Here is a 52,015-nt window from a genome sequence, read left to right on the forward strand (position 1 = left end):
CACCCTTGAACTATCGTCTTTTGCACCCATTCACGGTCGGTTTTTCCAGTAGCACGACTGCCCCATAAATTCATAGCTAGTGTGAGTAAGTCATCTCGTTGTTTCTCCGCATTGTCGAACAGACGATCGGGAGATATGAGTTTAGCAATAGACGCACTAATCAATTCTTCCGTGTTTAGAGAGCGCAGTTCATGTTGGCTAAAACGTCCCCCACTGCGTTCTAATGCCGCCTGTGCCACCTGGGTACTGCCCTGAGCGCTGGCAAAACTTTGCAAACTAACCACATAAAAATGAAGTTGATTTGACACAGAACGGACGGCTGCTTCTGCTAAATTATCAATGCCCTTGCTATCGGCTGCCGTTGATGACTCCCCTAGTTTCTGAAGCAAATGAGTAAACTCGTCCGCGATGACAAAAATGCCACTATACTCACCGTTTGCGACAACTTTTTTTGCTACATCTGCAAAAGCTTCCGATGGTCTTTCGATAACAGCGGTAGGCTGAAATGGCGTACCGGAAGCTTTCCGTGCAGCAGGGCGAAACACCTGCAAAGCTGAATCACCCCGCGAACTTTTCAAGTCTGACTTTAGTTGATTTAAGGTGCGACCAGAATTATTTTCCAAAAATTCTGACAATTGCTTAATTGTTTCAGGATAACCCACTTCCCATTCTTCTATCTGCTTCAAAGCAGCTTGATAATAAGTATTTGTTAACAAATTTTCTAAACTTTGAGCCTTAAGAGAATCAGCTAAGCCACTCAATACAAAACTGCTGAAAGTAACAGCAGTGTCAGCTTGCAGCAGCACCAGCAAAAAGGGCGGTTTTCCCAGACGAGCTTTGTATATAGCTTCAGCTTGGGCATGATTGAGATGGCGCAAACGTTCAAAGAAAGGAGCTAAAAGAGGGTCGTCCGATGAACGAGTCACATAGTTAGCAATCATCAACATCAGGTCGGATTTTCCCGTGCCATAAGTACCGACAAACGAACGGGCGCGTTGCTCCGAATTGGGTTGCAGACTATCCCGAAGACTCATAAAGATATCAACAATCTCTTGAGTGGGAATGTAGCTTTCAACGAAGTGGCGGTTAAGTTGCTCGTCAAAAAAATCACCAGGTAGTTGTACAGAGGGTTTAAATCCACCTTGAACCTCGACTAACTCCCGCATTTTTCGTGTCATAGCTGCACCTCTTCAGGCATCTCAAATATGTGATTCATCCCAGGTATTATTTTTAATAATTCTTGAGTTGTGCGGTTTCTAGTCACTAAAACGACACCTATCGGCAAACGAGTAGCACGTCCTACCTGCTTAAAAAATACCTCTTGCTGTTCCCAATTCCACAAACTTAACAAGGATTCGATCTCGTCAATGGCGACTATTTCAGTTGCTACTTTGTTATCTATCAACTTTTTTATAGTTCCCAAAAAATCTTCGGGGTGATAACTTTCTTCGCGTCCAGTCAAACTGTCTAAAAAACCAGGGTCAAGGGTGAAATCTATGTATCTCCAGCTAGTGCGCTGACAGACGGTACGGCTGAGCAACGTCTTGCCAGAACGAGGCTTCCCGACAACCCACAAAACTCGGTATCGAGCTTGTTCTCCACAGACAAAGCGAATGCGCTCTTCAAGGGCCAGAACCAGAGCTTCAAAGTTCATTGTTGTTTGTAGTAACGTTCTAGCAAGGTTTGCGGTAAATCGACATACAGTCGGTTAACTGGCTCGTGTTGCGTTTCAGAAAAGCTTAAATAGCCAAGACCCGCCAGTTCGCTCACGAACTGCCGGATCTGTCGGTCATCGGCTTGACACAGATGCCCAAGACTACCTTCCTCTTTGCACAACTGCACAAAACGCAGGGTATTAGTATGATTGTAGTGGCGATGCCACCAGTCACACAAGAGATAACCCACCACTAGGATGTGCGGCCAATTGGGAGAGCCTACGCTCAGGGTGGTTTTTTGCTTGATTAAAATCCCCAATTTGCTCAATCCTTGGGGACGAATGTAGGTACTGAGAGCACAAGAAGGATCTTTGCTGAGAGCGGAACGATTCTTGACCTCACCCATGACACTAGAAAAATACGCACTAAATTGCTCAGAAGTGAAGTTTAAACCGGGTGATAGGAATTCATTAATGAGAATGCGCCATGCCTCAGAACACTCAGTGTGTTTGGTAGACAGGTAATAATGCAGTACCCACTGCGTCCCCAAGTCGCCCAGAGTTGGATCGTATGTACTAGCCAACTGACCAAAGGATGTTAGTTTGTAGGTTAGTTTCCGCTGTCCCTGTTCGACAGGGTGAAGGGTTGCCAAACCCGTATGACGTAGCCATGCCGAAAAACCCTCGGCAACGGGGCGATTAACACCCATACACTGAGCTAAGGCATCATGACCCTGTTCAGGCTCAGCCTGCACGCACTGTAAAGCTGTGCTGAGACGTTTCAGATCGAGGTTGAAGTTTTGGTAAAAACCTATTGTCTTGGCCAAGGGTTACATCCACGCACTTAATACTTTATTTTAAAAGATAGTGGCTACTTAGTAGCTTTAACCAAAGATGCCCCCATCCAGCTTTGCCACCCAAATAGCTTAGCAGCGATCGGATGCCAGCTTTGCAACATCCTTACTCTGCTAACTTACTCTCTTAAGAACTGAGCGCAGCAAGTAGCCGTGTGTGCCAAAAAAAAGACTCTGCACTAAAAACTGGTCTAAGATTAGGGGGCTCTCCTAGATTTGTGGTGGGAGCGCTAGTGTGAGCGTCTCGCTCACGCAAGCTTCCCGGCGCGCGGCACAGGAAATTTCATTTTTATTATCACCTAAAACTTAGGAGAACAGATTAAGCTTTTTAAGCATCATTGTACCCTTTAATTTTCTTTATAACCCTTACTCAAGCGTGAAAATCCTAAAAAAAAAGTAGAAGCGTGAAAGATATACAAACTAAAACTTATTCCATATATCTCGATTATCATTCAACAACTCCAGTGGATAATCGGGTTGCTAATTTGATGCTGCATTACATGACAACAGCATTCGGTAATCCCAGCAGTATTGACCATACTTATGGTGAGGACGCGGAAAGAGCTGTGTCCCAGGCTGCAAGGCATATTGCTAAATTAGTTCGAGCTTCACCTAAAGAAGTAATTTTCACTTCGGGAGCTACTCAAAGCATCCACATGGCAATTCAAGGCAGCATAACTGCTGAAAACCGTTCTCAAACAAAATTTCGGGTTGCTATATTGCCTGTTGAACACAAAGCTGTTTTAGATCCATGTTATGCCTTAGAGAAAAAAGGATTAGCTGAGGTTTTAGTGCTCCGCGTTGACTCAAAAGGCAGGCTTTGCCTAGAGCATCTTGAAGAGATTTGTGTATCGGGGGTGTCCCTGCTGTGCGTTATGGCAGCTAACAACGAAATTGGTAATATTTATCCGCTCCGAGAAGTGGGAAAAGTTGCTCAAAAATACGGTATTCCTTTTCTGTGCGATGCTTCCCAAGCTGTGGGAAAAATACCAATTAATTTTGAAGAGTGGGGAATTACTTACTTGGCTATATCGGCGCATAAACTCTATGGGCCTAAAGGTTCTGGAGCGTTAGTAGTCAGGAAAGGACATCACCTAGAGCCAATTTTTTTTGGTGGCGGACATCAAAAGGGGTTGAGGTCTGGAACTCTTAATGTTCCTGGTATTGTTGGATTAGGAGAAGCTTGTCGCCTGCGTCAGTTGGAAATGTTCGAGGATGAGAGGGCGATCGCTGCTCTGAGGGACAATTTGCAGAATTTGCTGCTGGAAAAAATTCCTGGTCTAGTTGTTAATGGAGATATTTCTTGTCGTTTAGCTGGCAATCTCCACATTTCTATTCCTGACGTTCCGAATACTGCGATCATTGCCAGAGTCCGTTCTCAGTTAGCTATCTCCACTGGCGCAGCCTGCTCATCGGGCGTCGAGGCTCCCTCTCATGTCCTGCAAGCTATGTGTTTGCCAGAGTCGGCGATAGAAGGAGCGTTGCGTATAGGTGTTGGTAAATTTACAACATCTTTGGAGATTGAGCAAGCTGCGATGATTCTTTCTAATGCTATCAATCAGGCTCGTCAAGCTATGGTAGGGATTGGGCAGCACATCGGAAGTACCAACTAAGTTTATTTATCCTCGCTCCTGATAAAGTGACATCAAATCCCTAATTCTTTTTTGTGCTTGTAATTACCCAGTTAAATAGGGTTTGCTGAATAATTGCTCGCTTTCCTAATATCGGGAGCGCTCGATATATTCAACCAGAGTTAAAAATGAGTTTTTCCTGCTTCAATTTGAGTACAACCGGGGAGGGTGACAGAGAAGCCTAAAAACTAGACCTAATCAGGTTTGCCGCCCGTATACTCTGTGGATAAAAGCTACGTTTATTTCGAGTTAATTTCATTAAATCGCTTGACTTCTAACGGATATCGATGGGATGAGCAGCTTGCCAATTTGAAATGAACTCTTTTGCAAGGGTGCGGGAGACTGAGCGAGATCCTCTAATTTCCTTGACCCCCTCGCTGCCACGTTAAGAAATCCCCGTCTATGGATGCAGTAATGCAGTATTTGCGGCAAACTCTGTGGTGTCGGGTCGGTATACACCAAGCATGAAGATAGAGGGACACGGGCAGGCCAAGATATTCACTCAAGAGGAAATCGAACTCTTGTTCAACGAAGGTTTGCTCTTCGATCGCGATCGCGCCCTCTTTGGGATTTGTCTGTACACCGCCTGCCGCATTGCCGAAGCGTGCAGCTTGAAAGTCATTGATGTTTTCACCCCGGCGGGTGTCATCCGCTCAGAAATGATTATCCGTAAAGGCAACACCAAAGGCAAGCTCGGCACCCGCACTATCCCGATCATTCAAGAGTTGAGGCTGCTGTTAGAAACCTACAAACATCCCGAACACCCCTACCTGTTCCCCAGCCGCCACCTCAACCACCGCTGGAAGCACGCGAACCCGGAAGCCGCCTCTCATCTATTCCAAGAAGCCTGCGAACGAGTTGGCATCATCGGCGCTTCCACCCACAGCCTCAGAAGGTCAGCACTCACTCAGATGAGCAACGCGGGGATTCCATTGCGGATTATTCAAGAAATCAGCGGCCACCGCAACTTAGAACAATTGCAGAAATACTTAGAAGTGCGGCCCGACCAAGTAAGGGGAGCCGTCTCTGCACTCTCTACCCTTTCCTACGTCAGGAAAGCGACATATCCTGATTTAGCTGCCCCAACCCCAGAAAATCCGTTGCTCCCTCACCAACTGTCACAAGCCCCATCCGACGCGACTGAAGAAATTCCCGATTGGTGACGAGCAATTTTAGATTTTAGATTTTAGATTTGGGATGCAAGGATGCAAGGATTCAAGTCACGCATCAAGAGCATCGAGTGCCTAGAGCTTTCTTTCCCAAGGCAGAAGCCCTAACCCCTGGATTTGTTAGAATCGTTGGTCATGTGGAGCGGGTGCATCTACAAACCAGCTCAAAGGAGAATTGACAGGCGATGTGGCTAAAATTTGGCGTTGCTCTCAGTGGCGAACTGACGAGCATTGATGAGGTTGTGCGCGGAAAAACTAACCTTGCTTGTCTCTACTGCGGAGGCTCCCTCACAGCGAAAAAAGGGTCAGTGAAAGAACATCATTTCGCCCACACCGGAGAGACTTGCAAGCCCGTGTCACAGCGGATTAAAACCAAAGCTTTCCCCTCGCTGCCCCTCTATGACAGCTTCAACATCCAGCTTAAGGGTGAGGAATTGGAACAGTTGAAAGTGCTGTGGAAAGAGTACGGGGCCCAAAAGCGATCGATTCCCAAAGACTTGGTAAACTTTCGGTGGCAGTTGAAAGGATTGCTAGAGTCGGAGGGCGATGGCTCTTATCAATTCACTAACCTCGGTAAAATCCCCGTCGGCGCTCTTCCCCTGGCGCTGTTCAACCAAGTCCAGGAACCGCTGCTGGTGTCGGAGTTAGTTAAGTTGGAGCAATCCACAGCGGTGGCTGAAGCTGCGGGGTTATCCTGCTTGGACGAACGGCGGGCTGACTTGCTGATTTATCGAGCACAGCTTCGTCGGATTCTGGTGAACTCGCTCTACTTTCTGGAGGTCAAAGCTGACGAGAGCTGCTTCTATAAAATTGGAATTACTACTCGAACGATCGAGGAACGCATCGCCGAGGTGCAGCGGGATGTCAGAGCGCATTACTCGGATGTGACCGTCAGCTTGCTGGGATTGTGGGAACATCGGGGGAATGTGGAGCTTTACTTCAAACACCGTTATAAAGCGTTTAATTACCGAATTGGGAAACTGACGGAGTATTTCGTGTTTCCTGATGTCAAGATTGTGCTGAATGATTTGTACAGGATGGAGGCCAAGATGCCCAATAATGTTGAGGTGGATGTTATCGACGGGAGAAAGAGGATGTGAGTAAAAATCGATCTTAGCTGAATGCTAACACAAATGTATACCAGATACCACGCCTATAAATCAGCGAGTCACCGATTTTTTATAACAGAAGCTTGCCTTAAGAAAGGCTCGGTAATCCACTATCCAGCCAATATGGATCTAGTTGAAGCCAAATATCCTCAATCTCTTGCCACTCTTAAAACTACACGCTTCTGGAAGGGGGAAATAATTGCAACTAATGGGGATTGCTTGCGAATTTCAATTAGAAAGAGGCGGTATAGTTCAGAAATTTTTTGAGCTGCAAAGAGAGCCTGTTGTTGCTATCCTGTAGCAATTCATTTTTCATTTGTTGAAGTGGATGCGATTAGCGGATTGAGGTGAGGAATTGCGAGCGCATTTCTTTTAAATTTGACTTTGTAGGTGTTTTACTCATCCACTTAGAGGACAACTACCTTGAAACTGAATCACGGCAGGTTCTTGATTGATGGAGGGGGATTTTCTTTTCCCGCGAAACTGAACAGACATAACATTGCCCTTAATTATACCAAGTTTCAATTCCAATATGTGTTCAACTGTTCGGCTCATTTTTAAGTAATAAACTGCTACAAGACGTGCATGAGGTAAAAACTTACTGGGCGGAATTTTCAGTTTTTTCCACAAATCAGGAAAGATATTTTTATTTATCTTGACAGCATTGTTATAACCTCCCTCAACCCAAGAGTCTATTTCCGAATAAGTATTTTTTTCATGAAGAGAAGGGGTTTCGTTAAGTAACAAAAGACGAGCCCGTAACTCAGCGATTTGATTGGTGGTGTAACCATTAAAATTGATTTCCATACTGCTGCTTCTCTGTGAGTTGGGATCTGGACCTAAAGTAACGATTAAAATAGTTTTGCCTTTAATAGATTGAGAGAGAACACTCTCTACCTGCATCATGGCTGCATCATTCTGGTAAGCATAAGGAATCTGTTTTTTGTTGTAAGACTGCTCAGGTTGCAAATTACGTAAGGCAGCTTCCTGTTCTGGATTGGTAGGTGAAATGTGGAGTGTGACGGTTTGATTGGCTTGAGTATTAACAGATTGAGTTAGGAAGAAATTGTCGTTCAACATAACCCATGCACCTGAGCTACTGATGCTTGTGGTGGTACAAGTTGTAGAGCGAGAACCAGCAAGCGATCGCTTTTTCGTTGTGGAGGTTGTGCTGGGTTTTCTTTTGTTATCTGCTGCTGGGGAAGTCGAAATTGATTTTTTTTGCTTATTCTCTCTCGAAGTCGGTGGTTGCAAATTAGTAGGCGTTACAGATGACTTTTTGATTCGGTTTGCAGCAGCGGTACGAGGTGGAGATGTTTTGTTTGGACGTGCATTGAGCCACAGCGATATGTCCTGACGAAACCGATCGCGGAAATTTGAGGGGTTGTTGTAGTCGTGGGTTAATGCCTTGCGCTGAACTTCCTTCTTGAACGTCACTACCTTCTTGGCCTGTTCTAACTTCTCTTGTGTATCTAAATGTGCTTCTAATTTTCGGAAGTAGAACCAAATCTCTGGTTTTTCGTGGCTCTTATTAGCTCTAGCTGCTCGTCTAAACTCTTCAATAGTTCCCGACGGAGCACGTTGGGTTGGAGTGCCGACGCGGCTCCACATAATTCCCAGAAAAATCTCGTATTCTTTCATTGTCCCAATCTGTTTATTGAGCACAGATTGACCATCCTGACCGTAACCAGGAAAAGTATCCTTTGAAGAGACTACCTCAAGGATAACACCTTTACTGGGAGCTATAGTACGGTTGATCTCATTAATGACTTCCATTACATAGTCACGCTCTTTAGCTACATCGCTCGGTGAAGCCAGGAAAATTTTTAGCTTTTCTACTTGTGGCATTGCTACTCGATTTATACATCTAATTGCATGGTATGGGATTTAAAAGCAAGTCAGATTCTTGCTCTAATCCTGGTTCAGTCTATAAACGGAGTTGGAGAATTGAACTTTACGAGCAAGCTATAAATGGCAGGGATGTCGTATCTCCCTGACAAATCCAAGCTCCCCAATAATAAGGATGCGCCAGAGGTTTGTCTTCAGCTTGGCGAGCTAATATTGCAGTATCTAATTCTCTACCGTTATTGACATATTTGAGAATTTCTTGTCCTAGTTCAAATTGCTGCAATTCTCCGACAGTGATATTTCGCACGTAGTTCTGAGCTTCTTGTAAGGCGGCTGCGCGACCTAACCTAGCTTCGCAGTTATCAAAAAACCGTTCCATGAGCAGGGTAGTTGCCCAGCCATTCACTGACCATAAGCTCATTATCAGGGTTTTCGCTCCAGCAACGGTAAAAGCCCGTCGCAGCCCAAATACTCCTTCCCCAATGGCTACATCTCCAATGGCTGTCTCGCAGGCTGAGAGGACAGTAATTTCATTCGCCCACAGGTCAAGTCCAGCTACGTCTTGAGCAAATAGAATTCCTTTGCCTGCTTCTGGGGAAAGTTTACCGCCTTTTGCCCAGGTGTTAGCTCCGGCTAAAGCGAGGGCGGAACGCAGCATCGGATTTTCTACTCGACCAAAAAAGCGATCGCGCTGCAATAAACCATTTTCCATTTGATAAGGAAAGGTTGGGGAGCGATCTTCTGGCTGGTTAGGTAAAAATACACCATGAGTGGCTATTAACAAGATGCGTGGACATTGAAGGGGTTTGAAGTAGCTTTCTATTGCTTTGTTTTCCACATAAGGAGCTACTTTTAACCTTTGTGCAACTCGTTCTCCCAATATATTTGTACCTACAGCAGGTTTTAAGGGTTTGTTAGCAATACATTCTCGCAAGTTGGTTGTCAGTGTATTTTGTTCTGGTGCTTCATCAGGAGTAACACTTTCTGTACTCAAGTCAAAATTCGGAGAAGCGAATACTAACGCCTTGAGAGATGCAGGGCGTTTTGTCTCTATTTTCTGCCTCATAATGTCTCGCCCGACAGTCAGATAACTGATGGTAAATTCATCCATCAGCATTTTTTCTCCAGTGTCGTCGTTGGGAAGAATTTGAAATGGCACTAGGTTCAATTCTCCATCTGGAGCAATAATTAAGTGTTCGTCTCCTTGTAGGTAAGGTCGTAGTTTGTCGAATATTGCTTGTCGTAGCTTGATGCCTGCTTGTGGATGATATTTTCTGAAGATTAATTTTGGAGGACGCTTGCTGAACATCCCTAGCTGACTTTCTGTATTTTTACCCACCCCAGATATTAACTCCCGAAATTCTCGAATTAAATTATCGATATATTCTGCTTCTCCAATATCTATCATCTCTACTGATTCTGGTTCTCCTGCGGGCAAGATGAAAGCGAGATAGCGGGCTGGTTGCCATTGTGCTTCGCTGTGGGCTGGGATGGCTTTAAAATTGAAGACATCAAAGCGGACAAACTCTATTAAGATTGAGCCTGCTGGCAACTCTGATGAAACATCGCTACGGCTAGGGAGCTGTTCTTGTAATTGAATTTCTGGTACTTGGGATGCCAGATTTTTTTGCAAGTTGTTATGTTCGGCTTGCAGTTGCGCTAATTGTTGTTGGTAAGTGATGAAATCTTCAGTTTGAGGTGGAGAAAAAGTCAGATGGATTATTTGTTCGCTCAAGTTGCGGAGTTTGTGGAAGTCTTCTGTGAGATGGAGATAGCGATCGCTATAGAGCGCTTCGTTTTGAGCAGCAAGGGCAGATGCAGTTAGGACTTTTCGTTTAAGGATTAAGTCTAATGCAGATTGTATTGCTTGAGGTGTACCTGATAGGTGGTTGTAGACGAGGGAGAGAAATTTGTCTAAGTTGCTTCTAATTTTTTTAAGGTAGGAGAGGCGATCACTTTCCGAACTGAAGGCAAATAAACGACGAATCATTGTGTTGTCGATTTCCGTTGACTGGATCATCTCTGACATTGCTTCAGTGGGGCGTTCGGTAGCAGCGAATAAACCTGCCAAATTATTTAAGTTATCTGCCACATGAGGATGCTCTTCTCCTAACAGGCGTTTCCACATGACCAAAGCTTTAACATATAATGGTTCTGCTTCAGAGTAGCGCCCTTGTTCCTTGTATATTAATGCAAGATTATGTAAGCTAAGTGCTATATCATAATGCTCGTCTCCAAACACATACTTCAATATTGCTAAGGCTTCTATTAATAATATCTCTGCCTCACTGTAACGCCTTTGCCAGTAGTAAAGTCCTCCCAAATTATTTAAGCTCCCTGCCACATCAGGATGCTCAGATCCCAGTAAGCATCTTCTCATTTCTAAGACTTCCTGAAAAAATGCTTCTGACTGTAACCAGCTTCCTTGAGAACGGTAGAGTATTGCTATATTATTCAGGCTAGTTGCTACATCTGGATGTTTATCTCCAAACAACTCTTTACGCATCGTCAAGGCTTTAATATGATATTGTTCTGCCTCAAAATAGCGACCTTGCTGTTGATATATTTCTGCGAGATTGTCCAGAACAATGGCGATGTTATAGTGCTGATCTCCAAGTTGATTTTCCCATATCAACAAAGATTCTAACAACAATGATTCAGCCTCACTGTATCGTCCTTGTGAATAGTATGTCAATGATAAATTATGTAAACTATTAGCTATACTACACGGTTCATGATTAGTTATTTTTTTTATTTCTAATACTTCTTGATGCAACGTTTCGGCTTTAACATAGCGCCCCTGGAGACGATACAGTTCTGCAAGATTATTCAAAGTAGTGGCGACATCAGGATGCTGATTACCGAGTAGGCGTTTTCTGATAGCTAAGGCATCCTTATAAAAAAGTTCAGCCTCGCTGTAACGTCCTTGCCAATAGTAGAGTTGTGCCAGAGTATCTAAGGTAATTGCGACATCAGGATGCTCGTCTCCTAATAAACTTTTTTTTATAGCTAGGGCATCTTGGTACAAAGACTCTGCATCAAGGTAGAATCCTTGAGCCACGTACAGTACAGCTAAATTATTCAAGCTAGTTGCTAAATCAAGATGCCGAGTTCCCCATAAGTTTTGCGCGATATTCAAAGCTTGTTCAGCAACACTCACACCCTGACGATAGTCTCCGGACTCGTAGAGTTGAACAGCTTTTTGATTTAGCTGATTCCAATGCTTAATTGTCTTTGCCAATTCTGCTGCTAAGTTCTGTAGCCAATTTGCCGTATTATCATTTTCTTTTAACACATTAGATGCTACCACTTCTATAACCTTAACCAACTCCTCATCTATAAGGAGTGAATTAGTGTGCAAAATCTCCAGTTCTTGTCCACTCGGACTATTTAAAAGTTGCTGAATTAAATTGAGATAATCTCGTATGCGCTGTTCGTCCATTTATTTCACTCGTGATATTTAAGAACTCAATTATTCTGTTACTTGATATTCTGCACAGAAAACTTGAACTTCAGAACTATTTTCTAAATACTCAAGCAATTCAGTTAAATGCTCTTTCCGCATTTCTAAAGGTTTATCATCATCCCCAGGCAACCAATCTAAATCAAGCCTATCTTGGCTAATAATCGCAACTATTTGTTCTATACCCACACTATCAGCGGTAAAAGTATCTTGATAAGCTAAAGGTAACTTTACCTCCCCTACTTCTAAACGTGACGGTGGTGCTAAAAATGACGGTGATAAACACCAAATTTGCTGTTCTGGATTCTTCTCCAGGAGAATCAAATAACCCGTAGTTTCTAGATTAACCACCAAATGAAACGGTGTACCTCTCGGTACCTTTGGGGCAGGATTCCACATCCCCAAGTTGTTAGCAATTTCCGGTTTCATTTGGTCAGTTTGAGTGGCTCGATCTACTAATTGTTGCCAGAGTCGTTCGAGGGTAAGTGGTGCTTGGCGCTCGTTTAACCACAGCGTTATATGGTTGCGGAACTGATCGCGAAAGTTAGAGGAGTTTTTGTAGTCGCAGATCAAAGCGCGAGGCTGAATTCTGTTTTTGAAGTCCAGTACATTTCCCCGTTGCTCCCATTCTCCTTTCGTATTGAGCGATGCTGGTGACAGTCGAAAATAAAACCATATCTGAGGTTGCCCCTTGCTCTCCAAAGCTTCGACTGCCCGTTCAAACTCTTCAATTGTTCCAGAATCGGCACGCGGCGTTGGAGTTCCGACACGGTTCCACATGATGCCGACAAACAACGCATATTTTTCCATGTTGGCAATCTGTGCGTTGAGTACAGCTTGACCGCCTTCAGGGTTGTAACCGGGAAAGACGTTCTCTTCAGAGCGGACTACCTCTAGCCTGACACCTTTACTAGGAGCGATAGTACGGTTGATTTCGTCAATGACTTCTATAACATAGTTACGTTCTCTAACTACATCGCCCGGCGATGCCAGGAATATCTTTAGCAGCTTTACTTGTGGCATTGCTTGTTATCGATACATCTAATTGCATAATATTCGATTCAGAAGGCTGTCAGAAAGACAAATAAACAGACGCTCGCAAAGCTAAACTGGTAGCAGTGCCTCAGCTATTGGCTTTTATCATAAGTATAGAGCAGGTATAAAATGACTGGAATCTTGTTCCAGCTCATACACTTTCGGCTTCTACGGCAAATTTGTTCTCGATAATGATAATGTACACCAGACCCGGATAAAAAGCTTCAGAAGCGATGATTTACCTGCAACTCTTAACTCAAATCGGATTTAGACGAATAGGCAGCTCTTTTCTCAGTATTTTTGGTCTTTTGTGGCTATTAATTGAGCCTGGGGCATTCTTTTTTCCGCAGTATCTGAATTTTGGCTGGATTGGTTATTTTGGACTGGTAGCATTGTCCTTAGCGATCGCAGTTGTTCAGAATTTCCCCCGTAGGTCGGTATGTCAAGCTCTGTCTTCCCCCAACTCGGTTGTAGAAATTAAGCTCGGCGATCTGTTTGACGAGCCTGGGCATTTAGTCATAGGCGCTAATGATGTCTTCGATACGGAACTGGGAGAAGTGATCAAACCTTCAAGCGTGCAGGGCCAGTTTCTCACACGCATTTATGGTAACGATCGTACTCAGTTAGATGCGGACATTGAAACCGCTTTGCAGGGCTATCAAGTTCAACGTACAAAAGAACCTAACAAACAGAAGGGAAAGTCTTGGCGCTACCCCATTGGCACTACCATAGCGCTGGGTTCCCCCGACAAACGCTACTTCTGGACAGCTTACGGCTATATGGGTAACGATCTGAAAGTTCAGTCAAACGCTGACGAAATCTGGAATTCTTTGAGTCATCTTTGGGAAGAAGTGCGTCGGAGGGGTCATGGGATAGACGTGGCTATCCCTGTCATTGGAGCCGACTTGGCTCGTACTAACTTGCCTCGGATGGCACTAGCCAAGTTAATTATTCTTTCATTTGTGGTGGCTTCTAAAAAAGAGTTTGTTACCAGAAAACTAACTTTAGTTATCTATCCTAGAGACTTAGACAACACGGACTTTTACGTCTTGGAAGATTTTTTGAAATCAGCTTGTTTTTGACATTTATAATAGATATTGAGAACATCCTACTTAGCTATGTTGTTCGCCGAAAGCCGAGAAATAGCAGAGTTATTCAACAAGCAACATAGCTGTTTTGGAGGAAACTAAAATTAAATCCAAAACCCCCAACACGCCCGCCATGCCCCAAATCCCGAAGAGTGCGAGGGCTGCCTCCTCGCTCGCCTGCAACCCCACATCAATTGTGGCGTTCACTCTCGTTACCCGCTCAGTTAACAGCCGTTTTGTGCAGATGTCGGCTCAATACCTCACTGAAAATGATGAAAGAAGACACCATCGAAATTGTTGGTTTTCACGCACATATTTACTTTGACACCGATCGCCGTGATTCCGCTGCGCGTATACGCGAAGGATTGGCTCAGTTTGAGGTGCAGCTAGGGCGTTGGCATGATAAACCCATTGGCCCCCATCCCCAAGCGATGTATCAAGTTGCTTTTTTACCCCCGCAGTTTGGCACAGTCGTTCCCTGGTTGATGCTCCACCGCGAGGAGCTAAATATTCTCGTCCATCCCGAAACAGGGGATGATGTGGCAGACCACACAACACATTCTTTGTGGCTGGGAGAAAAACTAGAGCTGAATGTTGAAGTTTTGCGACCTAGGACAGCCAACGCAAGTTTCTGAGCGATCGCTCCCTAAAAAGTAGCAGTTCCTTTGTCATCACCAATCGATCCGATGCCCGCGCTCTGGTTGCCAACACCCGATCGATTGGGATGCAGTACCCCAAGCTTTAGATGGGGTACTGGCGTTTTGATTCCAATAACCCAGTCTCTACCGGGTGTTGCTTAACCTTTATTTACCTCATGTCCTCAGAAAGCGGTTATCTCGGCTGTACCGCAAAGTTGTTTGAGAGTAGTGATAAAGTTACTTAGAAGCAAGCTGAGACTGATTTGTTTTGAGCCTTTTTTGAATGGGCTTCACCTCGCATCCGATCGCATCTGAAATTAATTTGCATTCTTCTGGCGTACAGAATTTTCTGACATATTCAGGAAATTTGTCGGGAATGTATGTATCTTGCAGCCACTGATGAAACTCTCCCAGCAAGTCGAAAGGATAAACGTTTGCAAGTTGCTCTCCCCTGCGGTCGGGATAATAATGGATGTACTGCTCGAATTCATCGGTATTGTGTCCTTGTTCCCTCAGCCAATGACACCACGCTCGACCTACTGAAATATCTATAGTAGCTGTGTCGGGCAGTAAAACGCCTTTAGCCTCTAAATCTCTCATTAGTCCGGCTATCTGCTCAAAAATACACCACTTACCCCGTGGCATCTTGGTATTTTGTTCAAACAAAGTTAATCGCTGATACCAAACCCGTTGGTAAGGATGCAATTGAACAGTCTCGTAGACGGGAGTTAGGCCAGTTGTCAGCCATTTTTCTACCCATTCAGAGACTATCATCTCAAATTCAGGCGAAAGCCACATAGCAAAAGAGATAGCTAATTTTGGATGAATCCAAGTCTCTTGGTTTCTCCCGCTTCCTTTTTTTTGTACTAGGTCGTATACCTCAAGCCCTGTTTTATCTGATAGCAGTTCTATATATTGATTAGTCCGATCGTTTTCAAACCATTTTGTAGCGTTCTTGCGAGTTCCGGTTTTTCGTTCGTAAGCTTTAGTTAGCTTCGTTGCATTGATGTAACCATCATTTTGGCGTTGCTCGACAACTAAATCACCGATTTTGTGGTCTATGTACATCGTTGAATTCTCTAATGGCATGAATTTATAGAATGTAGCGTCTGCTTTCTTGAGGCTGATTAGGGTTTTCCGTATTGCTGAGAATCGGGTGTCACGACAATCGCCCCAAATCATTGCCGATCGCTCCCAACACCCCAATTTTTGGCAAACTAAAACCAAACCAAAACCCACAGACCCGCTATGCCCAAACTCCCCGAATGCGATCGCTGTCTCCTCTACGCCCGCAACCCGCACCTCGTCTGTGCTGTGCATCCCACAGGCCCTAACACCAATACTTGCATTGACTTTCGAGAAGACCCTAATGCTGAACCGGAGGAATTGTGGGAACCCGAAGGGGCAAGCTACTACAACGGCGAACTTATCCTGCAACCACAGCAGCGGTGGACACCAGAGCAGCAGTTAGAACTCTTGGATACCCACCCACTGTTTACCAGTCGGTGTCCTCGATGCGAGTTCCCGTTCCCCAAGTACGAAACGCCCCCGGTGCATTGGGATTGTTCGGAGTGCGGATGGATGGACGATTCGGTGTGAGGCTAGCAAGGATTGGGCGATCGTTAGTTTTATTGGCTACGGTGCAATGAAAAGTTAGTCGGGGAAATTGCTTTTGCTGTCAGTTCTGTGGTTCGTCAGACAGAATTGATGAGGGCAGCCACTTCTGCGCGTTTTTTGGTAGTGGTGGCGGGTATTCTGTTGACGACGTTGTATGTTGGTGCTTTGATGGAATGGATGGGTTTACTTTGGTTGCAAAGAGGGTTTGCGCCGGGGAAAGCGGTTCATTTTACTCATGAGCAGGCGGAGGCTTTGGAGTGGGCGACTAGCGCTGAGGGAAAGTTTGCTCGGAATTTGATGAAGTGGAATTCGGATAGTCTGACTAATTTAGAATGTAAAAAGGATGTCAAGCGTTTGGGGGTGACTCTGGAAGTTGCGGGAAAACCAGCTACAGAAGGGTTCTGCACAATTTGGGTAGAATCTGTGGAGGAGCGTAGATTTAGGAATTAAATGTTTAGTGATGTGCTAGGCTGCTGGATGCAAGTCAAAAAGCCATGCGGCTACATATATCAAGAATGGGGGCACGTTAGTTTTTGGAGAAAGCTAGACTTGCCCCCATCAGGAATCAATCAAGGTTCAAAGGAAGTAGGGTTCTACTTTTTATTCTTGTTCTGAGCCTCAATGTATGCCTTATCACGACGACCTTCCTGATAACCTTCGCGACGTTCTTTGGGAGAACCACTTGGGTTGACGGTAACATCGTTAAAAGCATCACCCCAGTTTGACGGAGATTCACCTTTCAATCCGCGCTTGTAACCTTCTGTCCGTGGATCACTCATTTTGTTAACCTCATTTTCATGTACATATAGGAAGGATAGGATGTGAGTTTGAAGTTGAAAGATGCTTCAACCTCACACTTCTTTTATAATCCATCTGTCGTAATAGTGAAAGTTGCAAATTTGCAAGTGGTTGCATACAAAGGGTTGCACAAATGCAAATGTAAAAATCCAGGAGTCTGAAAATGACCAAAAAGTCAGGAGAAGCATTTACGAAGGTTCTTGACAAGAAGGGATATAGCCGCAAGAAATTAGCGAAAGAATCAGGAGTTGATCTAAGTCTCATAAGCAGGGCTGCTAGTGGTCATACGACTCAACCCACTCTAGAAAACTTACGTAAATTAGCTCAATGTCTTGGAATGACTACAGATGAGCTATCAAGAGTATTCACTGACCCTGATTCTTATTTAAAAGAAAATGCTCCAGAGCAGCAGATTAGTGACCTTAAAGCGGAGATTAAGCCCTTTGAGGAAGAGTATGGGCAGATTCTAACGGAACAAGCAGTGTCGTCTGAAATTGTAGATTCAGAAGCTATCGTAGTTTCTGAACAACAAAAACTTGATAGTTACAGCCGTTCTTTAAGATCTGTCGCCCTCAAAATTGAGAATCACCTAGATATTTTTGGAAGTTATGATATTGATGCTTTAACTGAAGGTGTATTTGATCCTGCTGAAAAGGGAAAATTGGTTCTGATTAGAAACTCATTAGCTGTTTCAAGATTACTAAATAATATAACAGTCGTATTTGCTGATACAGAGTCTCTAGCGCATGAAACTGGTATTATTTGCTCAATCGCTTATTCCAAGGCTGAGCATAAGATGTGGAGCGGTTCAATTTCAGAAAAAAGCAAACGTAATCGTGCTCATGCTAGGAAGAATCCACATACATTGCTCCTATTTAAGGCTGAGAATGAGCAGGTTTCTCATGGAGATCGAGAGTTAGCTTTGGAGTGGCTTGGATATACTCATGTATTACCTGTGAATTTGGAGACCTGGAACAAATATCTTGATGGTGAAATTGGAGACGAGGGTTTTCCTTCAGACTATGTTGCTTCTCAAGAGGATGAAGCGTATGGTTTAATTGTCTTTTCAATAGCTTTATATAGAGACTGGTTTTCCAAAGAAAAATATGGTTTCAACAAATCATTAAATGATATACAAAGACTCGCTAAAGTTACAGCCTATCATTTGATTCGCCTAATAGAAATTCAATTTAAAGAAGGGCAAGAAATCCCTATTTTGGCTCAAACGGACTCTAGATACATTTCTAAATTCCTTGAAAGAAATGGTTTTATCAAACATTCAAAGAAATCTGCCGATACATGTCCAATATACTGGACTACTTTGTGTGTAGAACAATTTGGTTGAATCTATTTATAAACTTATCGATGTTGATGCTGACCTGTGTTGTAACTGGGGGGGTGACAAAAAGATATATAAAGTAGAGCCAATAAGGGTTGCAGCCCGTACACCCTGTTGGTAAAAACGACGTTTATTTCGGGTTAACTTCATTAACTCTTGTATAGATTCAGAATGCCGATCGAGATAATTTATCCACTGCTCTCCATCTTTACCCTGGCCAAATATACTCCTTCTCCGGTATTTTTTGCTCGGTTCTTTACGGCGGGATATATATTTTTGTACCTGCTTTTTCTGATGTATAGTGCCTTGACATATCGCCGATAGGTACGCGATCGCCATTAAAAGAATTATGGTAACGAGTCGGTCGCCCCTCAAGCCAGTCCCTTCTAGATCGTAGCCACCACTTTTGCAATCTCGAAACATTTCTTCAATTCCCATCCGCTGTTTATAGGCGGCGATCGCCACAGGTAATGAGCCTAAATCTGTGAGAATAAACCAGGCGTCTTTTACTTTCATGCCTCGATATTCGCGTTTCCATTTACAGGCAATATCAAATCCTGCGATTGGTTGGGTTTTTCTGACCCTTACTCCTTGAAAGTACAAAGCAGTTGCTGGTACTACTCCCAATTGGTCTAAACGTTGCCAAATTAAATTTTCTGTTTCCAGACAGTGATTCTTTTTGAGCCTCAAGCAAAAAGATACACCCATTGTCCTTAGCCAGTTTCCCAAGTCTACCGAACAAAACTCTCGATCGCCCAAAACGATAACTTTATATTCTTTAAACAACGGCAATACTTGTTGTAGGGCGTTGGTTTGTTCTTGTAAATTACTGCTTCCTAATTTGGGTAACAAACACCAGTATAATGGAATAGCTCTTTTCTGCCAAATTAGGGCGATCGTAAACAGATTGATACAGCCCCATTGGCTGCGGTCGATCGCAATTGATAGAGTTTGTCCTACTCTGCAATAAGTCGCCAACCAATAAGCGATTAAAGGGAACCAAATCAGTGTGATCGTTAATTGAGGCAAATCAAGAAATCTTTGTAGTTTGTGACGGCGACTTTCGGCTGTAATCGGATAGGGAAACACCCGCACGAGCCTCTCTAACCTCACTTGTTTTTCCGATTGTATCAAGTCAAGCAAGATGCTGAGTAGAATAAACTGAGCGTGCGTCAGTTGTTTTTGTAAATGGGTCTGATAAAATGTTGGTAGCATTTTTTTTGAGATCTGCTCAGCGGGTAACAACACAAGCTGCCTATCTTTTTTTACCACAGAGTCGATCGATCTTTACCCGATCTGGGTTTGGGGTTCTTTGTCACCCCCCCAGGTGTTGTAATCCTTAAGATAAGGTGGTAAAGTTAATTTGGAGTTAATACATAAAATACATGGAACCAATACAAAGCCAAACTTTTGTGACTGTTTGTGGTAAACGCTTTCATTACATTTGGTTGAGAGACAACTGCCCCTGCGCTGAATGCCAAGATTCTAATCGATTTCAAAGAATACATGCCCTGGATAACGTCACCTTACTCGTACAGCCCTTATCTATAGAAGAAAAGGATGGATATTTAAAGATTATTTGGAATGAAGAACCTATTCATCAAAGTAATTTTTCAGTATCATGGCTACTAACCCATAGTTATGATCCCCAACCAGAGTGTATAAACAATCATACTATCCTATGGGACAAGGCTTATTTAGACCAGAATCCTCCTAAGCAATACGATGTAACTACAGACAATTCTAAGGAATGGATGAATGAGCTGTTCAAGCTAGGGTTTATACACTTGAAAAGCCAAAACTTTTCAGATTTCAAGAAGTTTCTGCTATCTATTGGGCCAATATATCGCACGGAAGATCGTGAAATTGCAGATGTCAAGCCAAAAGAAATTTCTAGAGATATATCCGCTTCAATTCAAGGCTATGCTTTACCACCCCATGTTGATGGTAGTTATCGATATGATGGACGTTTAGTACAGTTTATTTACTGTGTGGAGAATAACGCTTGGGGCGGTGAAAGCATAGTAGTTGATGGTTTCCGGGTCGCTGAAGACTTTCGTGAAAATAATCCAAATTATTTTGATATTCTGTCAAGCACTCCTGTAAATTTTCAACAATTTGATCGAATATCTGAATATTTTTTCTTGCATACAGCCCCTTTAATTGAGTTGGACAAAAATGGAAAGATTATAAATATTTGTTTTTCTCATAAAACTCTCAACGTTTCCCTTCCGTTTGAAAAGATGGAAAGTTTTTATGAAGCTTATATAAATTTCTTTGATTACCTTAAGAAACCAGTTTATCAACATAGATTTCGCCTACAATCAGGAGACTGTTATATGGTAGAGAATTTTCGAGTATTACATGGACGAAAAAAGTTTGATGCAACAATAGGAGAAAGGCATTTAAAAGTTGGCTATATGAATTGGCATTTTTTTCATGGAAAGCACCTTTTTTATAAAGCTAAATCTCTTTATTCAAATGGAGTGATTGACGAATGAGAAAAAATATTAGATTTGTAGGTTCTTCTAATAGATCGCCAGAAATTTATTACGATTTAGCAGCATTATCTTCGGAAGACTTTGCTTTTCTATCTCCTATTAATTTACCTGATTGGTGCTTAAAAACGGCTAAATGGCTTTCCAAGAGTAGCCGTATTGGTGAGATTGGCGTAGGTAAAGGTAAGCTAGCCTGCTTAACAATTCAATGCGCTAGCAACGATTTGTACTTTGCTTTAATAGATATATCTTCTAATATGCTAGACGTTACAGAAAAAAATATTGGGCATTTAAAGAAATCGTTTGTTACAACGAGATCCTTCAAACTCGATATTAGTACAAAAACAGAAATCAATTTTTTAGATGACAAATTAGATAAATTAATAGCAGTCAATGTATTACAAGACGTAGAGATAAATCAATCTTTAACAAATATGAGAGCTCTTTTGAACAAAGGAAGTGAAATTCGACTGACTTTTATTTCTAAAGAAACTCAAGATGATTTTCTTAAGGATGATCCTAATTATGATTCTTCGGAGGGAATAATTTATGCTTCCTCATCTTTTCATAAGGAGAAACAAATAACTCCTCTCGGGTTCTTTAAAGATAAAGAAGGAGGTGAGGAACCCTTCTATAGAATTAACCGTTGTTATAAACATGATGATATTTGCAATCTCCTTGAAAAAAATAGCTTTGAACTAAAAACTATAGAACCTATCATTTATCCTACGCACTATTTGTGGCAACGCTGGAAATCTCGCTATTACTCGATTAGTTTAACAGAAAGACAATTCAAACTAATTGAAGATTGGGGAGGTTATCCCGATGGATGGGATGTTATTGCTACAGCAATTTGAAGTTTTGGATTCAACCTAAGTAGATTACCTGTATGAGTGGTTGTCTTGCAAATAATGGTCAAATAAACACAAATAATGGAGGTACAAAAATGAAAAAATTAGCTCCTCTCAAAGGAAGTTATCCTTATACTCAGTCAGTATTAAGAATTTCAAGTAATGAATTTGAAACCTTAAAACAGGCACAATTTTTATTCAATAAGTTGTATAGCCTTGCTGTTCAAGATATTGATTTTATTTCTAAGGCTTTACAGCCTGTTGCAGCTCGGTGTGGCTTTGTTGCTTCAGAACTGGAAGTTTACCGATCGGTTGAACTACAAGAAGGTAAACCCAGAGCAGTTTTTAACAATAATGTCTTTTTACAGCAGGCAAGAAACATTCAAGCATTAGACACCTATAAGTGCCCGTGGATTATGACTGTAGCAAATTATTTATCGGAAGAATCTGCACTGCAAGATCATTTTCAAATTAATCTTACAGAAAAAATTAGGGAACATATTGGGCTTGGATTGAAAACTCATCTAAAAGAAGAGCCTGCTATTTTGGATGAAAATGATATCAGTCAAATTTTGCCAGCTCCAATGCGGGAAAATAATAGCTATATTGCATATCTCGCTAAATTGCAAAATCCAGATTCACCCAAAATTCATTATTTAACCAGGACAACTTATGAAAAAGTGACAAAGGCTATTGAAATTCAGCATTTTTGTTTGAGTATGTGGCTTGACCACCATGTAAAAGTTGACGTTATTTTCTGGGACGATTTGGAGAAAGCGTCTATTGAGTATCGCAATAGAGATATCTATGGTCGAGGAGACCTTTTTTTAGAAAATGGAGATAAGGTATCTCTTATATTTGCTCGCACGGAGCTATTTGGTCACCTCACTGGAAGCTTCATGCCTCATAATAAAGAGCTATGGCCTGAAGAGGTGAGGCATCAATTAAAAATAATGGATATTTATAAGAATATACAAAGAGAATCTAAAGCAGTTTTTGTTCCAACTTCAGGAGAAAGGCTCGTCCGATCAAGATCTGTAGAAATTTATTTAAAGCGGAATTTACATCGCTTTTTAAACGATAAAGAAACTCAATACTTGAGTCAATTCTTCTCTAAACACTGGGAAATTGGTCTAAAGTTTCCTCCTCTTTATCCTGAAAGTAAATCGGACGAGGCGCACTCATCTCCAATGTATTATGGACTCGTTGCGAACTCAGAAGAAAACTCATTTATAGTTAAAAATCTTTTGCGTGGGTACTATCGGCGTAAGCAAGCAATTTTAGATGTAAGAGATGGGAGAAATATTGGTAGATCGAGAATTGAGACTAAGGCTGAGTTATTAGATGTTATCTCATCTACTGATGATAATTGGCGTGATTTATTTATAATGTTTCCTAAAATTATCCCACCAAAGAGATCTGCTAGTATTGTATCTCTCTCTGGAGAAGCTCATAATATCACGCTAGAAGCTCACGGCGGTACTGTTTCTGAAATAGCACTTTTTGGTGCTTATGTACAAGATTCCGATGGTAACAACATTTGTAATTCTGTAACCGGTATTGGTGCGAGAACACGGCCTGTGAACTTATCAAATCCTGTTGCAGAGGAAGTTTTATATGGTGCGATTGGTACAATAACTGTATTTTAAGGCACCTGTACATGAAGCTATTTTGGGAACGTAAGGATTGGAGAACTGAGAGTATACTATGATGTAGAAGAAGACCCCGAACAGGTCATCTATATTTTGTCAGTAGGAGTAAAAGAAGGCAACTTGGTTCGGATTGGCGTTCGGATTGGCATAAAGGTAATTAGCCCATGACTATAATTCATAACATTCTCCGACGAACTAAGCAACTTTTTTCCAGCCTGTTTCAATCTTGGCGTATTGATGAAGAAACAGAGAAAATCAGTCGAAATCCTAAGTTTCTATCTATTATCGAGCAAGCCCACGCTCAAAAAGGCAAGGGTATATCGAGTGAGGAAATGCGAAGTTGGGTAGAAACTGAGTTGTCTGAAGATTGAGCGCCTATGAATCATTTTATGTAACGGAATATCTGACTTGCTTTACTGGTACGCCAGGACGCGATCGCCTCTGTTACGATAGTTAACATCCTGGAAGGCATTGATGCAGTTCGAGAAGCACAAACAACCAATATGTTCCATGCAAACACGGTGCGGCTTCAAGCCGTAGCTTTGGGATATCTAGAAACCGCCCAATGGATTGAAGCAAACTTGGAAACCTATTGCAGCGGCGTTTTTAGGGGATTCGCAGCTCTATAAAATAGATTGAACGGTGACAGGAAAAGCGATCGCCATATTGGTAGAGAAATGAGCTATGCCTAAACCCAAGAGGTATCCCGACAATTGGCAAGAGATTGCGCTCTCGGTGAAAGAAAACGCGGGGTGGCGTTGTGCTAAGTGCCATCAACAATGCCTCCGACCCGGTAAACAAAGTGGCTTAACCAAATCTGAACGGTGTGCTTTAACTTTGGCGGTTCACCATCGCAATCGAATACCGGAGGACAACCGCCCTGAAAACTTAATCGCTCTTTGTACTGCGTGTCACCTTTCTTATCACAACCGCGGGCAATCCAACGTATCGCCAGGACAATTATCCTTGTTCCCCGATGATGGTATTGACTGGGATATTATGGAGTGCTCTCTGGAATCGCTATGAAACAATGTATCCGATCCGAATCCGCTGGCATCCGTTTACTTAGTTCACAGGTAGCTTTACAGTTTTCCAGCGCAAGCGTGTTCGCCGTTGAAGAGGAAATTTCGTATTTTGGTTTAAGTATCTTCCCGTGCAGTAACTTCATCAGTCTGCCATGATTCTAGGAGCCTTTTATTGGCTAGTTCCCACAGTTTTTGAGAGTCTTCCGATTCCTGATTCGGAGCCAAGTCAGTTGCTTAAGATGTTCCAATGTTTACGGGAGTTTCTGTTTGGCATGGCTGTTTCAAAATCTCTCATTTCCACGGGCTTAAGTCAGGCACGATAACCAGAAAATCATCCAATTGGCCGCTAATCCAAGCATCGCGTTTGCGGAGCAGAATCAAGAATTTCCCAAAGGATCTCGCCTACCATCCACAAAAAACAAAACTCGCCCAGCAGCGGCTGTGGCTGGGCTGTTTCGCGAATGGCAGACCACTACTCTAGGTGCTGGTCAACTAAAGCAATGAGTTTAGCGATCGCTTTCTGTTCTTCTAGAAGTAGTTCTTTGAGCTGGCGCATCTGTTCTTGATTTGGGGGTCTATGTACCAAGTCATCAACGAAGTCTAGCAAAGGGGACTTTCTAAAAGGTCGGGTCAAGGAAGCTTCATCTCGCAAGCGCTTGGTTCGCTCCAGCTTGGAACGTTGCAATCGGTTTTTAGCCTGACGGCGTGCGATAAGTCCGTCAAGTCTTTGACATACGTTGCCAGTCCTCTTCATCTCCATACATCTGTTTTACTTGTTGTTTTAACTCGGTTATCTGCTCGGTCAGATTTGCCACCTGATCTTCAATAACGTCTGTTTTATCCTCCTGAATTTCCAGAGAAATTTCCAAAGATTCGACATATTCCGTTAACTTTTGTATTGGATCGGGTCGGGGCGTGTCACCGTTAGGCCCGTTACCGTTGGTCATAGTCATTCCTCACTGGTGTCATGGAAGAAACTGGCGAGCGCTATCGATCGTCCCTCCCATCACCCGGTGTGGGTGCGCTTGATGCGTTGGAATCGCTTGCTATTCGCCAGCACAGTGCGCTTGCTAGTTGGTTTTGTTCAACGCGGCAAAGAACTCGTACTGTCGGGAACCAAGCCTGCAAGTGGGATAAGTCGCTGTTGACGCTACACGAATACGCTTGAAACGGGTCGCTCTCCAAACAAACGAAGGTTCGTAAAGTGTAGAGTTCATCTAACTTCAACCCGTCCAATCTGTTGATTAAGGATTCGAGGGAATATTTTCGGGGCGTTGTGTGTCCAGCAATCGCTTGTTCCCCCAGTTCCCACCAACTCATCATGTTGGCCCGTTCGGTGGAACACAAAATCTCGTGTTTCCGAACGCAGATGTAAACTGGCTGTCCGTCTTCCTCTAGCAAATTATCTTGGTCATCCAATAGGCGACCGGTGACTGTTTCAGGGCGAACGTTGGTCACTTCCATGCGTCCCATTGTGGTGGTGACACGGGGATTGGGTATTTCTATAAAGCTTGGTCGGGCGGGTTGCGATGGCTGCCCGTAATCTGCGAACATAAGGCTGCTCCTTGGTAGCTGGTGTTATCAGCGAATGGGAGAAGTCCTGGGAAAAGTGTTTGCACCACTGCACCAGGGCGTCATTCCCACACTAAAACCTGCGTTAGGGTCGGTCAAGGAGTTTACCGTATAATATCTGGTATTAGTTTCCGGTGAATTACTAATGGGATTGTTTGAGGCGCTCGGCAATGATGTTGGAGAGTTCGGGATTGTTGCCCGCTGCGTCCAGGATAGAACGAAGAGAATTGGCATAAGCGAGGGTTCGTTCGTACTGTTCGGGCATTTTCTCGAAATCAATGCCGCTTCCCCATTTACTCGAAATAGTCTCTGTTTGCACGGCTAGGATGCGGCTCAACAAGCGAACACATTCCGCTCTATAGCCCCTAGTAGCTTCCATCTGGGCATCGGCATTGAACCACAGCCTACAAAACTCGCGTGCTTTCACAGGTTTTACAAATTTATCGATAGAACGTCTTTTTATTACCAACATAATTGTCCCTAGCTCACCTTATATCTTATGGTAAACTAGGGAGAAAGAATCGTTTGGATTTACACGATAATATCATGTAACGAATGGTTAAAACTCCACAGCGGTTTGTGAACAAAGCTCAGGCTTAGCAAAACCACGGTGTTGGTACAACATAGGAAGCCCGCGACAACAATCAGCAAGCGTTCGAGTAAAGGTCAAACACGGGAAAAAATATGACCGAATCAGTTAGAGCCGTCCGAGCCTCGGTGCAAATAGGTTCTCTCACAGTCGATGGGTTCATGCTGCCAGATGGCAGTTATCGGATGAGCCAAACACAGGCGGCTGAGTGTATTGGGGATGACCCAGTTTACGTCAGAAACTTTTGAAGTTGAACCCATAGGACAAGTCAGGGGACAAACTCGCATTGGGGGACGGCCCTTAAGGAGGTTTCGCGACCAGGGGGAAACATCACCCACTCATTCCGATTCACTTTCGGCGCTTATCCCCCAGAACTCTTACCGGACAGGAATTTAAGCCAACATCCCAACCCCCTACCAACTCCGTGCGAACCCTTTACACCCCGCATTTATCCGATGAATCCACTCTATCGGGCGAACCAACCGCCAGTCGAGCTGCCGCCGATGAGGAGTTGGTTCAAAGGCTATCGAAGCGGATACTCCAAGTGATCGCGAACAACAACCCCGCAGCAGCCAATGATGTCTATTGCCAAGTGCATGAATTGGGAGTCAAGGAAGCGGTTAAAGCAGTGCTGACAGACATTGAAAATGAGGATTTCCGACTATTGGTCAAACTTTGGAAGAAAAGCAAAAGTCAGCTTTAACCTAACCCCAAGATGCCTGTCTGAGTTTGGTGTATACTCGCAATATTGGTTTTCCCCGCCTAGCCTTAGCAGTTTTAAGCCCTGGGCTCAGTTTATGAGATTATGCTGACCTCGCTTTCGCAGTTTCAAGTCCAGGGCTGGGAGATACAGCTTTCCTGGATCAGCTTCGCTTGGAAGGACAGACATTCTGACATCAGGTTCATAGCCTCGATTGTTTGTGATCGGAGATTGGATCGGAGCTAAACCCGAAAAATAATTTTTATTTTGGGATTTGAGGTAAAAAAAGCGCTCGCCTCAGACTGCAACCCGAGGGGGTGTGGATTCAACTGAAGGCGGAAAGATGAAAAACAGATACAAAAAGTTAGTACAATTTTCGTACAAAAAACTAAAAACTATACTTAGAATATTACCTAAGAGGAATCGGGGCGAACCCCCTGCTATGGAGTTAAACGACATCATATTTAAGTTTCAGCCAGAGAAAACCGTACAAGTAGCCGCCATGTTTTTAAAACTACATGGTGGGAGCATGAATTATCTGGGACTACTAAAACTAATATATATGGCTGATCGCCTAGCGTTAGAGAGGATAAACCGACCTTTAACTGGAGATAATTATGTCTCAATGAAATATGGCCCTGTACTTAGCAGAGTCTACGATTTTATCAAAGGAAACGCAAGCTTTAACAATGAGGGAGATGCCTTAGAGATATGGAAAAAATACATATCAAACCAAGAAAGACGTTTTGAAGTTGTAGAAAAGAGATATAAAGTGACTCTTCTAGAAGATCCAGGAAATGAAGAATTATCTGAAGAAGAGGAAGAAATAATAGAAAAAGTTTACAACGAATGTGGAAATTACGACAGATTTGACTTAGCTAACATGACTCATGATTTTCCTGAATGGCAAGATCCTAACAAATTAAATCCAAGTCGAAAGGTTGCCGACATAGAGAATATAAAAATACTTGAAGCAATAGGGAAAGATAAGGAAGAAATCACTAAAATAAAAGAAATATGTGAAAGAAAAAAATATTTAGATGAGTTATCAATGAAATGGTAGAAATACAAATAGGTAATAGCTTTATAGTACCAACACCGCCAAGAAGCCGCCATTTGTATATTATAATTGCTCCAATCCCAGAGAAGCAGAAAGAACAGTGGCTAATGGTAAATTTAACAACCTCACATAAAATAGACCCAAATCAAGATTGTATAATATCTCCTGCCCCTGATTTGCCTAATTTTATTCGACGATGTTCAACAATTGAATACAGAGAAGCACGAGCCTCCAGAAAAAATACAATTATAGAAGCGGTTAACAATGGTGAGTGGATTGAAGGAGGTATGATACCCGAAAAATATATATATGAAATTCAAAGAGTAGGAGCATCTTCTAAGCAATTAATACAAAAATATAGAAATATTCTAAAAAACATAATAAACGATATAGAAGAAAAAGAAAAATTACTAAAAGCTTAAAGCTAATAAGTTACATAGATAAAAATAAATTTTGCAAAAGCCAGCACATCAAATCTTCTCGCAGTTTGACATCGTGGAGAGCTATTTTGGGAAAGGAAAGCTAATTCGCAAGGACGATTCAGCCACTATACCGTAACAGCCAGATATCCCCGCCTAGCACAAGGTTTTGGAGTGAGTAGGAAAATTTGGGTTATCCCCGCCTAAACCCCTAGCGGGATTTTTTCGATGGGCTGTTAAGTCTTTGTCGAAGTGAAAAAGATTTAGAAGACCGTCGGAAAAATAGCCGCCTGCCCGTCCGGCTGAGAACACTTAAAAGAGTGTGTCACGCGCTTGACAGTATGCAGCACAAGGAACTGTAATCGATATTCGTTACGGTCGTGAGATCAGACTTCCTGCCGAATTTCAAAACGACGCGCTTGGCAAGACGGTAGTGCGCCCTTGAGAGATGTCATATAACGGTCAAGTGCTTCAAGCGAGACAGTGCGAGCTTCACGAATATGTTGTCGTATCTCATTGACTAAGTACGCAAAGCATCGATCCTGAGCTGGCACAAATGAGAAACTATCAGAGGTGAGTAATGAAAACTGTAGGCTCATGTTGTTGCACTGCATACCCTGAATGAATCCGTCATTCAGAGATATTATGATATTAGGCATACATTCGTGTCCGTGAAGGCGTTGATATTCCACGAGGTTGTCCAAAATTGCATCTGAACTATGGGTAAATGAATCACAGAGAATAAAGCTATAAATCTGATCCCTAAAATTCAAATTTTGGTTGAATTCATTGCTAGGTATTGCGGCAAAGGGAACTGCCATCCCGAAATTTCTAAAGGAGGCAAGAGATCCAAACCCTTGATCAGTCTTGTGAACATACCTGCGAAGCAACTTAGCTGACCTAATATTATCTAATGCCTCAAATAAAACCTTTTTATTAACTGAACTCTTTACTTCACCATTTGCAATAACCCCCTCAATGGGAAAATAGGTAGCATCCGGAGTGCCATTAATTGAATAGACAGGGCAAAAGTCACGCTCGAACATAACAATATCTTGTTGTTTGCTCTGCCCCCCATAGCTATCCATTAGCAAACCGCTTCCTATAGATACATAAGTCGGTAATAATTTCACAAGTTGCACACGTGCTGGATGTTCGCGTGCGCTACCAATCAGTCCGGGCGTACCAGCCTCGCTTGCTTCTGCAAACTCCATTACAAGCCTTTTTCCAATGCGATTAACGAACTGTGCTGCATCAAAACCTGACATATATTTCCCTTACTTTGCTAAGCTTGCGCGACTACTAATTGCTCAATATTGTAATCCTGTATTTCATAACCGAAACCTCTTCAAAAGCATCAATCAATGAGCTATTTTGAGCAATTATAACCCATAGTTTATTTTTAAACTAACTCTCTGGGTAGCATTTCCAATTCATAGATAGAGAAATTGGAGTTTCCCCGTCTAAACCTCTAGCGGGATTTTTGTCAGGGGTCGCAAGATTTTGCTTAAAAGCTGAAGAAGTATTTCCGGGTCCTGCAAAAATAGTCGCCACCCTCGTATGTTTTACACTTGTCTAGTAGATGTATTACACTTGTCTAGTAGATGTCTTACATTCATAACCTGACGTACCGGCGCGGCTTCCAAGTCCTAGGCTGAAAAATAAGTGTCTGACCTAGTACACTCACCGAGCGCGAAACAGTTCCTATAGACCCCATTTGGGATCTATACATTTTCTTTCGGCTTACTCGCCTACATTTCCATCAATATTTTTAAATTCCCATAGGTAGTCAAAAAATTTACGCACAACTCTGTCTTCTTTACCTAGCAGCCGTACCCAAGATTTTGATAATGTGCTGTACTTAAAAACATCAAAAACGTCAAAATCTAAGGTTTCAGTACCATCCTTATAGCTGCCTTTCACACCGATATATATGCGAGAAAGACAATTAATAGGTACAGGATGCAGTGAAAAATCGATTGATTTGCCAGTTTCGTAAGTGAGAAAAGTATTATCGGGAAAGGGATGATCAAACTCACTCAATACTCTGACCTTACTGCCATTGTCAGCCGATTCTAAAAACTCATCCTCCTGCTTCTCTATTACCGCAACCTCAAGTTTGACGCTGTAAGCATTCGCGTTTTTTCCTGAACAATACGGAATACTGAAATCTAGTTTATCTTTCTCTACTTCAACTACTGAGATCCCTCGACGGCAAATCTCAATGATTGGTCGCTCATTGGACTGATCTGCCTCTTTAGGAATCAATGAAAAAATTGATTTGTTGAGATTACATCGAACCCACTCTTCATGCTGCAACTTCCAATTTCTTAGAACTTCCGTTGGAAAATCAACACCATTGTTTTTGTCGATCATGTCGGCACAAGAAGAGCACAGAAAAATTGCGTTCTCGATTGCTCGCCGCTGTTCCACACTAAGTGACTCATCATATCGGGGTCCGCCAACTGCTGCTGCAGTTATGTGGGCTGCTTTGCCGATATACATAGACTTGTCTGAGATGGTATCTGATCGGCAAATGGTAAGAGCTTTGCATTCGGGTCGAGAACAGATGTATGAAGCTCGTTTCGCCAGTGTGTCGATGGTTTTTGAGTCAAAATTGTCCCTTTTTTTCATTGGCGCTAACTCATTGTACCTTCAACCTATAAGTATATAACCAATTAATATCTCAAAAAGCGAGGATAATTTGCCCCGAAAGCCAGATTTTTGAGGCTGATCTGGTTATAAGATGCTTGATGCACTAACTGGGAAATGGAAGTTTCCCGCCTACACCCTAGCGGGATTTTTTCGACGGGCTGCTAAGTTTTTGCTGAAATGAAAAAGCTGGTTTCAGACAGTCGGAAAAATAGCCGCCACCCTCCTTAACTCTTGGCAACAGCAAAAAGCAGTGTGTCACGCGCTTGACACTGTTAAGCATGACTGTCATGGTAAATGAAACGCTTGACACAAGAGATTCATTTGTTATGCCAAACCCCAAAGGACACGAAGACTCAATCAAAAATTCCCGCTTTAAAGCTGCTTGGCAGAGCGGCCCGACTCGCACCATTCGAGTTCCGATCACCCTAGCTGACTCTACTCTCGACTATGCCCGACAGCTTGACCGAGGTACTGAACCGCGTGACACAAGTAATAATGTCAGTTCTGAAGTAGAAGTAAAGACAGGGAAATGCCCTGACACAAGCGGTTCGATTGATGAAGAAAACATATTAAATGATGAGGTTGAATCACTCAGGCAAGAATTAGAAACACTAAGGGCTGAGAATCGACGGTGGGAAAAAGCTTTTAAGGGGTTCGAGGAAGAAAAATACGAGCTTGAATGGGAAGTGGGAGTAGTGCGATCACTACTTGGCTCAGCGACTTGTTCACCGACGCCACCAGTGGCTGAATTTAAGTTACTAGAACCCCCAGAGGTACTTAACTTACTCAAAGGTAAGCGCAAGAAAACAAAAGCTGATTTACGCGATATTGAAGTTGTCTGGCAGATACTTGAGGAGTTAACCCCTGACAAGGGAAATTAGGAATTACGCCCCCTTAAAAAGAGGCTTTACTGGGATTGAACCAAAATATGCACCAATCGGAACCCCGCCCTTATGACGCTGTACTCGGCGGATCGGGGAAGCAAACACCCTGCTATGAATACCTTCTCCCAAGTGATTTTGATGCAGAAAGATTGTCCCAGTTAGTTTTAGCCAAGCGCGGCAAACGTGGGTACAGGGACACAGCAAAAGAAATAGGTATCCGTATCGTCGCTATTTGTCAGGCTGAAAACGCTTACATTAAGACAGCTTGGGTGGCAAAAATCCACTTTGAGGATTTTTTAGCTTTATGTAAGTGGTTGGGTATTTCTCCTGCTGAGTTGGTTCTCACCCCTACTCTGCAAAAAATTCTTGCCACTCGCGGCGGTTCTGGGCCTGGCCCCTACGATGCTGTGATGGGAGGCTATCAACGACACAAAACTTAGCACCCCAGTTGGGAATCGCTGTTAACTTCGCACGGATTAGAATTCGAGCCAAAAAAGAAAGCACGTCTGACACAGCAGCGTCTGGTAATAGTACCAAGATTACCCCCATCAAATTCTTTGAGTGGGTGGATTTGTCGCAACTGCTTGCCGTCGCACTTGCATCGGCGGGACTCATCCTACTTCTGTTTGCGATAATCCAGGTTGACGCTGGCTCCCGGCAACTGCCACACTTCCCGCTTAGTTTTAGGCTCCGGCTCGTAGCTTTAAGCATTTCTTCAAGGAGGCTCAAAGCCAGCGATTTTCCTGTTTCAAAAGCTCAAAGGATTGTGTTTTTCTAATGTGCGTAAGGATACGTCGGACAAGTTAAAATATATCCAGTGTAATGGTGAACCAATTAAATTAAAAAGCTATTAGCTCATGGAAGACAATAAGATTTCCCAATTCATTCAAGCACTTAAATTCTTTGAGCTAGAGTTAGAAGAAATAACGGGACAACCTGGTTTTGAAGAGAGAAGTGGCAAAGTGATTGCCATAAGGAAAAAAGGCGATACATCGCGAATACTGTGCACTTATTCCAGCTATGACGAACTATTGGATTGGGCAAAACAACAATTCAGCAAGTCCTAATTAACGTTTTTGCTGAGAATAATTTCACAGTCGTTTATCACCCTTGGGAAGTTGCCACACTTCCTGCTATTTCGATCGCTTTCGACAGCCTTGGTGTATACCCAACATTGGCGTACATCAGCTCTTATCTTGCTTGCGATAATCCCAAGGTCTTTCACCACCATTAGGAAACCCCCACACTCCCCGCTGTTGCGCTCGCCCCATCTCCTCTGCGATATCGAACGCCTCACGGTTGTGACAATTGGCGCTGTACTGTTTGTAGTGATACGCCATACCCGCTTTGAGCATTTCCTCTTGCACCGATTGTTCGCCTGATGGTGACTCTAGCAATACTTCAGCTACACTGCGGCCGTACTTGTCTCGATCCATCTCAATAACTATGACTTGACCTTTTGCTTGGGCAACTAGGGAACGCAGGTAATTCCGAGACTCGATTCCCAGGGGTTGCTTGGCTTCTGGCGCATCGATGCCGCACAATCGAATCTTTTGTTCCTGATTATCGCACCGCACCCGAAAAGTATCGCCGTCATAGATTGAACCTTCAACCACCTGACACCGACGCGATTCTGTTTGGCTGGGAGGCTTGGCTAGTTTTGGTTTATCGTTGTTGGGTTGGTGGAAGTGGAACCAAACCAAAGCTGCGATGGCTAACAGGGGTAGGGCGTTGAAGAATTTCTGCATTTATTTATTGATTACCCAACGCTCTTTCTATTGCCAAATGTGCCAATTGTCGGTCAATCCAATTCTGGCAATCTTTAAAGGATTTGGCATCTTTAATCAATAGCTGGCAAAAGTATAGTCATTTATAGACATGGGAGGCTTCAAGTCCCTCCCCCTTCACTTTTACTTTGAGCGGATTAACCCGCCTCGGCTGAACTACGCAGCTCCCTATCCCATTGCTGAACGCATTTGGGATTGCTTTTCTGAGGATATTGTACGAACCGTTAACATCAGAATTGATTAATTGACCAATTGATGTTTGGTACAAACCTCGTTTAATTCGCTTGCCCGTGAAAACGGGGTCTTTATCAGTTTTTCCGTAAACTGGGATTGGGTCTAAACCCAGGAAGTTCGCTCGCGAGGTGTAGGACTCTTCTTGTACAATTACTTCGATTCCAACCAGTCGAGCTTTGTATTCTAACATTTCAATTAATCGAGAGTGAGGAATACTAACAAAGTTTTGGTTGGTTTGCTTCCCGAGAGCAATTTCAGTTTTCCACTGTGCATTCTTGCCAATTACTAGCGTCCCAATTTGTTTTGTATTTAAAATCGCAACAATCAGGCGACTGGCATGATGCAAGTAATTATCAACTTTTTGATGGCGACAACGAGTTAAGCGCTGAATCCGGGGTGAAGCTTTGCGGTTTCCCTTTAACTGGGATTGTAATCGTGAAGAGCGTTTGTTATAGAACTGGTTAATTGATTTCAATGGTCGCCCGTTAATCAACAAAGGGATAAATCCTGGTTGATTTGAAGTTAACACCACTAAATTATCCAGTCCTAAATCAATACTAGCTATATAATTAGCGTTGCTGATGGTGGACTCCGGTTCATCATAAATTACCTCAATTACATAGGAATCACATTTGGGAACCAACCTAACTTGACAAATCTGGTTGGGATTGAGTTGGGTTTTAATTGAAAGTTCAGTGCCGGAAAGCTTGATAATTCCTTTCTTCAACTGTTTGCTGCTAATCGCTTGAATCGTGTAAACGAGAAGGTTTCGCCCTTTGACTTTATCTTTGTACTTTGGCAATTTTGGGCTACCCGTGAATTTTGAAGAGTCAGCTTTGTAAGCTTTAACGGCTTCAAAAAACGATTTCCAATTCTTGTCTAGCACCATTAAGATTTGCTGACTTACTTTAGCAGGCAAAGCCTTATAGGCTTCGTGAGATTTCATCAATCGATTCATTTCGTTGTAATTGACATAGCCCCATCCATAAATAAAGTTCTGACGAATGACGTAATTGGCGGCATTGTAGAGGTTTTTGGATTTAAAGGCTAGTTCGTCAATTTGGGCGAAACGGTGTTCCGTTGATTTAATGATGTGTCTCTCTGTTAACTGCATTCAGAGCCTCCATCTTTTACGAGCGCGATTATTTTTTCCGTCTTTCTGCTAGCGCGACGTTGCCCATAAAGTCGTGCAGCAAAACTTGTGACTATCGCTACTAAGTCTTGCATTAACTCATCTTTTCCGTTCTCGGCAAGATTAACTATTTCTAGTTTGACTCCTGCCCGAAGAAGCAATACGCCTAAATAATTCGTACCAAATCGAGCTAATCGGTCTTTATGCTCCACTAGCAAAATGTCGTAGCCATCTTGTTGTAGCAGTGCTTCTAACTGCTTTCTGCGGTCATTCAATCCGCTGCCGATTTCTTTTACATTCCTAATAATTTGATAGCCATTGGCAATGGCGTACTCGGTCAACCGCTCTGATTGGCGGTTGAGATTTTCTTTGTTTTCGGAGGAAGAGACTCTGCTATAAATAGCGACTCGATTCTTCTTGACTTCGGTGGATGGTGCTTGTGGCACGTAGTCAACGATGATTAAACCGCTTTCTGTCTGTCGTGCCGGATGTGGTAGTTTATTCGCTTTCCACCACCGCCACGCAGTTGTGTAACTTATGCCTATTGCTTTGGCGTAGTCAGGTAGTTTCATTTTGACCTCCTGACTATATATTACCATCCTTGCTTACTACTGCTTATAAGCTTAATGAAGTTTTACAATACCACTAGAGCTTTGTTGACAACATCTGGCTTGATTTTGAACTTTAAGCTGTCTGCGAGTACCGCTGCTAGTTCGGTTACTGTCATCCCAAATTCTGTCAGAGGAGAAGTTACACCAATAAGTTGCTTTGCAGTCTCTGCTATCCCTCGCAATTCTGGGTACATCGATGCCAGCGAGTTGAATTTGAACTGGGCGATGGCAGAGGCACTCAGTCCGGTCTCTTGTAGCCAAGCAGTCAAATGGTCAATTGTCTCTATGGCAGCAGCAATTTTTTCGGGAGTAGGTATCTTTGCTCTTGAGTTTTCCATATCGCAATATTAGACAACAGGGGAGGTACTTAGCAAGACTTCAAAAAAATTTAAGCCGAAATAAAGCACAAACTCGTTCGGATTTGATATTAAACCACAAAAAGTTAAGGGATTAAGCGCGAGAAGATATCCCCTAACGGGAGAAGTTGAAAACAATTAGCTTCTCAAAGGTTATGGACTCTAACACGACTTTAATTGGCTTCTCAAATACTTGCTCTAAACCTGACAACGCTCCCCCCAGTGAAGTCAAAGAAGTGGTAGCGGTAATTTTTCCTTTTCTCACTCCGCCTCCTTTCGCTCAACTTCCCTTTAAAGTAGGCGATATCGTCAAATCTGGCAACCATTACGGCACGATAACAGCCCTCCATCAAACCGATAGACCTGTAATAATTACTTGGGATGCTAGTAACAACGAAGATAGTTTTTCCTGGAATTATACCTTAGATGAAATTCGGGTGCTTAAAATATCCCTTGTGCCTCTGTTTATTCCTCAAAAAACTACTGGAGAACTTCCCGCTTGCACAACAATTGTACTAGCTAATTCGCAACAACTACAATTCAGTAACCCCACTACTTTCCAAGTAAAATCGCTCACTGAACATCACATTCTCATATTTACTCTTGACCACTATTATCTCTTTCCCATCAACTTGTTCCCTGGCTACCCGACAAGTTGTGCCATAGATGTTTTTACACCCGAACAATTAGAAGCCAGTCGCTTTTTGTCTTTCAATGACCTAAAAATTAGGGCTAAGACCCATTTATTTTTTGAAGTCCCCGACAATTTCTTAGAAATTGTCCTACCAATTCAAAAGCACCAAATCAAAGAGAAATTGACTAAACAATTGAGTACAGAAAGTTATCACATTCTCGACTTTGATATTGCTTGGGAAGAAGCCTGGGAATATTGCCTTAAACATTTAGCTAAGAAACATGGATGGAGTGGTTTTCGAGAGGGCGATTGCCTCGAACAACGCCGAAATCAAGTGGAACAAAGGGGAATAGTTATTAGTTTGAATATTCAGGCACTACGCCCATTTCAAATTCAATGGGACAGTGGAGAAATTCAAAGCTACAGCTTGACTGAACTCAAAAGTTTAGGCATTACTCATATCCCAACTCTTATTAAATTATCGCCCAATGTTGCTTACCAAGTTAGCGAAGACGGCTCTTACTTTAAAGCTTGGCTTGGTTTCCGTACTAAAGCGTTAGCTAAGGCTTGGCTAATAGTTATTAAAAAGCTAGTTGGTCGCCTTAGCTACCTAATTGATTGCCAAATTCCAGAACTTCAACATACAGGTTCTAAATACGAGTATGTTGTAGAAACTCCCCGACATAAAACTTTAAAGAAGCGCTTAGAAGCTCTGCGGAAAGTGGCTGAACTTGATTTAGAAAAGATGCCAAAATGATGGGAATTGGGAAGAAAATTGGCTATTCTGTAACCAATGTAAATGCGATTAAAAACTCTGTGACCCATCCGGAAGATAAATCGCCTAGCGGCGAAAAATGTTGACTTTCTCTACTTATAAATACCAACAACAAGGAGCAATCCGAGAAAGTCAGGGTTTACTACACCACTTCAATTAAAAGTGCTGACGAGCTAAAAGTTAGAAGATGAAAAAGATGAAAGAAATCAATATTTGGTCTGGATGCAGCATCGGAATTGGGGCAGCATTAACTAATCCCACAGAGTTAGCTTTTAGAAAAGGAAACCTCAAGAATCACTACCCAGTTGAGTTCAATGGCAAGGTTTTCCGTGATGCTGAAGCTGCTTATCAAAATCACAAATTTGGACATTTGCAACAAGATATGACAATAATGACAGAAATTATTGTTGCGAAACTTCAACAACATCCACGATTATTAAAAACAATCGCAAAATATGGTGGAGTTGCTTGGCTTGAACAATGCAATCACATTGTTGGTGTGCGCGGCTCTCGTTGGGAAGGTCAAGGCAGAAAAAGCAATTTCATTCAATGCTTGATTTCAGCTTATATCTTGGTGTGTTAGTAAGAAGCAATTGCATTCTTCACAAAGACTCAAGGAGTAATCTTTGAGTCTTTTACTGGCTATCCAAAAATTTGAGGAATTTTACCATGAACAAAATAGTAATGATTTCTGGCAGTCGTTCCATCCAGAAATTGCCATCAGAGGCTCATACCTCTCTCAATCGCATCATTGAACTAGAACTTAAAATCATTATCGGTGATGCGCCTGGAGTTGATAGCTTAGTTCAGCAATACTTGCAGTCTAAGAACTACGAGAAAGTTTTGGTTTACTATTCCTTAATTAGTGGCAATGGCAAACCCAGAAATACTTCTGGTTATCCAGTTGTTGGTATTCCTGGACACTATAGCGATCGCGATATCGAAATGTGTTCGCATTGTGACTACGGATTAGCCATTTGGGATGGACATAGTATTGGCACAGCAGTGAATATCAAACGAGTTAAGAAAACCAAAGTTATTATTGTTTAACAACTAACAACAGCAGCAAAACTAGCTCTGAATTATCAAAAAATTCAGAGCTGATTTTTGATTAAACAATACTTATGACAACTTTTTTTGTCAATGACATAATCAGAGTTTTAGGTAAGTTCGCCTAACGAAAAATCAACCATTACAGCCATTCTTTTCTGAAATTCGGAACTATTGTTATAAGTCAGTTTTGATTTGAATGTTCCTCATACTCCCCCTCAAGCTAGCGCTTATTAGGATGCGAACGAATTAGCATTACTGTACACTAATGATTCAAACTTTACTAGAACGACCGCAGGAATTTAAACAAATTCCCTTTACTCTCAAGCCGCAGCAGCAGCAAGCACTCGACAATTTGAGAACATTTGCAAGCAGCACTTCCGCATTCTTCTTGCTTTGCGGTTATGCAGGCACGGGAAAAAGCACACTTATTTTCCTTATAATCAAAGAACTCTTAGCTCAAAGCAAGCGCATTGCCCTCACAGCACCCACTAACAAAGCCGTCGGTATCCTCAGAAAAATGGCAGCATCTCAAGGCATTTTCGGAGTAGATTTTATGACGATACACCAGCTTTTAGGCTTAGGCATGGTTCGCAAAGAACAAGAGAAAGTCTTAGAACAGACAAGCTGTTGTTACCTCCACCTCTATGATATCATTTTCCTCGATGAATGTTCGATGGTTGGAACTCAATTGTGGTCTTGGATTGAGCGCAGATTTGAACATACTCTCTTCAATCAGCGGAAATTAATTCTCATGGGCGACCCAGCGCAACTTAATCCTGTTGGAGAAAAGCGCTCGCCTGCTTTCAATATTGCCAATAAAGCTGTATTAACTCAAGTGGTTAGACAAGCTGGAGAAAGCCCCGTCCTTGATTTTATTACGGAATGTCGCTCATTTGTCAAGAGTAAAACAGATGTCTTTTTGCCACATCCGAATTACAACTCATTAGACAAATCTAACGGTGCATTCAAAGTTAAACCAGAAGCACTCATCCAATATGCTATCAAAACCATCAAGCGAGAATTTGCCTCAAATCCTGATTGTTTCCGGATTTTGTGCTGGACAAACAAGCGAGTCAACTATTACAATCAGGCTGTTCGAGAACAACTTTATGGTCGAACAACTGCCCGATTTATATCTGAAGAAAGGTTAATTACTAAGAAACCAGTTCTCGCTCCTGATGGTAAGACTGTGATTTTAGCCACATCAACTGAATTTACCATACAGCAAGTTGAAATAAGTCAGCACTACGGCTACCGAGTATGGCTGTTGAAGATTGTGACTGATGATGGTCTATTTCGGCAAATCTTTGTGCTGCATGAATCGGAAAGTAAGCGCTACCAAGCTGAATTGAAAGAGAAACTCAAAAGTGCCAAACGTAATGGATTTCTCTGGCGGAAGTATTACTGGTTTAAAGATGATGTATTTGCCGAAGTTGACAATTGCTTTGCCCTGACTATTCACAATTCTCAAGGTAGCACTTTTGATGAAGTTGGTTTGGACAGCAATGACATTTTGACTCGACTTTTGGTAGGCAAGGAAATGAGCACCCAAGAGAAACTTAAAGAGTACCACCGTCTTTTATATGTTGGAACAAGTAGATGTCGTCAACGAATACTATTTGTCCCTCCTAATTCATTCCGAGTGCAACGAGTATTAGCTCAATTGTAGAGGAAGGGGATGGGGAAGGGGAAGGGGAAGGAAAGATAAGTTTTCACTTTTTTGAGTTGAACCTTCTTCTCTCAGGACTTACGCACACGATGCCAGAAATCGGGTTTCTTCGTAGATATCTAGTTGAGAAAGCAACAATTTTTCAGAGAAATCCGGTTGATGAGCGTAAGTTCTGTTATCTCACTTATCAAAATCTAAATAATCAGTTTGCTTCAACTTGAACATAACGCGAGTTTACTGAACTTGTTCCACCCTTACCCCTCCCCTTCTCTTAACCTTCCCCTTCCCCTTCCCCTTCCCCTTCCTCACTGCTATCGCAGCGACCAATCAAATTCTTGACACCCGACTAATTATTATGGCAAAAACTCGACTTTCTGGAACACATTCTAAAGAGGAAGTAGTGGAGAGAACAGCTAAGAAAAAACGCTCAACTGTAACAGTCAGTAATTTGACTCCTACTACGAAGCCATCAGTCAAAAAAACAACTAAGCTTTCTTCTCCCCTACCCAAAACAACACAAATAGAAGAAGTAGCAGCGAACTACATCACAGACAATGGAACTTCTACACCTTCTGACACCCCAACAAATCCCACTCCAGAAAACCATCTCAATAATGAAATCACAGATTCTCCAACTCCGACATCTTCCCTATCGGCTGTTGAACTTGCCTGCAATTCAAGAGAATTCAACGATTATATACAAGCCCTGAAAGGCATCATTCCCAGCAATAGCAGCCATCCCATTTTGTCCAATATTTTGATTGAAGCTGATGCTGAAACTCAACATTTGCACCTGACTGCTTACAATTTAGAATTTGGAATGCAAGTGAGCTTTGGTGCGAATGTCAATCAATCTGGAAAGCTTACCCTCCCCGCACCCATACTTGCTGACATTCTGGGAAAATTTCCTAACGGCAGCCTTACCTTAAAGAGTTCTTCTGAAATTATTAAAGGAAGCGACGTTCCATCAGTCAGTGCCACTCTGAGTGCGTCAAGAAGCAAGCACGCCATTCGCGGGCTAGCTGCGGACGAATTTCCGGCTATCCCCAGCGTTCAACAGAAACTTGTAACGCTTCCTGCTAGCGTATTAATTTCTGTCCTAAAAGCTAGCTTATTTGCTGTCAGTGCGGAGGAAAACAAACGCATTTTAACTGGAGGTAATTTTCAACTCAGTCGCGACGCAGACAGAGGCCTCGATAAACTGAGAGTTTGGACGACAGACGGGCATCGGGTAGCAATGGTTTTAGGATTGAACGAAAGCAGCAATTCCCACCTTTTGAGCAGTCAAATAATTAATTTTACTGTCCCTGCTAAGGTACTCCGGTTATTGGAGCGTTCTTTGAATTCTGCTGAGAAAGTTACGATTTACTATGAAGGTTTGCCAGAGCAACCTAGTAATTTTGTCGCATTCGAGTGGAATAATTGGCGGTTGACAACGAAGTTGCTAGAAGGGCAATATCCGATTTGTGACCAAATTATCGCTCCCTATCGACATCAATTTAGCCATCAAGTGGTGGTTGAGAGGCTGAGCTTTTTAAAAGCCTTAGAGAGGTTAGCTTCTCACAGCGACAAGTCTCACCTAACAGCTATTTTAGAATTCGATTTAGATGCCCAACAAGTGCGAGCATCACTCAACAATACTCTCAGTTCAGGAACTGAAACAGTTGATGCTAAATTCTGGGGCTGTGAGTTTTGTCTCAAGTGCGACATCCGCTATTTGATTGATACAGCTAAAGCGATTTCCAGCTCTGATTTGCGGGTGTTAATGGCAACTCCTACCGCTCCCCTACTGATTACACCGTTTGGAACGCCTGCGTCGGGTACAGAGGCTTTAGAGTGCGAATATATTGTCGCTCCGCAAGAATAATTGAAAGGTGGGAGTGGCATCTAAATTTGATGCCCTCTCCTGCACAAATTCGCAGCCTATTGCTGTATAAATTAGGAGGGTTTAAGGTTTTTTTTGCAAGAGTACATTGTCTAAAAAAACACATCTTTTTTACTACTTATTTTTGTGATTTCAGCAAAATATTTGCTAGTAAATTAGTGAGTTTTAATGTTTCTCTCTATTGGTTGAAATAAGCTCGCGACAGCCGACAATTTGGCATTTTTAAAACTCCCAACACCGCAAGTAAGCGGGGTGTAAATTGCCCCAGTATTGCGATCTGGAATCAGTTTCCACTCGCTCAAACCTTTTACTTTCGATTTTTCCTTCATGCCGTGCTTTTTTGCTGTATCTCAGCAGCAGATGGTTTAGCAATTTTTCCTTGCGGTAGTGTGTTCAGCGCGATCAGCGTTCAAAAAAGTATTAGATAATTCATCCTGAGAAGACCTGCTATAATCATCCTAGATCAATAGTCCGGACAGTTTTTATAGGGCCCAATGGCTTATGCTCTAAGACTTTGAGCCACTATGGATAATTAAATCAATGTCAGCTCCACGCCGGACTTACATTTAATTCGACTTTTTTATGATCCTTGCCCTGTAAAGCTTGTAGTATCGTTCCAAAAACTGTCCGGAGTATTGCTAGATTGAACTATTACTTTGAAGTGGTTGAGTTGCTTCATGAACACAATTAAATTAATAGAGGATCGATACATGCAAGTGGGTTCTATCAAAACTCGTTATTGGAGTGCGGGTGATCGAGGAGATCCTGTGGTTCTGCTTCATGGTGGCGGCAGTTCCATTGAAGTTTGGATTAATAACATGCAAGCGCTAGCCCAACACCATCGCGTGTTTGCCTTTGATATGGTGGGAACCGGTTTGTCAGACAAGCCCATCGTACCTTACTCACTTGATTACCAACTTCAGTTTCTGAATGAGTTTCTCGATACATTCGACATTCCACAAATCAGTTTAATTGGGAACTCAATGGGCGGCAGTATTGCCCTCAAATTTGCGATTCACTCGCCAGAGCGAGTTCGGAAACTGGGATTGGTTTCTAGCTTTGGCTTGGGACGAGAAATCGACTTTTCTGATCGCTTGTTAGCTTCCTTCCCGGCAATCGCGAAACTGATGCCCGTGAATCGGAGTGTTGTCAGATGGGTATTGAACAGCTGTGTTTACAATCTGAACTCAGTTCCAGAGGAATGGATCGAACTCAATTTTCAGCGGTTTAATCTCCCCGGCCAGCGGAAAGCTTTAATCTCTCTCTTGACAACTAATTTGAATTGGGGGGGGCTGCGCCCTGAAGTTTTTATGCCAATTGTTCAGCAACTCGATCGCATCAAAGCCCCCACCCTGGTAATTTGGGGAAAACAGGACGCGATTATTCCCGTTGCCCATGCTTACGTTGCCGCCCAAAAAATTCCTAATTCCTCTTTGCATATTTTTGAGCAGTGTGGGCATTGGGCGCAAGTCGAACATCCAGAAGCTTTCAATAGTCTCGTTTTAGAGTTCCTCATGTAAGGGGTGTAATAATCGACATTCCGCACGAAGAAGGGTAATTAATGGAGTAAGCTGATAGAGCAGGTTTCAGGGAAGAAGGCTAATGGATATCCAGAACCTAGATCGCCAGCGCCAACAACTGAGCCAGGACTTACGCAAAAAATAGTTGGTAACACTATTAGTAGCGGTAAAATTCATAATTTTTACACTACAGATAGAGCTTATGCGTAAGTCCTATGAGCTTAACTTCAGGCACGGCTCCCCTATCGGGGAATAGTTACCCGAAGTATTCTAACCACTCAAAATGTACCAACCACTGCACCTCAAATACCGACCAAAAAACCTACAAGAATTAGTGGGTCAAGATACCATCAAAACAACCTTGACCAATGCCATCACCTCCTCCAAAATTGCTCAAGCTTACCTATTTACTGGCCCCAGAGGAACAGGCAAAACCTCAACCGCTCGCATCCTTGCTAAATCCCTCAATTGTTTGAATAACAAAAAGCCAACCGCCACTCCTTGCGGAGAATGTTCAAGCTGCAAAACCATTGACTCCTGTTCAAGCTTAGACGTAACTGAAATCGATGCTGCCTCTCACAATGGCGTGGATGATGCCAGAGAATTAATACAACACAGCAACTTTGCGCCAGCGATGAGCCCTTACCGCATCTGGATTTTAGATGAGTGCCACCAACTCAGTACCAGCGCTCAAAATGCTCTCCTCAAATGCCTTGAAGAACCTCCGGCTCATGTGGTGTTTATTCTCTGTACGACTGAAGCACATAAAGTCCTGCCGACAATTATCTCCCGCTGCCAAACTTTTAACTTCCGAGCCTTGTCAGTTGATGCTATTGTCGGACAATTGCACAAAATTAGCTCCGCTGAATCTATTGAGATCGCAAGTGATGCCATGCGGGCGATCGCTCGCACCTGCGACGGAGGGTTAAGAGATGCCCTGCAATTACTTTCTCAGCTTTCACTGCTAAACTCAGAGATTACCCTAACTCAAGTTGCAGAAGTATCTGGCAGCATCAGCGAGCAAGACTCGATCGCCCTTCTCAAAGCCATTCATTCTGGCGATACCTTAAGCGTACTGCAATCTTCGAGAACGCTTATTGACAGCGGCAAAACCCCCAAACTGATTCTCAGTAGCTTGCTAGCATCAATGAGAGATTTGCTCATTGTCAAATCAACGCGCCACTGCCAGAATTTAATTGCAGGGCCAGTAGGCTATTCACAACTGCGATCGATCGCTAGCACTCTTGATTTTGAAACAATTGATGCGGCTTGTACACAATTGCAAAAATCAGAATTTCAATTGAGAACTAGCACCAATGCTGCTACCTGGTTAGAAGTCTGTCTGCTGAACTTGATGCTGTCAAGCAAACCCGCTGCCCCCGAAACGCGGTTGCCGGCAACTTCCCAATCTAATCAGCCTGACAATTTTGATAAAACTCCTCAAAAAATAGAGGCAGATTCTCCTGACTTTGAGACAACTTGGGCGCAAGTAGTAGCAGCAGCGAAACCAGGCAATCGTAGCCTCTTAAACCGCGCTCAAATTGCCGAACTTTCGGCTGATTCATGTGTGTTAGCAGTAGAAAGAAAGTACGCGAACAAGTTTCAGAGTCACCTTGAATCCGTGCAGCGGATCGTTACTAAAGCTTTAGGCCGCTCTGTTACTGTAACTGTCAAACAACAGGAGGAGTTAGCAGCATGATTAGCATCCTAATTGGGAATGATACCTACGCAATTGAACGAGAAGTTGAAAATTTTAAGACTCAAACTCATCCTCTCTGGCGAGATTTCAACATCCATCGGTTTGATGCTTCTTCCCTGGATATAGCTATTTCTGCGGCTGCTTCAGTTCCTTTTGGTGTCGGAAGTAAACTTATCGTAGTTGAGAATTGTGATTTCAAGCAATTTGGGGAGACGGGGCTAGAACTACTGCAAATCTTGCCCCATTTACCCGCTACAACGCACTTAGTTTTCACTGCTGCTGTTATCGACAAACGGCTCAAGGTAGTCAAGCATTTATTGCTGTTTGGTAAACTTAAGGAGTTTACTCTCATTCCTCCTTGGCGTACTGATTTAATTGAAAATGCGATCGCTGCTACTGCTAAACAGATGAATCTCTCAATTGCCAGAGATACTGTCAGTTATCTAGCGGTAGCGATTGGTAACGATTCTGCTAGAAGAGTTAGTGAACTGGAGAAATTAGCCATTTATGCTGCGGGCGATCGCATTACCAAAGAATCTGCTAAAATCCTCGTTCCAGCTACCACAGCCAACTGTTTTCAACTGGCAGAAGCTCTTTTAAAAGGTCAAGCAGTGGCGGCAATTAAGGTGCTTGATGAATTGCTATCTCGGGCAGAGTTTTCTTTAGCAATTATTGCTACTCTTCAAACTCAGTTTAAAACTTGGCTGTGGGTAAAAGCTACTCTGGATTCCGGCGGCAAACTTTCTGATAGTGAAATTGCTAGTATGTGCGGAATTAGTAACCCCAAACGGCTGTATTTCCTTAAGCAGGAGGTTAAGGAAGTATCTGCGAACTTCTTAAGTCGATCGCTCTCCATTTTGTTTGATTTAGAAATTGCCCTCAAAACCGGAGAAAAGTCTGATTCAATGTTGCCTGCTTTGCTCAGAATCACTCAACTCACTAAATAACAGAAAAGGCTGCCGAATTAAATTGGCAGCCTTTTACAGCGTATCCCAGATTTCTGGAGTGCAGTAGGGACACGGCATTGCCGTGTCCCTATGTGGATTTATCAATCCGGGATGTACTTCATAAACGTGGAATCTGCTGTATTAGTCCTGTTTTTTTTGTTTTGGGGTAGCGATCGCCACTCTAACATTCTTCTTTTCCTTCTGCTATATTTTTAGGGACTCAATCCCAAACTTAACCTCACTTCTTGCGGGACTTCTTTGCAAAACTTTAATGCTTGACGTGCTGTATCCTTATCAGCAGAAGCCCCTGGATAACGATAAGCAACCGCAAAAGCAGTTAACGCTAAAAGTTTCTGGCGAGAAATATCATAATTAGGTTCAACAGGTAAAAGTAAATCCAATAAAAATGTCAAATTATGAGTTTTACTAAAACTAATTCCCGCAAAGCCGTAGTAAAATCCCCTTCAGCTTTATCAACCCATTCAACTGTTAGCGGATTCATAAATCAGCTTTCCTTTTTCTATAATTTCTCGCAAGAAAAAATCATTCCAGGCTAGGCGTTGCTCAATCTCTACAGGAGTTCGCACTAACAAATCTATGGCAAACTTTGGTTGAACTTTATTTAAAATTTCCCAAGTTTTGCGAAAATTGCTCCCTTTGTATGGCAAAATCACTAGCAGATCTACATCCGAGTCATTTTGAGGGTTTCCATAAGCATAGGAGCCAAATAAAATAATTTTTCTGGCTGAAATTCATTGACAATAGCCTGACTTAATTGCATGATGTTCTCCCTTTCTATCATACTCAATAAATGCTCCTTTATTGATTTTTTTGTAATTAAGACCAGTCTCAAATAGGAATAAATTGCATTTAGTTTAATCAATTAAATTTATTCTAGCATAATTGTAAAGTCTGTCAAGATCGTCTTAAGTCTAAAAGGTTGTCACTCCTACCAAAAGCAGTCCGACTCCCAGTTGGTTTTTTTATTAATTTCCTCTCTCGTTCTTTTTTTTACCTATCGGTAGTAAGAGAGAAAAGATTCATTCTTAGAGTGACCAATGCCTCCCAATTATATCAACCTTCTTTCCCAACTAATAGCCAGACATGATTTTCACCAAAATAACTTCCCAGAAGCAAGCCACTTGCAGCCAACTGCAACAGCCGATTTGTGTGAGTTTTTAGGCGAAGAGGTTATTTATCAGACAATCGCGACTGCTACAACTCCTAAGCTCTACAAAATTCCTCAAGACTTGCCGCCTTCAATAATTTCTGCTTTGCACAGCCAAGGCATTCAACAGCTTTATTCGCACCAAATTAAAACACTCAAAGCCGTGCGCCAGGGCAAAGATGTCATCCTCAGCACAGCAACAGCTTCTGGCAAATCTTTAAGTGCGTACTTGCCTATTTTAGAGGGCATTCTCCAACATCAATTTACTGCACTCTCTATTTATGGTTTGAAAGCTTTAACAGCCGACCAAAGTCAAAAACTTGCCGATTTGCTCCAACTGATTCCTGAGCCTGCGCGCCCGCGCCTTGCCCTTCTAACTGGAGATACTCCTCCCAAAACCCGAGAACAATTATTAGCTGCAAATCCTAGCATAATCAGCGCAACACCAGAGTTAATTCACTATGCGCTGAAAGGCGTTCACTGGAGTCAGCCTTGGCAGCATTTTTTAAGTCGCCTCCGCTATATTGTCCTAGATGAAGCTCACACTTTTAACGGAGTTTACGGAGCTAACATGGCTAGCTTAATTCGCCGCTTAAAATTGGCAGTAGACGAGCGCGGAGGTTCTTCTCAAAAACTGCAATTCCTGATGTTAAGTGCTACCGTTGGCAATCCCGTTAAATTAGCGAAGTTACTATCTGGTAGAAGTCGCAAGCGAAATATCAATAAACCCGAGCGGTTAGTTTGGATTAACTCTAGCGGAGCTGCTGTCCCAGAACGGCAATTAATTGTTACTAAACCCACTCATGATGCTAATTCCGATGTTGCTCGCATCATTATGTTTTTGTTGCAGCAAGGGCAAAGCGGAATTTGCTTCGGTAACGGCAGACAAGCAATTAAGAACTTGTGGGCAACTTTTAAGCAAGAAGCTGTAACTCAAACTAACTCGGGAATTGAGTCGCAAGTAGCAATTTTCTACGGCAGTTTAACAAGCGAGCGCCGCATGGAAATTATTAACTCTTTGCAGTCAGGAACAGTTAAGTGTATCCTCAGCACTAGCGCTCTCGAAGCAGGAATTGATTTGCCTCAACTTGACTTTGCTATTATTAGGGGATGGCCGGGAAGCTTGCAAGCTTTCAGGCAGAGGGCTGGCCGGGCTGGTCGCGCAAACTCCGGTTTAATTGTCTTCATTCCTATTGCACAATCACCTTTGGATAACTATTTTGCCGAGCGCCCTGAATTGTTGCTGTCGGCCGAATCTGAATTGGTGAGCTTTAATGCCAATTATCCCATAGATATTGCCAAACATTTGATGTGCGCGGCTGTCGAAACAGGCATTCCTGCCAGTAAGCTCAAGCACTACTTTGGCAAGAGCGCTTATATAATTGCAACGGCTTTAATTGAGCAAGGTGTTCTTCACAGAAGCCGGGATAAATTATGGGCTAAGGGCTTTCCCCATAAAGATGTAAACTTTCGAGGGGGAACGGGTTCTAGCACGATACAACTGGTGGATGCGGAGACTCAAGAAGAGATTGAACTCCTCAGTGCGGAGATTGCTTATCGAGAGGTATTTCCTGGTGCTATTTACCGCACGCAAAACTCAGACGGCTGTTTGGTGACTTATACTTCGCGCTCGCTCTTGAATGGCAAAGCTATTTTGCAAAACACCCCTGAAACTCGACTGTTTACTGTAGCGATTAGCCACACTCATACCAGCCTCAAGCAGAATTTGAGTTTGCCTCAACAAATCCCGTTAGTCATTCCAGAAGTTGAAGGAAATGTTCAAACCAATTCAACGGATAGTAATGCAATTCCAGCTCAAGCTATTCTGGAACTGGTTTGGGGAGAAATTAGCCAACTCGTCACTGGTTATCAATTATTGACTCGCAATTACGAGTTAACTTGTCTCAATAGAAAGTGTGTCAATTACAGAGAGCATTTACCAAAATGTACTGCCTGTCCTGTTTGTGGCAAAAGAACTCGCTCTGCTGAGCTAACATCGGTTCTTAATGAGGTAAACTTTGAGCAACCTTACGAAATCAAATTTGCGACTCCTGTACTGCAAATTAGTTTTAATTCCCCGGTTGAATGTTATCTGCAACAGGTAGTAACAGCTACTCGCCAGGAATTGCTTCAATCTCAACAGGAGATTCCGCCCGGATATCAGCAGTTGTGGGAGTACCCCGCGAATTTGTTGGCTATTCACAGTTTCGGCCATCAAATTTTAGCCGCTTTACCTCTGACTATTTTGGCTTCACCTAATGATGTGAATTTTCTAGTAGAGAAGAGAGGTGCAAATGACTATGCAGGACTCTTTTACGATTTAGCAGAAGGGGGTTCGGGAACCTCCGAAGCTATTTTTCGTTCTCTCCCTCAATTAGCTCATGCGGCTGCTGAGTTAGCCCGCAGTTGTTCTTGCAGTTCTGGCTGTCCTAAATGTTTGATTCAGTCGGGATGCCCTGATGGTAACAAAGCTTTACTCAAGCAGGTGGGGCTGCTGCTGTGCGAAGCATTTTCTACTCCTCAAATATCAAAATAATTGGTGGAATAGACGGCTGAGAAAGGGGAATGGGGAGAGAGAAATAGGGAAAATGGGAGTGGGGAATAGAGTGTAGCTTTTTTCAAACAAAAAAGCTACACTGTATTCCCAATTTTTTTTACTGTTTTTATTAAACAAAACGCTGCTTGCATCAACATAGAATTGTGCGAACCGCTACTGCGGTTTTTAGGGGTGCATTTTTCGGACTTGTACTCATGAAAAACCAGCTTTTATTACCAGTTATTGACTCCAAAACTAGAGAGTCAACGCTGTTACATTTCAGAAATCAACCCTATAAACAAAAGAAAAAGCAAGCTTTAATTCCTAACCTCAAACGAGATTTAAAGCATGGCTGGCTTTTAACAATTCTCGCACAAATAGACCGATGTTTATGGGGAAGGTGGGATTATTGGGCTTTGTGTCAAGCTGTCCCCGCTCATGCCTGGATGCGGTGGAAGATGGAGCCAATGCTAGCCATTCTGGAGAACAGAAAACCCGAAAATTTACCCAAATTTGTAATTGAGGAAACTTTGCCAGCAGAACCGATTCCCCAAATTGAATGGCAGCATTCTCCTACCGCAGAAGCCATGTTAGATAATAGCCTCAATTGCATTCCCAAACATGGAGAATGGAAAACTTGGTCAGCTTGGGACTATTTGGAGTTTTTCTTGGACTGGGTTTTGTTCGCATTCGGACATCCAGCTTACAAGATTTTACCCAAAGAACCCGCCGGCTGTGAAGGTGCATCAATGCGCCTTTATCAGATGTTTGACCTGTCAATTCTCATGCTATATCCTGAAGATTATATGGGCAGACTGCTACCCCAAATCTGCGGAAAGACTGCTCAAAAAAGTTCAGGATTTTATCCGACACCCTTAGCTTTGTGCCAGTTGATATCTAAGTTGGTCAGTGGTGATAAGACAGAGCGAATTTCCAGCTTCAATGAACCTGCGTGCGGTACGGGTGCTTTAATGTTAACACAGTCGAATTACTGTCTGAGCGGTATCGGTCAAGATATAGACCCTACTCTGTTAAAATGCGCTTTGTTTCAGTTTTATATGTTTTCACCTTGGCTGGCTGTTCCGATTTGGTGGTTGGGTCAAACTGATTTGCTCCTTGGCAATAGTTTAAGTAGCGATCGACCCCAATCAACGAACGCCACTTATTGGTATAATGAGTGGTTTGAACCAGTCGAGTCTCAGGCTAAAAATGATACTGATTGTCCTGTCGAACATGAAATAAGTTCAGGAGAAAGCTCAGAAGTTATTGACTTGAATGATCAGACATCAATTCACTCAAATCCATTAGTTCAAGAAGTTGTTAAGGGCAAACACCGACCCAGAAAGATGACGACATCGCCTCACCAATTTACGCTGTTTAATTTAGACGAGTTCTAGCTCAATACCTACCTATCGAACGATTGTTGTGGTGCAGGTGAAGAGTTGAGTAAATCGCATTTAAGGTTTTTTTCACTGTTAGCAACCAAGCTACCGATATTGCTGGCAAGCTATCACGCATGAGTTCGTAATTCGGAAAGCAACAAGCCGAAGAAAGCGCCGTCAGACACTCAGTTGCGAGCGCGACTACACAACCAATTTAGGGTGCATAAACGTCAGAACCACTAATTTATCAATGTCTATGCACCCTAAACGCCGGTAATTTAGGGTGCATAAACGTCAGAACCACTAATTTATCAATGTCTATGCACCCTAAATGACTCGCTTGCTTTAGGGTGCATAAACGCCAGAACCACTAATTTATCAATGTCTATGCACCCTAAACATCGGTAATTTAGGGTGCATGGATGCCAAAACCATTAATCTATCAATCGCTATGCACCCTAAACGCCGGTAATTTAGGG

General features: G+C 42.7%; 52 protein-coding genes and 1 pseudogene (1 of these 53 running past the window's edge). 31 read left to right on the top strand and 22 right to left on the bottom strand.

Annotated elements, in window-relative coordinates:
- The 3 genes in view from QUB16_RS03335 to QUB16_RS03345 are tightly spaced (each overlapping or abutting the next) and all read right to left on the bottom strand, a layout consistent with a single transcriptional unit that may run on beyond the window.
- Nucleotides 1-1,178, bottom strand: partial view of a hypothetical protein gene (locus QUB16_RS03335; RefSeq protein WP_333314006.1) — the 5' end (the start) only. Its footprint begins 2,773 nt before the window's first position; 1,178 of the gene's 3,951 nt are visible here — the first part of the coding sequence; it begins with the start codon at nt 1,176-1,178; its stop codon lies beyond the left edge, outside the window.
- Entirely contained in the window at nt 1,175-1,654 is a 480-nt protein-coding gene (locus QUB16_RS03340) for a hypothetical protein (RefSeq protein ID WP_333314007.1), read from the bottom strand. The genes QUB16_RS03335 and QUB16_RS03340 overlap by 4 nt, the downstream gene beginning before the upstream one ends.
- A complete protein-coding gene (locus QUB16_RS03345) occupies nt 1,651-2,481 on the bottom strand; it encodes a DUF4007 family protein (RefSeq protein ID WP_333314008.1) in 831 nt (276 codons plus the stop codon). The genes QUB16_RS03340 and QUB16_RS03345 overlap by 4 nt, the downstream gene beginning before the upstream one ends.
- A 431-nt stretch (nt 2,482-2,912) precedes the next feature.
- Here QUB16_RS03345 and QUB16_RS03350 point away from each other — a divergent pair, with 431 nt between their 5' ends.
- From QUB16_RS03350 to QUB16_RS03360, 3 genes are all read left to right on the top strand, one after another.
- Nucleotides 2,913-4,121 (top strand): cysteine desulfurase family protein, encoded by a 1,209-nt coding sequence (locus tag QUB16_RS03350; RefSeq protein WP_333314009.1) that lies wholly within the window; start codon nt 2,913-2,915, stop codon nt 4,119-4,121.
- Nucleotides 4,122-4,603: 482 nt separating this feature from the next.
- The gene (locus tag QUB16_RS03355) at nt 4,604-5,302 is read left to right on the top strand and encodes a tyrosine-type recombinase/integrase (protein WP_333314011.1); all 699 of its coding nucleotides are present in this window, start codon (nt 4,604-4,606) and stop codon (nt 5,300-5,302) included.
- 191 nt (nt 5,303-5,493) lie between these two features.
- Entirely contained in the window at nt 5,494-6,408 is a 915-nt protein-coding gene (locus tag QUB16_RS03360; RefSeq protein WP_333314013.1) for a GIY-YIG nuclease family protein, read from the top strand.
- Nucleotides 6,409-6,816: 408 nt separating this feature from the next.
- Here QUB16_RS03360 and QUB16_RS03365 read toward each other — a convergent pair whose 3' ends face one another.
- The 3 genes from QUB16_RS03365 to QUB16_RS03375 all read right to left on the bottom strand — a co-directional run bounded on the left by QUB16_RS03365 (nt 6,817) and on the right by QUB16_RS03375 (nt 12,751).
- Nucleotides 6,817-8,265, bottom strand: coding sequence for a hypothetical protein (locus QUB16_RS03365; protein ID WP_333314014.1), 1,449 nt, complete (start codon nt 8,263-8,265; stop codon nt 6,817-6,819).
- Between the two features lie 106 nt (nt 8,266-8,371).
- On the bottom strand, nt 8,372-11,707 hold the full coding sequence (locus tag QUB16_RS03370; RefSeq protein WP_333314016.1) for a CHAT domain-containing tetratricopeptide repeat protein: 3,336 nt from the start codon (nt 11,705-11,707) through the stop codon (nt 8,372-8,374).
- Nucleotides 11,708-11,737: 30 nt separating this feature from the next.
- Nucleotides 11,738-12,751, bottom strand: a complete 1,014-nt coding sequence (locus QUB16_RS03375; protein ID WP_333314017.1) for a hypothetical protein — start codon at nt 12,749-12,751, stop codon at nt 11,738-11,740.
- Nucleotides 12,752-12,996: 245 nt separating this feature from the next.
- Between QUB16_RS03375 and QUB16_RS03380 the strand changes: the two genes are divergently transcribed.
- Complete coding sequence (locus QUB16_RS03380) at nt 12,997-13,845, top strand: macro domain-containing protein (protein WP_333314020.1); 849 nt, start codon at nt 12,997-12,999, stop codon at nt 13,843-13,845.
- Nucleotides 13,846-13,914: 69 nt separating this feature from the next.
- Here QUB16_RS03380 and QUB16_RS03385 read toward each other — a convergent pair whose 3' ends face one another.
- Nucleotides 13,915-14,058, bottom strand: a complete 144-nt coding sequence (locus tag QUB16_RS03385) for a hypothetical protein (RefSeq protein ID WP_333314022.1) — start codon at nt 14,056-14,058, stop codon at nt 13,915-13,917.
- A gap of 62 nt (nt 14,059-14,120) precedes the next feature.
- Between QUB16_RS03385 and QUB16_RS03390 the strand changes: the two genes are divergently transcribed.
- On the top strand, nt 14,121-14,486 hold the full coding sequence (locus QUB16_RS03390) for a DOPA 4,5-dioxygenase family protein (RefSeq protein WP_333314023.1): 366 nt from the start codon (nt 14,121-14,123) through the stop codon (nt 14,484-14,486).
- A 240-nt stretch (nt 14,487-14,726) separates the two neighbouring features.
- Here the strand turns inward: QUB16_RS03390 and QUB16_RS03395 are convergent, their stop codons facing one another.
- Nucleotides 14,727-15,557 carry a KilA-N domain-containing protein gene (locus QUB16_RS03395; protein ID WP_333314024.1) on the bottom strand — a complete coding sequence of 277 codons (831 nt, stop codon included), beginning with the start codon at nt 15,555-15,557 and terminating at the stop codon, nt 14,727-14,729.
- A gap of 180 nt (nt 15,558-15,737) precedes the next feature.
- On the opposite strand from QUB16_RS03395, the gene QUB16_RS03400 reads away from it, so the two are divergent.
- Entirely contained in the window at nt 15,738-16,088 is a 351-nt protein-coding gene (locus tag QUB16_RS03400; RefSeq protein ID WP_333314025.1) for a hypothetical protein, read from the top strand.
- Between the two features lie 66 nt (nt 16,089-16,154).
- Entirely contained in the window at nt 16,155-16,556 is a 402-nt protein-coding gene (locus tag QUB16_RS03405; protein ID WP_333314177.1) for a DUF6753 family protein, read from the top strand.
- A gap of 143 nt (nt 16,557-16,699) precedes the next feature.
- Here the strand turns inward: QUB16_RS03405 and QUB16_RS03410 are convergent, their stop codons facing one another.
- Nucleotides 16,700-16,885 carry a hypothetical protein gene (locus QUB16_RS03410; RefSeq protein ID WP_333314027.1) on the bottom strand — a complete coding sequence of 62 codons (186 nt, stop codon included), beginning with the start codon at nt 16,883-16,885 and terminating at the stop codon, nt 16,700-16,702.
- 182 nt (nt 16,886-17,067) lie between these two features.
- On the opposite strand from QUB16_RS03410, the gene QUB16_RS03415 reads away from it, so the two are divergent.
- Nucleotides 17,068-18,249: a helix-turn-helix transcriptional regulator gene (locus QUB16_RS03415; RefSeq protein ID WP_333314029.1), complete on the top strand. Its 1,182-nt coding sequence runs from the start codon at nt 17,068-17,070 to the stop codon at nt 18,247-18,249.
- Between the two features lie 6 nt (nt 18,250-18,255).
- Here the strand turns inward: QUB16_RS03415 and QUB16_RS03420 are convergent, their stop codons facing one another.
- The gene (locus QUB16_RS03420) at nt 18,256-19,458 is read right to left on the bottom strand and encodes an IS4 family transposase (protein WP_333314030.1); all 1,203 of its coding nucleotides are present in this window, start codon (nt 19,456-19,458) and stop codon (nt 18,256-18,258) included.
- 170 nt (nt 19,459-19,628) lie between these two features.
- Between QUB16_RS03420 and QUB16_RS03425 the strand changes: the two genes are divergently transcribed.
- The 6 genes from QUB16_RS03425 to QUB16_RS03450 all read left to right on the top strand — a co-directional run bounded on the left by QUB16_RS03425 (nt 19,629) and on the right by QUB16_RS03450 (nt 24,270).
- Nucleotides 19,629-20,744 (top strand): TauD/TfdA family dioxygenase, encoded by a 1,116-nt coding sequence (locus tag QUB16_RS03425; protein WP_333314032.1) that lies wholly within the window; start codon nt 19,629-19,631, stop codon nt 20,742-20,744.
- Nucleotides 20,741-21,598, top strand: coding sequence for a hypothetical protein (locus QUB16_RS03430; protein ID WP_333314033.1), 858 nt, complete (start codon nt 20,741-20,743; stop codon nt 21,596-21,598). The genes QUB16_RS03425 and QUB16_RS03430 overlap by 4 nt, the downstream gene beginning before the upstream one ends.
- Nucleotides 21,599-21,687: 89 nt before the next feature.
- Complete coding sequence (locus QUB16_RS03435; RefSeq protein ID WP_333314035.1) at nt 21,688-23,241, top strand: hypothetical protein; 1,554 nt, start codon at nt 21,688-21,690, stop codon at nt 23,239-23,241.
- Nucleotides 23,242-23,408: 167 nt separating this feature from the next.
- Nucleotides 23,409-23,615, top strand: a complete 207-nt coding sequence (locus QUB16_RS03440; protein ID WP_333314037.1) for a hypothetical protein — start codon at nt 23,409-23,411, stop codon at nt 23,613-23,615.
- Between the two features lie 99 nt (nt 23,616-23,714).
- The gene (locus QUB16_RS03445) at nt 23,715-23,873 is read left to right on the top strand and encodes a DUF5049 domain-containing protein (RefSeq protein ID WP_333314179.1); all 159 of its coding nucleotides are present in this window, start codon (nt 23,715-23,717) and stop codon (nt 23,871-23,873) included.
- A 55-nt stretch (nt 23,874-23,928) separates the two neighbouring features.
- Nucleotides 23,929-24,270 carry an HNH endonuclease gene (locus QUB16_RS03450; RefSeq protein ID WP_333314038.1) on the top strand — a complete coding sequence of 114 codons (342 nt, stop codon included), beginning with the start codon at nt 23,929-23,931 and terminating at the stop codon, nt 24,268-24,270.
- Nucleotides 24,271-24,741: 471 nt separating this feature from the next.
- Here the strand turns inward: QUB16_RS03450 and QUB16_RS03455 are convergent, their stop codons facing one another.
- The 4 genes from QUB16_RS03455 to QUB16_RS03470 form a co-directional block, all read right to left on the bottom strand.
- Nucleotides 24,742-24,954, bottom strand: coding sequence for a hypothetical protein (locus QUB16_RS03455; RefSeq protein ID WP_333314039.1), 213 nt, complete (start codon nt 24,952-24,954; stop codon nt 24,742-24,744).
- A 34-nt stretch (nt 24,955-24,988) separates the two neighbouring features.
- Nucleotides 24,989-25,216, bottom strand: a complete 228-nt coding sequence (locus QUB16_RS03460; RefSeq protein ID WP_333314040.1) for a hypothetical protein — start codon at nt 25,214-25,216, stop codon at nt 24,989-24,991.
- A 40-nt stretch (nt 25,217-25,256) separates the two neighbouring features.
- The gene (locus tag QUB16_RS03465; RefSeq protein ID WP_333314042.1) at nt 25,257-25,823 is read right to left on the bottom strand and encodes a hypothetical protein; all 567 of its coding nucleotides are present in this window, start codon (nt 25,821-25,823) and stop codon (nt 25,257-25,259) included.
- A gap of 160 nt (nt 25,824-25,983) precedes the next feature.
- Nucleotides 25,984-26,268 (bottom strand): hypothetical protein, encoded by a 285-nt coding sequence (locus tag QUB16_RS03470; RefSeq protein WP_333193927.1) that lies wholly within the window; start codon nt 26,266-26,268, stop codon nt 25,984-25,986.
- A 257-nt stretch (nt 26,269-26,525) separates the two neighbouring features.
- Between QUB16_RS03470 and QUB16_RS03475 the strand changes: the two genes are divergently transcribed.
- The 4 genes from QUB16_RS03475 (at nt 26,526) to QUB16_RS03490 (ending at nt 28,612) form a co-directional block, all read left to right on the top strand.
- The gene (locus QUB16_RS03475) at nt 26,526-26,678 is read left to right on the top strand and encodes a hypothetical protein (protein ID WP_333314044.1); all 153 of its coding nucleotides are present in this window, start codon (nt 26,526-26,528) and stop codon (nt 26,676-26,678) included.
- A gap of 176 nt (nt 26,679-26,854) precedes the next feature.
- Nucleotides 26,855-27,133, top strand: a complete 279-nt coding sequence (locus QUB16_RS03480; protein WP_333314045.1) for a hypothetical protein — start codon at nt 26,855-26,857, stop codon at nt 27,131-27,133.
- A gap of 316 nt (nt 27,134-27,449) precedes the next feature.
- On the top strand, nt 27,450-28,193 hold the full coding sequence (locus tag QUB16_RS03485) for a Panacea domain-containing protein (protein WP_333314047.1): 744 nt from the start codon (nt 27,450-27,452) through the stop codon (nt 28,191-28,193).
- Complete coding sequence (locus QUB16_RS03490) at nt 28,187-28,612, top strand: hypothetical protein (protein WP_333314049.1); 426 nt, start codon at nt 28,187-28,189, stop codon at nt 28,610-28,612. Before QUB16_RS03485 ends, QUB16_RS03490 begins: the two co-directional genes overlap by 7 nt.
- A gap of 383 nt (nt 28,613-28,995) precedes the next feature.
- Here the strand turns inward: QUB16_RS03490 and QUB16_RS03495 are convergent, their stop codons facing one another.
- Together QUB16_RS03495 and QUB16_RS03500 are read right to left on the bottom strand one after the other, a co-directional pair.
- A complete protein-coding gene (locus QUB16_RS03495) occupies nt 28,996-29,877 on the bottom strand; it encodes a DUF6602 domain-containing protein (protein ID WP_333314051.1) in 882 nt (293 codons plus the stop codon).
- 475 nt (nt 29,878-30,352) lie between these two features.
- The gene (locus QUB16_RS03500; protein WP_333314052.1) at nt 30,353-31,243 is read right to left on the bottom strand and encodes a hypothetical protein; all 891 of its coding nucleotides are present in this window, start codon (nt 31,241-31,243) and stop codon (nt 30,353-30,355) included.
- A gap of 347 nt (nt 31,244-31,590) precedes the next feature.
- Here QUB16_RS03500 and QUB16_RS03505 point away from each other — a divergent pair, with 347 nt between their 5' ends.
- The 3 genes from QUB16_RS03505 (at nt 31,591) to QUB16_RS03515 (ending at nt 33,215) form a co-directional block, all read left to right on the top strand.
- Nucleotides 31,591-32,145, top strand: coding sequence for a hypothetical protein (locus tag QUB16_RS03505; protein WP_333314053.1), 555 nt, complete (start codon nt 31,591-31,593; stop codon nt 32,143-32,145).
- Between the two features lie 47 nt (nt 32,146-32,192).
- Entirely contained in the window at nt 32,193-32,588 is a 396-nt protein-coding gene (locus tag QUB16_RS03510; protein WP_333314055.1) for a hypothetical protein, read from the top strand.
- A gap of 417 nt (nt 32,589-33,005) precedes the next feature.
- A complete protein-coding gene (locus tag QUB16_RS03515) occupies nt 33,006-33,215 on the top strand; it encodes a hypothetical protein (protein ID WP_333314056.1) in 210 nt (69 codons plus the stop codon).
- Between the two features lie 117 nt (nt 33,216-33,332).
- On the opposite strand, the gene QUB16_RS03520 is transcribed toward QUB16_RS03515, so the two are convergent.
- The 4 genes from QUB16_RS03520 to QUB16_RS03535 form a co-directional block, all read right to left on the bottom strand.
- The gene (locus tag QUB16_RS03520) at nt 33,333-33,896 is read right to left on the bottom strand and encodes a thermonuclease family protein (RefSeq protein ID WP_333314057.1); all 564 of its coding nucleotides are present in this window, start codon (nt 33,894-33,896) and stop codon (nt 33,333-33,335) included.
- 118 nt (nt 33,897-34,014) lie between these two features.
- On the bottom strand, nt 34,015-35,283 hold the full coding sequence (locus QUB16_RS03525) for a transposase (RefSeq protein WP_333139868.1): 1,269 nt from the start codon (nt 35,281-35,283) through the stop codon (nt 34,015-34,017).
- On the bottom strand, nt 35,274-35,873 hold the full coding sequence (locus QUB16_RS03530; protein WP_333139870.1) for an IS607 family transposase: 600 nt from the start codon (nt 35,871-35,873) through the stop codon (nt 35,274-35,276). The genes QUB16_RS03525 and QUB16_RS03530 overlap by 10 nt, the downstream gene beginning before the upstream one ends.
- 62 nt (nt 35,874-35,935) lie before the next feature.
- Nucleotides 35,936-36,250, bottom strand: a complete 315-nt coding sequence (locus tag QUB16_RS03535) for a hypothetical protein (protein WP_333314059.1) — start codon at nt 36,248-36,250, stop codon at nt 35,936-35,938.
- Nucleotides 36,251-36,423: 173 nt separating this feature from the next.
- Between QUB16_RS03535 and QUB16_RS03540 the strand changes: the two genes are divergently transcribed.
- The 8 genes from QUB16_RS03540 (at nt 36,424) to holA (ending at nt 46,450) form a co-directional block, all read left to right on the top strand.
- Complete coding sequence (locus QUB16_RS03540) at nt 36,424-37,659, top strand: hypothetical protein (protein ID WP_333314061.1); 1,236 nt, start codon at nt 36,424-36,426, stop codon at nt 37,657-37,659.
- 214 nt (nt 37,660-37,873) lie between these two features.
- The gene (locus QUB16_RS03545) at nt 37,874-38,260 is read left to right on the top strand and encodes a hypothetical protein (protein ID WP_194060989.1); all 387 of its coding nucleotides are present in this window, start codon (nt 37,874-37,876) and stop codon (nt 38,258-38,260) included.
- Between the two features lie 86 nt (nt 38,261-38,346).
- Nucleotides 38,347-38,727 carry a hypothetical protein gene (locus QUB16_RS03550; RefSeq protein WP_333314063.1) on the top strand — a complete coding sequence of 127 codons (381 nt, stop codon included), beginning with the start codon at nt 38,347-38,349 and terminating at the stop codon, nt 38,725-38,727.
- Between the two features lie 268 nt (nt 38,728-38,995).
- Nucleotides 38,996-40,399 carry an AAA family ATPase gene (locus tag QUB16_RS03555; RefSeq protein WP_333314064.1) on the top strand — a complete coding sequence of 468 codons (1,404 nt, stop codon included), beginning with the start codon at nt 38,996-38,998 and terminating at the stop codon, nt 40,397-40,399.
- 355 nt (nt 40,400-40,754) lie between these two features.
- Nucleotides 40,755-42,266 carry a DNA polymerase III subunit beta gene (gene dnaN / locus QUB16_RS03560; RefSeq protein WP_333314065.1) on the top strand — a complete coding sequence of 504 codons (1,512 nt, stop codon included), beginning with the start codon at nt 40,755-40,757 and terminating at the stop codon, nt 42,264-42,266.
- Nucleotides 42,267-42,994: 728 nt separating this feature from the next.
- Nucleotides 42,995-43,804: an alpha/beta fold hydrolase gene (locus tag QUB16_RS03565; protein ID WP_333314066.1), complete on the top strand. Its 810-nt coding sequence runs from the start codon at nt 42,995-42,997 to the stop codon at nt 43,802-43,804.
- A gap of 283 nt (nt 43,805-44,087) precedes the next feature.
- A complete protein-coding gene (dnaX, locus tag QUB16_RS03570) occupies nt 44,088-45,503 on the top strand; it encodes a DNA polymerase III subunit gamma/tau (protein ID WP_333314068.1) in 1,416 nt (471 codons plus the stop codon).
- Nucleotides 45,500-46,450: a DNA polymerase III subunit delta gene (gene holA / locus QUB16_RS03575; RefSeq protein WP_333314070.1), complete on the top strand. Its 951-nt coding sequence runs from the start codon at nt 45,500-45,502 to the stop codon at nt 46,448-46,450. The genes dnaX and holA overlap by 4 nt, the downstream gene beginning before the upstream one ends.
- Nucleotides 46,451-46,662: 212 nt before the next feature.
- On the opposite strand, the gene QUB16_RS03580 is transcribed toward holA, so the two are convergent.
- Both QUB16_RS03580 and QUB16_RS03585 read right to left on the bottom strand, forming a co-directional pair.
- Complete coding sequence (locus QUB16_RS03580; RefSeq protein ID WP_228057005.1) at nt 46,663-46,863, bottom strand: hypothetical protein; 201 nt, start codon at nt 46,861-46,863, stop codon at nt 46,663-46,665.
- Between the two features lie 69 nt (nt 46,864-46,932).
- Nucleotides 46,933-47,133 (bottom strand): annotated as a pseudogene (locus tag QUB16_RS03585) (nucleotidyltransferase domain-containing protein); the annotation flags it as partial.
- A 375-nt stretch (nt 47,134-47,508) separates the two neighbouring features.
- Here QUB16_RS03585 and QUB16_RS03590 point away from each other — a divergent pair.
- Both QUB16_RS03590 and QUB16_RS03595 read left to right on the top strand, forming a co-directional pair.
- Nucleotides 47,509-50,154: a DEAD/DEAH box helicase gene (locus tag QUB16_RS03590; RefSeq protein WP_333314071.1), complete on the top strand. Its 2,646-nt coding sequence runs from the start codon at nt 47,509-47,511 to the stop codon at nt 50,152-50,154.
- A 215-nt stretch (nt 50,155-50,369) separates the two neighbouring features.
- A complete protein-coding gene (locus tag QUB16_RS03595) occupies nt 50,370-51,551 on the top strand; it encodes a hypothetical protein (RefSeq protein ID WP_333314072.1) in 1,182 nt (393 codons plus the stop codon).
- Nucleotides 51,552-52,015: the final 464 nt, after the last annotated feature.

It is taken from the genome of Microcoleus sp. D3_18a_C4, assembly GCF_036702415.1.
Lineage (GTDB): Bacteria > Cyanobacteriota > Cyanobacteriia > Cyanobacteriales > Microcoleaceae > Microcoleus.

Bases quoted from the DNA above. Each gene is read 5' to 3' on its own strand.
- QUB16_RS03375 (WP_333314017.1), bottom strand. From the start codon at position 12,751: ATGCCACAAGTAAAGCTGCTAAAGATATTCCTGGCATCGCCGGGCGAT.
- QUB16_RS03415 (WP_333314029.1), top strand. From the start codon at position 17,068: ATGACCAAAAAGTCAGGAGAAGCATTTACGAAGGTTCTTGACAAGAAG.
- QUB16_RS03540 (WP_333314061.1), top strand. From the start codon at position 36,424: ATGGACTCTAACACGACTTTAATTGGCTTCTCAAATACTTGCTCTAAA.
- QUB16_RS03450 (WP_333314038.1), top strand. From the start codon at position 23,929: ATGCCTAAACCCAAGAGGTATCCCGACAATTGGCAAGAGATTGCGCTC.
- QUB16_RS03530 (WP_333139870.1), bottom strand. From the start codon at position 35,873: ATGAAACTACCTGACTACGCCAAAGCAATAGGCATAAGTTACACAACT.
- QUB16_RS03515 (WP_333314056.1), top strand. From the start codon at position 33,006: ATGGAAGACAATAAGATTTCCCAATTCATTCAAGCACTTAAATTCTTT.
- QUB16_RS03420 (WP_333314030.1), bottom strand. From the start codon at position 19,458: ATGCTACCAACATTTTATCAGACCCATTTACAAAAACAACTGACGCAC.
- QUB16_RS03355 (WP_333314011.1), top strand. From the start codon at position 4,604: ATGAAGATAGAGGGACACGGGCAGGCCAAGATATTCACTCAAGAGGAA.
- QUB16_RS03435 (WP_333314035.1), top strand. From the start codon at position 21,688: ATGAAAAAATTAGCTCCTCTCAAAGGAAGTTATCCTTATACTCAGTCA.
- dnaX (WP_333314068.1), top strand. From the start codon at position 44,088: ATGTACCAACCACTGCACCTCAAATACCGACCAAAAAACCTACAAGAA.
- QUB16_RS03565 (WP_333314066.1), top strand. From the start codon at position 42,995: ATGCAAGTGGGTTCTATCAAAACTCGTTATTGGAGTGCGGGTGATCGA.
- QUB16_RS03390 (WP_333314023.1), top strand. From the start codon at position 14,121: ATGATGAAAGAAGACACCATCGAAATTGTTGGTTTTCACGCACATATT.
- QUB16_RS03425 (WP_333314032.1), top strand. From the start codon at position 19,629: ATGGAACCAATACAAAGCCAAACTTTTGTGACTGTTTGTGGTAAACGC.
- QUB16_RS03555 (WP_333314064.1), top strand. From the start codon at position 38,996: ATGATTCAAACTTTACTAGAACGACCGCAGGAATTTAAACAAATTCCC.
- QUB16_RS03505 (WP_333314053.1), top strand. From the start codon at position 31,591: ATGCCAAACCCCAAAGGACACGAAGACTCAATCAAAAATTCCCGCTTT.
- QUB16_RS03365 (WP_333314014.1), bottom strand. From the start codon at position 8,265: ATGCCACAAGTAGAAAAGCTAAAAATTTTCCTGGCTTCACCGAGCGAT.
- QUB16_RS03550 (WP_333314063.1), top strand. From the start codon at position 38,347: ATGAACAAAATAGTAATGATTTCTGGCAGTCGTTCCATCCAGAAATTG.
- QUB16_RS03440 (WP_333314037.1), top strand. From the start codon at position 23,409: ATGACTATAATTCATAACATTCTCCGACGAACTAAGCAACTTTTTTCC.
- QUB16_RS03535 (WP_333314059.1), bottom strand. From the start codon at position 36,250: ATGGAAAACTCAAGAGCAAAGATACCTACTCCCGAAAAAATTGCTGCT.
- QUB16_RS03520 (WP_333314057.1), bottom strand. From the start codon at position 33,896: ATGCAGAAATTCTTCAACGCCCTACCCCTGTTAGCCATCGCAGCTTTG.
- QUB16_RS03430 (WP_333314033.1), top strand. From the start codon at position 20,741: ATGAGAAAAAATATTAGATTTGTAGGTTCTTCTAATAGATCGCCAGAA.
- QUB16_RS03380 (WP_333314020.1), top strand. From the start codon at position 12,997: ATGATTTACCTGCAACTCTTAACTCAAATCGGATTTAGACGAATAGGC.
- QUB16_RS03595 (WP_333314072.1), top strand. From the start codon at position 50,370: ATGAAAAACCAGCTTTTATTACCAGTTATTGACTCCAAAACTAGAGAG.
- QUB16_RS03410 (WP_333314027.1), bottom strand. From the start codon at position 16,885: ATGAGTGATCCACGGACAGAAGGTTACAAGCGCGGATTGAAAGGTGAA.
- QUB16_RS03495 (WP_333314051.1), bottom strand. From the start codon at position 29,877: ATGTCAGGTTTTGATGCAGCACAGTTCGTTAATCGCATTGGAAAAAGG.
- QUB16_RS03490 (WP_333314049.1), top strand. From the start codon at position 28,187: ATGGTAGAAATACAAATAGGTAATAGCTTTATAGTACCAACACCGCCA.
- QUB16_RS03475 (WP_333314044.1), top strand. From the start codon at position 26,526: ATGACCGAATCAGTTAGAGCCGTCCGAGCCTCGGTGCAAATAGGTTCT.
- QUB16_RS03465 (WP_333314042.1), bottom strand. From the start codon at position 25,823: ATGTTCGCAGATTACGGGCAGCCATCGCAACCCGCCCGACCAAGCTTT.
- QUB16_RS03370 (WP_333314016.1), bottom strand. From the start codon at position 11,707: ATGGACGAACAGCGCATACGAGATTATCTCAATTTAATTCAGCAACTT.
- QUB16_RS03545 (WP_194060989.1), top strand. From the start codon at position 37,874: ATGAAAGAAATCAATATTTGGTCTGGATGCAGCATCGGAATTGGGGCA.
- QUB16_RS03510 (WP_333314055.1), top strand. From the start codon at position 32,193: ATGCACCAATCGGAACCCCGCCCTTATGACGCTGTACTCGGCGGATCG.
- dnaN (WP_333314065.1), top strand. From the start codon at position 40,755: ATGGCAAAAACTCGACTTTCTGGAACACATTCTAAAGAGGAAGTAGTG.
- QUB16_RS03460 (WP_333314040.1), bottom strand. From the start codon at position 25,216: ATGACCAACGGTAACGGGCCTAACGGTGACACGCCCCGACCCGATCCA.
- QUB16_RS03400 (WP_333314025.1), top strand. From the start codon at position 15,738: ATGCCCAAACTCCCCGAATGCGATCGCTGTCTCCTCTACGCCCGCAAC.
- QUB16_RS03360 (WP_333314013.1), top strand. From the start codon at position 5,494: ATGTGGCTAAAATTTGGCGTTGCTCTCAGTGGCGAACTGACGAGCATT.
- QUB16_RS03525 (WP_333139868.1), bottom strand. From the start codon at position 35,283: ATGCAGTTAACAGAGAGACACATCATTAAATCAACGGAACACCGTTTC.
- QUB16_RS03395 (WP_333314024.1), bottom strand. From the start codon at position 15,557: ATGTACATAGACCACAAAATCGGTGATTTAGTTGTCGAGCAACGCCAA.
- holA (WP_333314070.1), top strand. From the start codon at position 45,500: ATGATTAGCATCCTAATTGGGAATGATACCTACGCAATTGAACGAGAA.
- QUB16_RS03340 (WP_333314007.1), bottom strand. From the start codon at position 1,654: ATGAACTTTGAAGCTCTGGTTCTGGCCCTTGAAGAGCGCATTCGCTTT.
- QUB16_RS03590 (WP_333314071.1), top strand. From the start codon at position 47,509: ATGCCTCCCAATTATATCAACCTTCTTTCCCAACTAATAGCCAGACAT.
- QUB16_RS03500 (WP_333314052.1), bottom strand. From the start codon at position 31,243: ATGAAAAAAAGGGACAATTTTGACTCAAAAACCATCGACACACTGGCG.